The sequence below is a fragment of the Streptomyces sp. NPDC051576 genome, assembly GCF_040681835.1.
Classification (GTDB): domain Bacteria; phylum Actinomycetota; class Actinomycetes; order Streptomycetales; family Streptomycetaceae; genus Streptomyces.
The window spans coordinates 775173-830364 of record NZ_JBFAZO010000003.1; the positions used below are offsets into that span (position 1 = coordinate 775173).

Genomic DNA, 55192 nt, shown 5'->3' on the forward strand with positions numbered 1-55192 from the left:
TGTCCCGGTTTGCCGGGAAGGTCACGCATGTCGCCACCTCACTCCCCCGGGTGATCTGCCGCTTACCCATAGTCCGTTCGGGCCATTCAAGATTGGGCCCGAAGGGGGTGTTGCGCTGTGCCCACCTTCCGTAACGTCCTCAACTGGCGGCGGTGAATATGCCGCTGCCGCCGTGGGGGAGCCTCGATTCGGGAGAGGACGGCGCCGGTATGGGCTGGGTAACCGACTGGAGTGCGCAGGCGGCCTGCCGCACTACCGATCCGGATGAACTGTTCGTTCAAGGAGCAGCGCAGAACAGGGCGAAGGCAGTGTGCACCGGATGTCCGGTACGCACGGAGTGCCTCGCGGATGCGCTCGACAACCGCGTCGAATTCGGCGTGTGGGGAGGAATGACGGAGCGGGAGCGCCGCGCACTGCTGCGCAGGCGGCCCACTGTCACTTCATGGCGCCGGCTACTGGAGACCGCGCGTATCGAGTACGAGCGAGGGGTCGGCATCATCCCCCTCGACCACGACGAGATCTACGAGAACTACGCGGCGGTGAGCTGACGCCGGTCCCCTTCTGGGGGCCGACCGACCCCGGGCGATCCCCGGGGGATGCGCGTCAGACCTTCGTCTCGGGCAGCTCCGGCCGACCGGCCGCGAGCCGGTTCCCGATGTCCCGCAGCCCCGCGAGGTCGTGTACATCGCCGGGCAGCGCGGCCACTTCGGCCACGGCCACCTCCGGGTGGCGTGCGGTGAAGCGGTCACGCGTGCGCTGCTCGCGGGAGAGCAGCCGCATCCGCTCGGCGTGCAGCTTGAGCAGGCCTGCGGTGAGTTGGTCCACGGATCGCTCGTCAGCGGCGTGCTCGTCGTCCGTGGCGGCGGGGGAGCCTTCGTCACGAGCTGCTGCCTGGGAACCGGGACCGGGAGACGGAGAACCGGGAGATTCTGAACTGCCGTACGTGTCGGGAGAGTTACGAAGTCCAACCTTCCCGCCCACCTGATCGACAATGCGGGGCTCCTCAAGATTTTCCGCGGCGGCGAGTGCCCGCTCGGCCGACAGCCGGGCGGCACCACTGCCGTGGACCCGGTTGAGCACCAGACCGGCCAGCGGCATCTCCTCGGCCGCCAGCCGCTCCACGAAGTACGCGGCCTCGCGCAACGCGTCCCGCTCCGGGGCCGCGACCACCAGGAACGCCGTACCGGGCGCCTGAAGCAGCTTGTACGTCGCGTCCGCGCGGGTGCGGAACCCGCCGAAGGTGGTGTCCATCGCGGCCACGAACGTCTGGACGTCCTTGAGGAGTTGACCCCCGAGCAACTTGCCGAGGGTGCCGGTCATCATCGACATGCCGACATTGAGGAACTTCATGCCGGCCCGTCCGCCCAGCTTCGCCGGGGCGGTCAGCAGCCGGATCAGCTTGCCGTCCAGGAACGAGCCGAGACGTTTCGGCGCGTCCAGGAAGTCGAGGGCCGAGCGGGACGGCGGGGTGTCCACCACGATCAGGTCCCAGTCGTGCTGGGCCCGCAACTGGCCCAGCTTCTCCATCGCCATGTACTCCTGCGTGCCCGCGAAGCCCGCCGAGAGCGACTGGTAGAAGGGGTTGTTCAGGATCGCGGCCGCCCGCTCGCGGTCCGCGTGCGCCTCGACGATCTCGTCGAAGGTGCGCTTCATGTCGAGCATCATGGCGTGCAGTTCGCCGTTACCGTCGACGCCCTTCACCCGGCGCGGGGTGTTGTCCAGCGAGTCGATCCCCATGGACTGGGCGAGCCGCCGGGCCGGGTCGATGGTCAGGACGACGACCCTGCGGCCCCGCTCGGCGGCGCGCAGCCCGAGGGCCGCCGCGGTGGTCGTCTTGCCGACCCCGCCCGAGCCGCAGCACACCACGATCCGGGTCTCCGGGTCGTCCAGCAGCGGGTCGACGTCGAGCACGCGCGCGGGGGACAGCCGACGCGCGCTGTCGTGCCCCTGAGCCGGGTCCGGACTCATGACATCCCCTGCTTCCGCAGCTCGGTGGCGAGTTCGTACAGGCCCGCGAGGTCCATGCCCTCGGCGAGCAACGGCAGTTCGTGCAGCGGCAGGCCCTGGTCGGCGAGCACGGCCCGCTGTTCGTGCTCCAGCGCGTACCGCTCGGCGTACTCCTCGGCCTGTGCGAGCAGCGGATCCACCAGCTTCTCGGCATTGCCGCCGCGCCGGGCCCCGCCGAGGCCCGCGGCGGACAGCGACTGCGCCACCGCCGTGCGCGGCACGTCCCGTACGAGATCCAGGTCGGTCGCGTCCAGCACCTCGGGGCGCACCATGTTCACGATGATCCGGCCCACCGGCAGCCGGGCCGCCCGCAGTTCGGCGATGCCGTCCGCGGTCTCCTGGACGGGCATCTCCTCAAGGAGCGTCACCAGGTGCACGGCTGTCTCCGGCGACTTCAGGACCCGCATCACGGCCTGCGCCTGATTGTGTATCGGGCCGATCTTCGCGAGGCCGGCGACCTCGTCGTTGACGTTCAGGAAGCGGGTGATGCGCCCGGTGGGCGGGGCGTCCATCACGACGTAGTCGTAGACGAACCGCCCGCTCTTCTCCTTGCGGCGGACGGCCTCGCACGCCTTGCCGGTCAGGAGGACGTCCCTGAGGCCGGGTGCGACCGTGGTGGCGAAGTCGATCGCGCCGAGTTTCTTCAGGGCGCGGCCCGCGCCGCCCAGTTTGTAGAACATCTGGAGGTAGTCCAGCAAGGCCAGTTCGGGGTCGATGGCCAGGGCGTACACCTCCCCGCCCCCGGGAGCGACGGCGATCTTCCGCTCCTCATAGGGCAGCGTCTCCGTCTCGAAGAGCTGCGCGATGCCCTGGCGACCCTCGACCTCGACGAGAAGCGTCCGCTTCCCCTCAGTGGCCAGGGCCAGCGCGAGGGCCGCGGCCACCGTGGTCTTGCCGGTACCGCCCTTGCCACTGACGACCTGGAGCCTGCTCACGTCTTCGAGCCTAACCAAACCGCGCCCGAACCAAGCCAGAGGCTGTGGACAACGCGAGGGCGGACGGTCGGTGGGCAGCGGCTAAAGTCGGCCGCATGACCAAGTGGGAATACTCGACTGTGCCGCTGCTCGTCCACGCCACGAAGCAGATTCTGGACACCTGGGGCGAGGACGGCTGGGAGCTCGTCCAGGTCGTGCCCGGGCCGAACAACCCCGAGCAGTTGGTGGCTTACCTCAAGCGGGAGAAGGCATGAGTGCCGTCGAGGCCAGGCTCGCCGAACTCGGCCTGACCCTGCCGGCGGTCGTCCCGCCGCTCGCCGCGTACCAGCCCGCCGTACAGAGCGGTGTCTACGTCTACACCTCGGGCCAACTGCCCATGGTGGACGGCAAGCTCCCGGTCACCGGCAAGGTGGGCGGTGAGGTCACCGCGGAGGAGGCCAAGGAACTGGCCCGCACCTGCGCGCTGAACGCCCTCGCCGCCGTGAAGTCGGTCACCGGTGACCTGGACCGCATCGCGCGCGTGGTGAAGGTGGTCGGTTTCGTCGCCTCGGCCGCCGACTTCACCGGCCAGCCCGGTGTCGTCAACGGCGCCAGCGAACTGCTCGGCGAGGTCCTCGGCGACAAGGGCGTGCACGCGCGGAGCGCGGTCGGCGTGGCGGTGCTGCCGCTGGACGCGCCGGTCGAGGTCGAGATCCAGGTGGAGCTGACGCAGGCGTAGTCGCTGTCCCGGAGTGTGCGACCGGGCTCAATCGCCCTCCTGGGGTGCACGTTGTTGCCTCTCGAACATCCGCGCGCTACGGGATAGCCTCCGCCCATGGCGAATGGGCAGTGGTACCCGGCCGAGTGGCCCGAGCGCATCCGCGCGCTCGCGGAGGGCGCGCTCACGCCGGTCGCCCCCCGGCGGGCGGCCACGGTGATGCTCCTCAGGGACACCGACACCGGCCCCGCCGTCCACATGCTGCGCAGACGCGCCTCCATGGCCTTCGCCGGGGGCGCGTACGCGTATCCGGGCGGCGGTGTCGACCCGCGCGACGACGACCACCAGGTCCGCTGGGCGGGCCCCACGCGCGCGTGGTGGGCGAACCGGCTCGGCGTCGACGAGACGGCCGCCCAGGCGATCGTGTGCGCGGCGGTCCGCGAGACCTACGAGGAGGCGGGCGTCCTGCTCGCCGGCCCCACCCCCGACTCCGTGGTCGGCGACACCACCGGCGCGGACTGGGAGACGGACCGCGCCGCCCTGGTCGCCCGTGACCTGTCCTTCGCCGAGTTCCTCGACCGCCGGGGCCTGGTCCTGCGCTCCGACCTGCTGGGCGCGTGGGCCCGCTGGATCACCCCGGAGTTCGAGACCCGCCGCTACGACACCTGGTTCTTCGTGGCCGTCCTCCCCGAGGGCCAGCGCACCCGCAACGCCTCCACGGAGGCCGACCGCACGGTGTGGATCACCCCCGGCGAGGCGGCGACCGGGTACGACAGCGGCGACCTGACGATGATGCCGCCCACCATCGCGACCCTGCGTGGGCTGATTCCGTACGACAGCGCGGCCGAGGCCCTGTCGTCGGCCCCGGCCCGCGATCTGACGCCCGTCCTCGCCCGGGCCCGCCTGGAGGACGGCGAGATCGTGCTGGCCTGGCCGGGGCACGAGGAGTTCACGAAGCACATTCCTCTGGGCGGGGCGCCCGCATGAGGGGTGCGGTGAGGGACATCTGCGGTGCGACCGGTGCGGCGACGCATGCTTGTTGGAGGAACGGTTCGTCGAACGGTGTCCCCTGGCCGGCCTCCCGCCGGACCGCCCCGCCGAAGAACACCCCGTCCATGCCCGCCCACGACCACCCCCACCGAACGCCACTTCCACAGCCCACCCCGAAGGAAGGCGCCCCCGCATGACCGACGCAGCCGCCCTCCCCGGCCAGCCGCGGGGCGGGGTTCTCACCGGCCCCGCCACCGCGCGTGCCGTCAACGTGCTCGCGCCCAACGCGTCCGCGATGACCCTGGACGGGACGAACACGTGGATCGTCGCGGAGCCGGACTCCGAGCTGGCCGTGGTGATCGACCCGGGGCCGTTGGACGAGGGGCATCTGCGCAATGTCGTCGACACGGCCGAGAAGGCGGGCAAGCGGATCGCGCTGACCCTGCTGACGCACGGGCACCCCGACCACGCGGAAGGCGCCGCCCGTTTCGCCGAGCTGACGGACACCAAGGTGCGCGCCCTGGATCCGGCGCTGCGGCTCGGGGACGAGGGGCTGGGCGCCGGGGAGGTGATCAGGGTCGGCGGGGTCGAGCTGGTCGTCGTGTCGACGCCCGGACACACCGGGGACTCCCTGTGCTTCCATCTCCCGGCCGATCAGGCCGTCCTGACCGGGGACACCGTCCTGGGACGCGGTACGACCGTGGTGGCCCATCCTGACGGCCGCCTGGGCGACTATCTGGACTCGCTGCGGCGGCTGCGCTCCCTCACCGTGGACGACGGCGTCCACACCGTCCTGCCGGGCCACGGGCCGGTCCTGGAGGACGCCCAGGGTGCCGTCGAGTTCTATCTCGCCCATCGCGCCCACCGGCTCGCCCAGATCGAGACGGCGGTCGAGGACGGTTTCCGGAGCCCGGCCGAGGTCGTGGCCCACGTGTACGCGGACGTCGACCGATCCCTGTGGCCGGCGGCGGAGCTGTCGGTACGGGCCCAACTGGACTACCTGAAGGAACACGGCCTGATCTAGCCCATGTCGGGGCGCGGCGCCTTGATGCCGTGCACGCGCGCGTACTCCTCGGCCAGCCACGGGCCGAGATCGTCGACGTACGACAGCAGGACGCCCGCGTCGCCCGTCGGCTCATACCCGAGGACGGCCGCCGTGCGCAGTTGCTCCGCCCGCTCGGGGTAGTAGGCGCCGAATGCCTCGGCCATCTCCCCGAGATCGCTGGTCCAGCCGTTCCAGCGGGGCATGACCAGGGTGAACCCGGTGCGCACCAAGTGCCGGGACATGAAGCGCACCAGGGAGCGCCGGGCCTCGTCCGTGTCCTCGGCCGACGCGATCCGCTCGCGCCAGCGGGGGAGCAGCAGCGCCAGGTCGCCGTTGGTCTCCCGGGCCAGGAGCGAGTCGGGGCGGTAGCGGGGCAGGTACTCGGCGAGGTCCTCCCCGAGCAGCGGTGTGCACAGGCACGCGACGAACCACCCCAGGTCGTACGTCTCCAACTCGCTGAGCAGCCGCGTACGGCCGTACAGCAGTGTGCCGACCCCGTCGATCTCCGGGAACTCCTTGTCGAGCGCCTCACCCAGGCCAGACGCCTCGGAGCGGTCCTCCGCGGTCGGCTCCTGCCGGGTCACCACGAGGAGGTCCAGGTCGCTGTGCCCCACGCGCGCGGTGCCGCGCGGGATCGACCCGTAGAGGTACGCGCTGTTGAGGCGTCCCCCGTAGACATCGATCAGCCGGTCCCGCGCGGTGGCGACGACCGGCCGGAAGGCGTGCGGAACGCGCCCCAGGGAGCCCTCTCGCTCGATGTACCCCTGGGCGTCGAGTCCTCTTCGGTGCACCGTTTCGGCCATGGGATCACTGTGCCGGGAGACGGTCCCCCGGGGAGCGTTTTTGCCCACCGCCGAACGGGGTCATCGCCAGCGGAACGTCCGTAACCGATGGGTGTCCCCGAAGGACGTACAGCTCACCGTGATCAGATCGCCGGACACGGCGAGGAACGGATCGAAGGCGTAGCCGGGGATCCTGCGCGTGGCCACGACCCGGCCGTCCGCGGGGTCGAGCACGCTCAGCCGCTCGCCGTGCAGGTGGACGACCAGCAGCCAGCCGCGGTGGACGACGGGCGCGGCGTAGGCGGACCCCTTGGCGTGCCAGGTCCACATGAGTTCGCCCGAGGAGATCGAGTAGGCCCCGAGCCGGACGCCCTTGTCCTGGTCGCTCTCCTCGTCGGGAAACAGTTCCACGGCGAGGACCTCCCCGGCGACAGCGATCTTCTCGCCGAACTTCCCGTATCCGTCCGGCAGTCGGAGCGTCACCGCCTCCGTGCCGTCCTTGCCCAGGACGAGCAGCCGGGGTCTGGCGCCTCCTCCGCGCGGCTTCAGGGAGGCGACCAAGGGCTGTGCCCCGATGACGTCCGCGCTCTCGACCTTCGGGTCCGTGAGCCGGTGTTCCCATCGAATCCCGCCGGTCTCCGGGTCGAGGGCGCGCAGCACCGGCCGCTCCGACCAGAACTCGGCGGCCGTCGCGAGGAGGCCGCCGCCGAGGGCGACCTGGGTCCCGAGGTACCCCAGGGGGTCCTTGTCCTGGTCCCGGTGGCGTACGACCTCGCCGGTACTCAGAGCCAGCGAGGTGAGGCCCACCTGCTTCATGTCACGGCCGCCGTCCTCGTGGTGCAGCACCACCCCCACACCGTCCCTGGCGTCGGCGGACACCAGCCGGACGATCTGGCCGCCGGGCGGCCGCCAGGTCCACAGCAGCACGCCTGTGGCCGCCGTGAACGCCTGTACGCGGTCGAAGCGGGCGATGACCACGGAGTCGTCCGTCAGCCACAGGCCGAGCGGTCTCCGGGCCTCCTCGCCCTGCTCGTACGGGCTCGTCCACAGCCGGCGCGCCGATCTGCGCCACCAGGAGTGCCTCCAGACCGACTCCGGAGCCTTGCCGTCGTACATCCCCACCCCTTGGGTCCCCGCCCGGCGGTATGCGAAGGGCCCCGCCGTAGAAGCAGGGCCCTTCGAAGTCGTACGAAAGAAGTCGTACGGCACGCGGTCGTACGAAAGAAGTCGTACGGAAACGCGGTGTCTAGCGCGAGCGCTTCGCCAGCCGCTCCACGTCAAGCAGGATCACCGCGCGTGCCTCCAGGCGCAGCCAGCCGCGGCCCGCGAAGTCCGCCAGTGCCTTGTTGACCGTCTCGCGGGACGCGCCGACCAGTTGGGCCAGCTCCTCCTGCGTCAGGTCGTGCACCACGTGGATGCCCTCCTCGGACTGCACGCCGAAGCGGCGGGAGAGGTCCAGCAGGGCGCGGGCCACGCGGCCGGGGACGTCCGAGAAGACCAGGTCGGACATCGCGTCGTTGGTCTTGCGCAGGCGGCGGGCGACCGCGCGCAGCAGCGCGGAGGCCACCTCGGGGCGGGCGCTCAGCCAGGGCTGGAGGTCGCCGTGGCCGAGGCCGAGCAGCTTGACCTCGGTCAGCGCGCTGGCGGTGGCCGTGCGCGGGCCCGGGTCGAACAGCGACAACTCGCCGATCAGCTCGCCGGGGCCGAGGACGGCCAGCATGTTCTCGCGGCCGTCCGGGGAGGTGCGGTGCAGCTTCACCTTGCCCTCGGTGACGACGTAGAGCCGGTCGCCCGGGTCGCCCTCGTGAAAGAGCGAGTCCCCGCGCGCGAGGGTCACCTCACTCATGGAGGCGCGCAGCTCAGCGGCCTGATCGTCATCGAGCGCCGCGAAGAGCGGGGCGCGCCGCAGAACGTCGTCCACGAGTTCTCTCCTTGTCGACCTGCTCAGGGGATGGTGCTCCCCCTTGGTACCAGGGGACCGTGCTCCCCATTTTGCCGGACCGTCCAAACAGTGTGATCTGTCACAAGGATGCCGCACAGGTGTCCCGAGGTAAGCGGCAGGGGTCCAATTGGGGGCTGATCTTCGGGGTCCGGGACGGATGTCAGTGGCGGGCTCTAGGCTGGCCGGGTGTCCAAATCGCCGGTGAGAGCACAGGCCAAGGGGGCTGGGCGGATGGTTGTACCTCGTGATTCCGCTGTGGGCGAACAGGGCCCCGGTGGTGACGGGAAAGTGGCAAAGGGGGCAAAACGGGTGGCTGCTGTGAAGGCCGAGTCGCACACGGCCCTCGTCCGCCGTGCCCGCCGTATCAACCGCGAGCTGGCCGAGATCTATCCGTACGCCCACCCTGAGCTCGACTTCGAGAACCCCTTCCAGCTCGTGGTCGCCACGGTCCTCTCCGCCCAGACCACCGACCTGAGGGTCAATCAGACGACGCCGGCCCTGTTCGCCAAGTACCCGACCCCCGAGGACCTGGCCGCCGCCGACCCGGAGCAGGTCGAGGAGATCCTCCGTCCGACCGGGTTCTTCCGGGCCAAGACCAGGTCGGTGATAGGGCTCTCCAAGGCCCTCGTGGAGGACTTCGGCGGCGAGGTCCCGGGGCGGCTCGAAGACCTCGTCAAACTGCCCGGTGTCGGCCGCAAGACCGCCTTCGTGGTGCTCGGCAACGCCTTCGGGCGTCCCGGCCTCACCGTGGACACGCATTTCCAGCGGCTCGTACGGCGCTGGAAGTGGACCGAGGCCACCGAGCCCGACAAGATCGAGGCCGCCGTGGGAGCGCTCTTCCCTAAGAGCGACTGGACGATGCTCTCGCACCACGTGATCTTCCACGGCCGCCGGATCTGCCACGCCCGCAAGCCCGCCTGCGGCGCCTGCCCCATCGCCCCGATCTGCCCCGCGTACGGCGAGGGCGAGACCGACCCGGAGAAGGCCAAGAAGCTGCTCAAGTACGAGAAGGGCGGCTTCCCGGGCCAGCGCCTCAACCCCCCGCAGGCCTATCTGGACGCGGGCGGCAAACCGGCGCCGCCGCTGGGGGCCGGATGACGGAACGATCTCGTGGGCACCAGGCGTTGAGCAGTGGGGAACGGGGGCGGGGATGACACACGTGAGCGATACCCAGGGTGTGGGGCTCAGCAAGGAGGGGCTGCCGGGCTGGCTCGATCCGGTGGTGCACGCCGCCGAGACGGTCGAGCCGCTCCAGCTCAGCCGCTTCCTGCCGCCCAAGGACGGGGCGGGCCGCCAGTCCGCGGTGCTGATCCTCTTCGGGGAGGGCGATCAGGGCCCCGAGCTGCTGCTCATGGAGCGGTCGACCTCGCTGCGCTCCCATGCCGGGCAGCCGTCCTTCCCCGGTGGTGCCCTCGACCCGGAGGACGGCGACCCGGATGGTGACGGGCCGTTGCGGGCCGCGCTGCGCGAGGCCGAGGAGGAGACCGGGCTCGACCCCGCCGGAGTGCAGCTCTTCGGGGTGCTGCCCAAGCTGTACATCCCGGTGAGCGGCTTCGTGGTGACCCCGGTGCTGGGCTGGTGGCGGGAGCCGACACCGGTGGGCGTGGTCGATCCGAACGAGACGGCGCGCGTGTTCACGGTCCCCGTGGCGGATCTCACGGACCCGGCCAACAGGGTCACGGTCACGCACCCCAGCGGCTTCCTGGGTCCGGCATTTCTGGTCGAATCGGCCCTCGTCTGGGGCTTCACGGCCGGAGTCATCGACCGCCTCCTGCACTACTCCGGCTGGGAGCGCCCCTGGGACCGCGAGAAGCAGGTCCCGCTCGACTGGCGGTCATGACAGGGTGTCGCTCGTGAATGTGCTGGACATCCTGTTGCTGGTCGCCGCCGTGTGGTTCGCGATCGTGGGTTATCGCCAGGGGTTCGTCGTCGGCATCCTGTCGGTGATCGGGTTCCTGGGCGGTGGCCTCGTCGCCGTCTACACACTGCCCGTCATCTGGGACGCGCTGACCGACAACGCGGAGGTCAGCACCACCGCGGCCGTCGTCGCGGTCGTCGTCGTCATCGTCTGCGCCTCGGTCGGCCAGGCCCTGACCACCCACCTCGGCAACAAGCTGCGCCGGTACATCACCTGGTCCCCGGCCCGCGCCCTGGACGCGACCGGCGGCGCCCTCGTCAACGTCCTCGCGATGCTCCTGGTGGCCTGGTTGATCGGCTCCGCGCTGGCCGGCACCACCCTGCCGACGCTCGGCAAGGAGGTCCGCAACTCCAAGGTGCTGCTCGGGGTCTCCCGGGCGCTGCCCGCCCAGGCCGACACCTGGTTCGCGGACTTCTCCTCCGTCCTCGCGCAGAACGGCTTCCCGCAGGTCTTCAGCCCGTTCGCGAACGAGCCGATCAACGACGTCCAGCCGCCCGACCCGGCCCTCGCCTCCAGCGAGGTCGCGGTCCGCGCCCAGCAGTCCATCGTCAAGGTCATGGGCACCGCCCAGAGCTGCGGCAAGGTCCTGGAGGGCAGCGGCTTCGTCTTCGGCGACCGCCGCGTCATGACCAACGCGCACGTGGTGGGCGGCGTCGACGAACCCACCGTCCAGATAGGCGGCCAGGGCCGGAAGTACGACGCCAAGGTCGTCCTCTACGACTGGCACCGTGACATCGCCGTACTCGACGTACCGGATCTGCGGGCGCGCTCCCTGCAGTTCGCGACCAAGGACGCCACGAGCGGCAACAGCGCGATCGTCGCCGGCTTCCCGGAGAACGGGTCGTACGACGTCAGGGCCGCACGCGTGCGTGGCCGCATCACGGCCAACGGCCCGGACATCTACCACCGCGGCACGGTCCGCCGCGACGTGTACTCGCTCTACGCGACCGTCCGCCAGGGCAACTCCGGCGGCCCGCTGCTCACGCCCGAGGGCAAGGTGTACGGCGTGGTCTTCGCGAAGTCCCTCGACGACCCCGACACCGGGTACGCGCTCACCGCGGACGAGATCCAGCCGGACATCGTCAAGGGGCGCAGTGCCAACGAGCAGGTGGACAGCGACAGCTGCGCACTCTGACGGGTGGGGGAGCTGTCAGCCCCGGGGGTGGCGCAGGCGTACCGAGACCCAGCGGGCCCGGCGGCGCAGAATGCGCGGGATCCCCACCCTGAGGTCCGTCCCCTGCAGTTGCGGGGCGCCTCCCCGGTGGGAGCCCGAACCGTGGTCCGAGCGGCGATTGCGTGCTGCGTCACTGTAGTCGTGCGTCCAGCCCATACCCCGACGTCTGCCCCTGCCCCAAGGTCGATAACCACCCCTTGGCGCCCCAATTGGCGTATGCGCCGGGCAAGTGGCCGTTCGTAGGACAGGTGTTCAGATCCGGATACCGGGCGCACCCGGACGGTCACCGATCGGGTTCGGGATCCTTCAGCCAGTTGACCAGTTCGGTGGAGAAGACCACCGGGTCCTCCTCGTGCGGGAAGTGCCCGAGGCCGTCGAACAGCCGCCAGCGGTACGGCGCTTCGACGTACTCCCCGGAACCCGCCGCGCTGCGGGTGCGCAGCACCGGGTCGAGCGAGCCGTGCAGATGCAGGGTCGGCACCCGCACCGGGCGCTTCATGCGCCGGTTGAACTGGATGCCGTCCGGGCGCGCCATCGACCGCACCATCCAGCGGTACGGCTCGATCGAGCAGTGCGCGGTGGAGGGGATCAGCATCGCCCGCCGGTACGCGTCGATCGCCCCGTCGTCGGGCAGGCTCGGCCCGGACCAGTCCCGGATCAGCCGGCCCACCAGCTCGGCGTCGTCGGCGAGGAGCTGCCGCTCGGGGATCCAGGGGCGCTGGAACCCCCAGATGTAGGAACTCGCCGTCGACTGCTTGACGTCGGACAGCATCGCGTTGCGCCAGCGCCGGGGATGCGGCATCGAGGACACCGCGAGCCGGCGCACCAGCTTGGGGCGCATCGCGGCGGCCGTCCAGGCCAGATATCCGCCCAGGTCATGGCCGACCAGCGCGGCGTCCGGCTCGCCGAGCGAGCGGATCACGCCGGTGATGTCGAGGGCGAGGTTGGCGGGGTCGTAGCCGCGCGGGGTGCGGTCGCTGCCGCCGACGCCCCGCAGGTCCATGGCGACCGCCCGGAACCCCGCGTCGGCCAGCGCGCCCAACTGGTGCCGCCAGGTCCACCAGAACTGGGGGAAGCCGTGCAGCAGCAGCACCAGCGGCCCGTCGCCCACCTCCGCGATGTGGAAGCGCGCGCCGTTGGCCGCGACGTCCCGGTGGGTCACCTCGCGCCCGCCGGGGATGTCGAGCCGTACGACCGAAGCAGGTTGCGCCCAAGGATTGGCGGGGTCCGTCATGAGGTCGAGCGTGCCACAGCCTCGATGGCTTCGGGGGCACGGTCCTCGATCGCCGGGCGCGGATGCGGCTTCGCGTTGCCCAGGACGCCGGCCGTCTCCTTGACCGACGCGGCCACCTTCTGCGGGCCCTTGCTCTTCGCGGCCTTCTTCGCGAAGCGCACGCCGATCAGCCCGAGGACGACCGCGACGAGCACGTTCGCGGCGAAGGAGAGCAGGAAGCAGAGCGCCATGTTCCAGCCGCTCCAGGTGCGGATGCCGTACGCCAGCGCGAAGTTGAGCATCGGCAGCGAGAACAGCAGGATCACCGCGGCGACCGTGAGCGCGCCACCGCTGACCGCCCCGCGCTTGACGTCCTGCTTGAGCTGCGCCTTGGCCAGCGCGATCTCGTCGTGCACCAGCGCGGACATCTCGGTCGTCGCCGAGGCGAACAGCTGGCCGATGCTGCGTTCGGCGCCGACCGGGCTGCCGTCGGGTGCGCTCATCGCGTACTCCCTCTTCCGCATGCTTTTGAACCGTTGTGTTTGTACCGTCTGGTCAGATCATGCCGGACCGTCGTTGTCCTCGCCTGCCCCGCCCGCCACTTCGGCAAGCCCGCGTCGCTCGGCGGCCTTCACCTCGGCGAGTCTGCGGTGCTCGGCGGCCTTGCGGTCGTGGAGTTCGGCCATGCGCAGGTGGTATGCCGGGTCGTCCTGCTCGTAGATGTCGGGGACACCGTCGAGATCCTCGTCGCGCTCCTCGTCCTCGTACATCCTGCGGTACCTGGCGTTGCGCAGCTTGAGCAACACGGTCGCGCCCAGGGCCGCGATCAACGAGCCCGTCAGCACGGCCGCCTTGACCTCGTCGGTGAGCACCGGGTCGCCGTCGAACGCGAGTTCCCCGATGAGCAGCGACACGGTGAAGCCGATGCCGGCCAGCGAGGCGACCGCGAACACGTCCGGCCAGGCGAGGTCGTCGCTGAGCGAGGCCCGGGTGAAACGGGCCGTCAGCCAGGTCCCGCCGAAGATGCCGAGCGCCTTGCCGACCACGAGTCCGAGGACCACGCCGAGCGTCTCCGGCCTGGTGAACACGTCGCCCAGCGCGCCCCCGGAGATCGCCACCCCGGCGCTGAACAGGGCGAACAGCGGTACCGCGAGGCCCGCCGACAGGGGCCGTACGAGATGTTCGACGTGCTCGCCGGGGGAGTGTTCCTCGTCCTCGCGGGTGGTGCAGCGCAGCATCAGGCCCATCGCCACGCCGGCGATCGTGGCGTGGACGCCGCTGTTGTACATCAGCGCCCAGTTGACGAGCGCGAGCGGGACGTACACGTACCAGCCGCGCACGCCCCGGCGCAGCAGCAGCCAGAAGACGGCCAGTCCTACGACCGCCCCGGCGAGCGCGGCGAAGTCGATCCGGTCGGTGAAGAAGATCGCGATGATCAGGATCGCGAACAGGTCGTCGACGACGGCGAGGGTGAGCAGGAAGGCGCGCAGGGCGCTCGGCAGGGAGGTGCCGATCACCGCGAGGACGGCGAGCGCGAAGGCGATGTCGGTGGCGGTCGGCACCGCCCAGCCCTGGAGGGAGCCGCCGCCGGTGAGGTTCGTCAGGGTGTAGACGAGTGCCGGTACGGCCATTCCGCACAGCGCCGCCACGACGGGCAGCGCGGCGGCCCTGGGGTCGCGCAGGTCGCCGGCGACGAGTTCGCGCTTGAGCTCGATCCCGGCGACGAAGAAGAAGACGGCGAGGAGACCGTCGGCGGCCCAGTGGGCGATCGACAGGTGCAGGCCGAGGGCGGCGGGGCCGAGGTGGAAGTGGCTGACGCTCTCGTAACTGTCGTGCAGGGCGGGGACGTTGGCCCAGATCAGGGCGGTGACCGCGGCGATCAGGAGGAGGACACCGCCGACGGTCTCGGTGCGCAGCGCGTCCGCGACGAAGTTCCGCTCGGGCAGGGACAGGCGTCCGAGCACCTTGCGGGGGCTGGGGGTACGGGGCGCGGCCACGGTGGGGACCTCCGGTCGGTGGGCAGGACGGAACTGTTCGCCGACCAGACTTCCCGGCACACCTTGAGGGTCACGTTTTTGCTTAGTTTACCTAAAAGGGGTGCCCGGCGCGCGCTGCGCCGGGCACCCCTCAGGTTCGTACCGCTCAGTGCGGGATCAGTCCTCGCTGGGCGCCGCCGGGAGCTTCGTCTGGATGAGGTCCATGACGGTGGAGTCCGTCAGGGTGGTGACATCGCCCAACTCACGGTTCTCCGCCACGTCACGCAGCAGACGGCGCATGATCTTGCCCGAGCGGGTCTTCGGCAGCTCGGCCACCGGCAGCACCCGCTTGGGCTTGGCGATCGGGCCGAGGGTGGTGCCGACGTGGTTGCGGAGTTCGGCGACCAGGCCCTCGTCCTCCGCGTTCGCGGTGCCGCGCAGGATGACGAACGCGACGATCGCCTGACCGGTCGTCTCGTCGGTCGCGCCCACCACGGCCGCCTCGGCGACGGCGGGGTGCGAGACGAGCGCGGACTCGACCTCGGTGGTGGAGATGTTGTGCCCGGACACGAGCATGACGTCGTCCACCCGGCCGAGCAGCCAGATGTCGCCGTCGTCGTCCTTCTTCGCGCCGTCACCGGCGAAGTACTTGCCCTTGAAGCGCGACCAGTACGTGTCCAGGAACCGCTGGTCGTCGCCCCAGATCGTGCGCAGCATCGACGGCCACGGCTCGGTCAGGACCAGATAACCGCCGCCGCCGTTCGGCACCTCGTTCGCCTCGTCGTCGACGACCGTCGCGGAGATGCCGGGCAGCGGGGTCTGCGCGGAACCGGGCTTGGTCTGCGTCACCCCCGGCAGCGGCGAGATCATCATCGCGCCGGTCTCGGTCTGCCACCAGGTGTCCACGATGGGCGTCCTGTCGGCGCCGATGTGCTTGCGGTACCAGATCCACGCCTCGGGGTTGATCGGCTCACCGACCGAGCCCAGGACCCGCAGGCTGCTGAGGTCGAACTTCGCGGGGATGTCGTCGCCCCACTTCATGAACGTACGGATCGCGGTCGGCGCCGTGTACAGGATCGTCACCCCGTACTTCTGCACGATCTCCCAGAAACGGCCCTGGTGCGGGGTGTCCGGGGTGCCCTCGTACATGACCTGCGTCGCGCCGTTCGCCAGCGGGCCGTAGACGATGTACGAGTGGCCGGTGACCCAGCCGACGTCGGCCGTGCACCAGTAGACGTCGGTCTCCGGCTTGAGGTCGAAGACGGCGTGGTGGGTGTACGCGGCCTGGGTGAGATAGCCGCCGGAGGTGTGCAGGATCCCCTTGGGCTTACCCGTCGTACCGGACGTGTAGAGGATGAACAGGGGCTGCTCCGCCTCGAACGCCTCGGGGGTGTGCTCCGCCGGCTGCCGGTCGACGATCTCGTGCCACCAGACGTCCCGCTCGTCGTTCCACGCGACGTCCTGGCCCGTACGGCGGACCACGAGCACATGCTCGACGCCGCTGTCCGCGCGGCCGACCGCGTCGTCCACGGCCGGCTTCAGCGCGGACGGCTTGCCGCGCCGCCAGCCGCCGTCCGTCGTGATGACGACCTTGGCGTCGGCGTCCTGGATACGGGTCGCGAGCGCGTCCGCCGAGAAACCGCCGAACACCACCGAGTGCGCGGCACCGATGCGCGCGCAGGCCAGCATCGCGACCGCCGTCTCGGGGATCATCGGCATGTAGACGGCGACCCGGTCGCCCTTCCGAACTCCCAGCTCCAGCAGGGCGTTCGCGGCCTTGGAGACCTCGTCCTTCAACTCGGCGTAGGTGATCGCGCGGCTGTCGCCGGGCTCGCCCTCGAAGTGGATGGCGACCCGGTCGCCGTTGCCCGCCTCGACGTGCCGGTCCACGCAGTTGTACGCCACGTTGAGCGTGCCGTCCTTGAACCACTTGGCGAACGGCGGGTTCGACCAGTCCAGCGTCTCGGTCGGTTCCTCGGCCCAGCTCAGCCGGCGGGCCTGCGCGGCCCAGAAGCCGAGCCGGTCAGCCTTGGCCTGTTCATACGCCTCCGCGGTGACATTGGCGTGCGCCGCCAGGTCCGCGGGAGGTGCGAACCTGCGCTCCTCGCGCAACAGGTTGGCCAGGCTTTCGTTGCTCACGGCATCTGCCTTTCCCAGGGTGTCCGTTGTGTCCCGGGCCAGCTCATCAGACCCGGGGGTCCGATGACAAGGGTCGTCGAAATATTGGTTTAGACCTGTCATCGGACCCGCGACCGACGAGGTTCCGCCGAGGCTCAGACGGACAGATCCGCCACCCCCACCCCGTCGAACAACTCCTCCCCGCCCTCCCCGCTCAACAGATACGCCTGCGCCTCGCCCACATGGAAGTACATCCCGTGCAGCTCCAACGCCCCCTCCCGCAAAGCCCGCGCCACCGACCCGTGCCCCCGCAGATGCTCCAACTGCTGCACCACATTGGTCAGACACAACTGTTCTACGGCGTCGGCGGGCGTCCGTCCGGCCAACCGCGCCCACGGCCGGTCGTCGTCGGCCATCCGCTCAAGGCTCGGCCACCCGTGCCGCAGCCAGCGCTGGAGCGGCGTCCGGGCCTCCCCGGACTCGGAGTTGAGCAGCGCCTGCATGGCCCCGCACCCGGAGTGCCCGCACACCGTGATCGATCTCACCCGCAGCACGTCCACGGCGTACTCGATCGCGGCGGCCACCGAGTCGTCCCCGCTCTCCTCGCCCGGCGGCGGTACGAGGTTGCCCACGTTCCGCACGACGAACAGATCGCCGGGACCACTGGAGGTGATCATCGAGGTGACCAGCCGCGAGTCGGCGCAGGTCAAAAAGAGCTGCGAAGGCCGCTGCCCTTCCCTGGCCAGCCGGGCCAGCTCGCCCCGCACCAGCGGCGCGGTGTTGCGCTGGAACGCGCTGATGCCACGGGCGAGTTGATGCCCACCGGCGTCGGCGTCGCCCGGCAGGGAGGCACCCGGCCCGGGACGGTGGACCGGCTCGCCGGGGTGTCCGCTCGGCGGCGCGGACGGTGGGCCTTCGCACTGGTGGTTGCGCCAAGGCGTCCACGGGTGGCAGCGGCAGGCGGTCGACGCGGGCGGCGTGCCGGCCGGATCCGCTTCGCTCCCGGCGTGGTCGGGCTCGGCGACCCGAACTCCCGTACGGCGGCCGGTCAGTTCGGCGGAGCCGCCCCGCGCGGTGTGTGCGTTCTGCCAGTCCTGCAGTGACTCGTACGCCGCGTGGTCCATGAACGAACCGTCCAACTCCACGACGACGTGGGCGCCTTGGGGTACGAGATGCAGGATGCGGCTGAGCCGCGGGACCGCGAGGAACGTCAACTGCCCCCGGACGTGTACGTGATGGACTCCTTCCTGCTCGTCGTGCGTGATGCGGGTGTGGGCAAGGCGGTTGAGGGCGACGGCGACGGCCACGGTGACCCCGAGCAGCACGCCCTCCAGGACACCGAGGAGCACCACGCCGAGTGTGGTGACGGCGTACACCAGCACTTCCCGGTGGCGGGTCACCGTGCGGATGTGGTGCAGGGACACCATCTGGATACCGACGGCCATCACGAGTGCGGCGAGCGAAGCGAGGGGAATCAGCTCCAGCACCGGGACCATCAGCAGCGCGGCGATCACTACGAGAACGCCGTGCAGCATCGTGGAGTTCCGGCTCACGGCACCTGCTCGGACATTCGCCGAACTCCGTACGGCCACGCCCGCGACCGGCAGTCCGCCGAGCGCGCCGGAGACGATGTTGGCGGCGCCCTGGCCCAGCAGTTCGCGGTTCAGGTCGGAGCGGCCGACGCGGGCGGAGAGTCCGGGCTGCCCGGCGACCAGCTTGTCCACGGCGACCGCGCCGAGCAGTGACTGCACGCTGCACACCAGCGTGGTGGTCAGGACGGCGGCGGCGATGCCGAGCACCGGGCCCTCGGGCAGTCCGGCCAGCGCGTGGCTGCTCCAGGACGGCAGGTCGACCTTGGCCAGGCCAAGTCCGGCGAGGGAGGCGGTGAGCGTGGCCCCGGCGACGGCGACCAGCGCGGCCGGGATCTTCCGCATCAGGTGCCCCACTCGGCCGGGGACGCGCGGCCACAGCAGCAGAAGGGCCAGCGTGAGCACGCTCATCGCCACGTCGGCGGGGTGCATGTCCGCCAACTGGGCGGGCAGCGCACGGAGGTTGGCGAGGACCGAGCTCTGCGGGGTGCCGCCGAGGACGATGTGCAGTTGGGCGACGGCGATGGTGACACCGATGCCGGCGAGCATGCCGTGCACGATCGCGGGGCTGACGGCGAGCGCGGTGCGGGCCACGCGCACGCAGCCCAGGGCGAGTTGGGCCAGTCCGGCGAGGACGGTGATCGCACAGGTCGTCCGCCAGCCGTAACGGTGGATCAGGTCGGCGGTGACCACGGTGAGTCCGGCGGCCGGACCGCTGACCTGGAGGGGGCAGCCGCCGAGCAGTCCGGCGACGAGTCCTCCCGCGGCCGCGGCGACCAGCCCGGCCTGGAGGGGCGCGCCGGTGGCGAGGGCGATGCCGAGGGACAGGGGCAGGGCGATCAGGAAGACCGCGACGGAGGCCGACACATCGGCGCCCGCGACGCGGAAGCGGCGGTGCGGGGGCGGCGGGCTGTGCGGCTGGGGGGTGCGCTTCGTCCGACTCGGGTCGGTGGCGCGGGTGGGTACGCAGGCTGACATGTCTTCCCGTCTCCTCCGGGGCAGCGCGGTCGCGGAACAGGTGGTCCCCGTCGATGGCGGGGGTCGGTCGCGGCCGTGGGTCACGGCGTGCAGCGGCGGGATTTCTCAACGCTCGGTAAACGGATCGTAATGCAGAGTAAAGGTCACGCATAGGTTTTGCGGGCAAATGGGCTAATAAGTCATCACTGAGAGTGAAGTGAGAATTTCATCGGCTTGTCGTACTAATCCCACCTCTGGCCCCGTGCGACCTTGGCGGCGCTGTCGGGATTCCCGGCACATCGCCAGAAAACGCCCTGATCGGCGTCGGTCCGAACGAAGGAAGAAGGTGGGCGGACATGGCCGCCACCCAGAGGATCACCGCGGGCGCCGTGATCGCCGCGGCCTGTGCCGCGTCGCTCGCCGGTTGCGCCCTCGGCGACAACGGTTCCCCGAACGGAGCGCACGGTCCGCGGAAGGCTGCGCCCGCCCCGGCACCCAAGAGCGGAGTCCGCCTGATCGGGGACGGCTCCACGTCGTACACCGGGGCGCAGCCGCACCTGCCCAGACCCGAGCGGCTCAAGCCCGGCCAGAAGCCCCCGCAGTTCGTGGTCTTCTCCTTCGACGGCGCGGGCGAGGACAGCCAGAAGCTGTTCTCCCACTTCCGCAAGCTCTCCAAGGCCAACCACGCCAACATGACGTACTTCCTCAGCGGCGTGTACATGCTGCCGGAGGACAAGCGCGACCTCTACAAGCCCCCGGAGCACTCGCCGGGCAGCTCCGACATCGGCTTCAACGACGAGCAGGGCATCTCCGACACCGTGAAGCAGCTGCGCCTGGCGTGGCTGGACGGCAACGAGATCGGCACCCACTTCAACGGTCACTTCTGCGGCAAGAACGGCGGGGTCGGCGAGTGGTCGGTCGCCGAGTGGAAGAGCGAGATCGCCCAGGCGAAGCAGTTCGTGAAGAGCTGGAAGACCAACTCCGGGATGAAGAAGGCGTCTCCGCTGCCCTTCGACTACGACAAGGAACTCGTCGGCGCCCGCACCCCCTGCCTGGAGGGCCAGGCCAACTTCATGAAGGCGGCGAGCCAGTTGGGCTTCCGCTACGACACCAGTGGTGTCAACGACCAGGTCTGGCCCAAGAAGAAGGAGGGGCTGTGGGACCTGTCGATGCAGCTCGTCCCCTTCCCGGGGCACTCCTACGAGCAACTGACCATGGACTACAACTTCATGGTCAACCAGTCCGGCACGCAGACCCAGGGCGACCCCGACAAGTTCGACCAGTGGGGCGACGAGATGCGTGACGGCCTGCTCAAGGGCTTCGACCGGGCCTACGACGGCAACCGCGCGCCCCTGGTCATCGGCAACCACTTCGAGTCCTGGAACGGCGGCACCTACATGCGTGCCCTCGACGAGGTCATCGAGAAGGTGTGCAACAAGTCCGAGGTGCGCTGCGTCTCCTTCCGGCAGTTGGCCGACTGGCTGGACGCCCAGGACCCGCAGACGGTGGCGAAGCTGCGCTCGCTGAACGTCGGTGAGGCGCCGAAGCAGGGCTGGACGTCCTTCCTGACCGGCCGCCCCGCCCCGGCCCCGAAGGGTGTGCCCGGGGCGCCGGCGGCCAAGGCCAAGCAGTAGCGCCGAGCGGTCCGGAGCGGGCACGCCTCACACGGCGGCGCTGACGCTCTCGTCGAGCACGAACCCGGGGTCGACCTGCGCCGCCAGGTCGGCCCCGGTGCGCTCGTTGCCCCAACTCCGCGCGTTCTTCAGGTGGAAGTGCACCATCTGCTGCGTGTAGCGCTCCCAGTCGCGCAGCTCGTACGTCGCGTCGGCGGCGATCTCCAACTGGCGCAGCGCGCGCCGGTTGGCGTCCTCCAGGAGGTCGAACCGGGGCGGCCGGCCCTTCTCCATGGCGCGCACCCAGTCCGAGTGCCCCACCGTCACGAGCAGGTCGTCCCCGACCTCGGCGCGGAGGAAGTCGAGGTCGTCCTGACCCTGCACCTTGTTGCCGACGACCTTCAGGACGACTCCGAAGTCGCGGGCGTACTCCTTGTACTGGCGATAGACGGAGACCCCCTTCCGGGTCGGCTCGGCCACCAGGAACGTGATGTCGAAGCGGGTGAACATGCCGGAGGCGAAGGAGTCCGAGCCAGCCGTCATGTCCACCACGACGAACTCGTCGCGCCCGTCCACCAGGTGGTTCAGGCACAGCTCCACCGCTCCCGTCTTGGAGTGGTAGCAGGAGACCCCCAGGTCGGCGTCCGTGAAGGGGCCCGTGACCATCAAACGGACGGCGCCGCCGTCGAGTTCCACCGATCGCGCGCAGGTGTCGTAGACCGGATTGTTCTCACGCACCCGCAGCAGCCGGGAGCCCTCGCCGGGTGGGGTGGTCTTGATCATCGTGTCGGTGGAGGCGATGCGCGGGTTGGTGCCGCGCAGGTAGTCCTTGATCAGGGGGAGGTGCTCGCCGAGCGCGGGCAGGGCGGCGGCCTCATCCTCGTCCAGGCCGAGAGCGGGGCCCAGGTGCTGGTTGATGTCCGCGTCGACGGCGACGACCGGTTGGGCGATGGCCGCGAGGTGGCGGACGAACAGGGAGGACAGGGTGGTCTTGCCGCTGCCGCCCTTCCCGACGAAAGCAATTTTCATGTTCACGAAGCGTAGTCGGGTAGTAGCTGTATGTGGCAGGTGTGCGTGAAGAAGACCACTCAATCGTGGGGTCCGCGGCCGGGATGGCTACTGTCGTACTCATGAGTACGACAGGTGCGACCGCCGATCCGCTCGCGACCCTGGGCACGCTGCCCGGAGTGGCCGAGTCCGTCGAGTCCATGCGCAAGTCCGTGGACCGGGTCTACGGGCACCGGGTCATGCGGCGCCGCAGCAACGAGATCACCGCCGAGGCGGCACTGCGCGGCGCGCGCGGTTCCGCCGCGCTGTCCGGGGCCGACTGGGCACTGGAAGAGGTGCGTCGGCGCACCGACTTCAGTGGTGACGCTGAGGCCCGCACGATGGGCGCGGCCCTCCGGCTGACCGCCGAGGCGGGCCAACTCCTGTCCATCTGGCGGCAGTCGCCCCTGCGGGTGCTCGCCCGGCTGCACCTGGTGGCGGCCGCGAGCGACGAGGACGTGGTCGGGCGGCCGCGCCAGCAGGGGGAGCCGGTCGACGAGCCGCTCGTCGAACTGCCGCTGCCGAGCCCGGCCGAGGTGTCGGGACGCCTGGACGGGCTCTCGGACCTGATCATCGCGGGCGGCTCGGCACCGGCGCTGGTGACGGCCGCCGTCGTGCACGGCGAACTGCTCGCACTGCGCCCCTTCACCTCCCACAACGGCCTGATCGCGCGCACGGCCGAGCGCATCGTCCTCATCGGCGGTGGCCTCGACCCGAAGTCCGTCTGCCCGGCCGAGGTCGGCCACGCCGATCTGGGGCGCGCGGCCTTTCTGGCGGCACTGGACGGCTATGTGTCCGGCACCCCTGAGGGCATGGCCGCCTGGATCGCGCACTGCGGGAGGGCGGTCGAGCTGGGCGCGCGCGAGTCGACGGCGGTGTGCGAGGCGCTCCAGCGCGGGGCCGCCTGACACGAAAACGGCCCCCTACGGAGGGGGCCTTCACAGGGTTGCGGCGGTACGAGGATTCGTACCGCCGCTGGCATGTCCACCGGGTTACCAAGCGTCCTCGAAATATTGCCCATCAGGCCGGGAACCTTGCCCGTCACCTGGTGCGGCTGGCCCGTAATCGACGGGTCGACGTCGCGTGGGTGCTCGGTGTTCATGCGCGGTCCGTGGGGCCAAATGCGTTATTAAGGTGATCCTCTCGGATGTCCTTGGTCTCGCGGGCCGTTGACTCCTTTGTACTCCAGCCCTGGAGGAAGCGGAACCCCTCACCACGCTTCTTTACTTTTGCGACCAAAGGGTCATCAACCGACGTAAACGGCCGCCGCCTTGCGTCGGCTCGCGTACCAGACGAGCCCCGCCGTGGCCGCCGCGGCGCCCACCGCCGCGGCCACCACGAGTGCCGGGCGGGGCGGTACGGAGAGTCCGGGCAGCCGCTGCTTGAGCCGGACCGGGCGGTTGAAGTCCAGAATCGGCCACCCGCGCGCGACCGCCTCGCGGCGCAGCGCGCGGTCCGGGTTCACCGCGTAGGGGTGGCCCACCGACTGGAGCATCGGCACATCGGTCGCGGAGTCGCTGTAGGCGTAGCAGCGGTCGAGGTCGTAGCCCTCGGACCGGGCCAGCTCCTTGATCGCCTCGGCCTTCGTCGGGCCGTACGCGTAGTACTCCACCTCGCCCGTGAAGCAGCCGTCGTCACCCACGACCATGCGGGTCGCCACCACCCGGTCCGCGCCCAGGAGTTCGCCGATCGGCTCGACCACCTCGGCGCCCGACGTGGACACGATCACCACATCGCGGCCGGCCGAGTGGTGCTCCTCGATGAGGGAGGCCGCCTCGTCGTAGATGATCGGGTCGATCAGGTCGTGCAGTGTCTCGGCGACGATCTCCTTGACCTGCTGGACGTTCCAGCCGCGGCAGAGCGCGGACAGGTACTTGCGCATCCGCTCCATCTGGTCGTGGTCGGCGCCGCCGGTGAGGAAGACGAACTGCGCATAGGCGGTTCGCAGGGCGGCCCGGCGGTTGATCAGTCCGCCTTGGTAGAAGGACTTGCCGAAGGTGAGCGTGCTCGACTTCGCAATGACCGTCTTGTCCAGGTCAAAGAAGGCTGCTGTGCGGGGCAAGGAGTGGTTTTCCACAACCCCGAGCATAGGCGCAGCCCATTCGGCGTAAGGTGAGGCGCGTGGGTTTGCCTGAGAGGGCTCTCGGGTACACCATGGAAGTCACGGATCGTTCGCGACCGTGCTAACGCGGCCCGGCTCCTCCCCCCCCGAGTCGGCCGTGAAGACGACCCCCACTCTCCCCCCCGGTGGGGGTCGTCGCATGTCCGGACGCGTTTTCCCTTTCTGATCGTGGTCGTGAGGCCATCGAGAGGCGGCTGGTGCCGCCTTTTTTCATGCCTCGGGACTGTCACTGTGCGTAGCTGTCGGACTGCGCTGCGGAGCTCGCACAAGGGGCAGTACAGGGGTCACCGGTATGGGTGATGGCGATATTCACAAGCGCTGAGTTGTCCACAGTTTTCGACCAAGATCCACACGATTTCCGTGATGCCCGCACCGTGATTCCAACGCGTCCGGCTCGCGGCGAGTTCTTGGCCGGTTCCGTTTGTCGGACGCGCTCGGCCGGTTCCTATCGGCCGTGCATATGGAGGCCGGTGACCGGTTCTCCACACGTTTGGGAATCGCGGGGCCCCAGGGTCACGCGGAGGACACCGCTACGGGGGATGGAAAACATGGCCGGAACTGTCACACACGAACCACCGCCCGCCGCCGGAGGGCGACAGGGCGGACCGCTGATCGTCACCGAGGACGTCGAACTCCTCGACGATCTGCTGCGCCTGTGCGCGGCGGCCGGAGCGACACCCGAGGTCCATCACGGCGTGCCGGAGCGCCGGGGCGGCTGGGAGACGGCACCGCTCGTCCTGGTCGGCGACGACGCGGCCCGACGGGTGCGAGGGGCCGCCCGTCGACGCGGGGTGGTGCTGGTCGGACGGGACCAGGACGACTCGGGGGTCTGGCGGCGGGCCGTCGAGATCGGCGCCGACCACGTCCTCGTGCTGCCCGACGGCGAACAGTGGCTGGTCGACCGCATCGCCGACGTGGCCGAGGGCGTCGGCCGCCCGGCGCTCACCGTGGGCGTCATCGGCGGTCGCGGCGGAGCCGGAGCGTCCACCCTGGCCTGCGCGCTCGCCGTCACCTCCGCGCGTGAGGGACTGCGCACGCTCCTGGTGGACGCGGATCCCCTGGGTGGCGGACTGGACGTGCTCCTCGGCGGCGAGAGCGCCGAAGGCCTGCGCTGGCCCGCGTTCGCCGCCTCTCGCGGCCGGGTCGGCGGCGGCGCCCTGGAGGAGTCCCTTCCCGAACTCCACTCGCTCCGGGTGCTCAGCTGGGACCGCGGCGACTGCGTCGCCATCCCGCCCCAGGCCGTCCGCGCGGTGCTCGCCGCGGCCAGAAGGCGCGGTGGCACGGTCGTCGTCGACCTGCCCCGCCGCATCGACGACGGGGTCGCCGAAGCCCTCGCCCAGCTCGACGTGGGTCTCCTCGTGGTCCCCGCCGAACTGCGCGCCGTGGCGGCGGCCGGACGGGTGGCCTCCGCCGTCGGCATGATCCTGCGCGATCTGCGCGTGGCCGTACGCGGGCCGTACGCCCCCGGCCTCGACGACCGCGAGGTGTCCCGCCTGCTCGGCCTGCCCCTGGCGGGTGAGGTGCCGGTCGAATCGGGGCTGTCGCGGCCGCACGAGGGCAAGGCGCCGCCGGGGGCGGCCGGGAGGGGGCCGTTGGCGCGGTTCTGCCGGGAGTTCCTGGAGCGGGCGCTGGTCGAGGCGGGTGGCGTATGAGGCGGCTGGTGAGGGGTGCGGGGAATTCCGGGAGGAGCGGTTCGGCCGGGGCCCTGGGGAGCGGGGTGTCTGGGCTCAAGGGGATGGGCGGTTCGGTGGGCGCGCCCTTCGGGGACGGCGGTTCCGCAGGTGGCCCGGTGAGTGCGGCGGTCGGGTTCGAGCAGGTGGGAGCTTCGGGCCGCTGGGCCCCGGATACGCCTGCGGCGAGTGGTGAGCCGGGGCTGCTCGACGGTGTGCGGCGGTGGCTGGCCGAGAGCGGGGGTGAGCCGACGCCCGCGCGGGTGGCACAGGCGCTGCGGGAGCAGGGGCGGGTGCTGGGGGACGCCGAAGTACTGGGCGCGGCCGAGCAGTTGCGGTCCGAACTGGTGGGCAGCGGGCCACTGGAGTCCCTGCTCGCCGACCCCTCTGTCACCGATGTCCTCGTCTCGGCCCCGGACCGAGTGTGGGTCGACCGTGGCGGCGGCCTGGAACTGACCGCAGTCTCCTTCCCGGACGCGGCAGCCGTACGACGCCTCGCGCAGCGCCTGGCCGCGGTGGCCGGACGCCGCCTGGACGACGCCCGGCCCTGGGCCGACGCCCGCCTGCCCGACGGGACACGTCTGCACGCGGTACTGCCTCCGGTCGCCGTCGGCTGCACCTGTCTCTCGCTCCGGGTCGTACGACCGCGCGCGTTCACGCTCGACGAGCTGGTCAGGGCGGGCACGGTGCCCCCGGGCGGGGACCGCGTCCTGCGGGCCCTGATCGAGGCGCGGTTGTCCTTCCTCATCAGCGGGGGCACCGGCAGCGGCAAGACGACCCTGCTGAGCGCGCTGCTCGGACTGGTCGGACCGGGCGAGCGGATCGTCCTCGCCGAGGACTCCGCGGAGCTGAAACCGGACCACCCGCACGTCGTACGGCTGGAGAGCAGACCCGCCAACCAGGAGGGCGCCGGACTGGTCACGCTCCAGGACCTGGTCCGCCAGGCCCTGAGGATGCGGCCGGACCGGCTCGTCGTCGGCGAGGTGCGCGGCCCCGAGGTCGTCCACCTGCTCGCCGCACTCAACACGGGCCACGAGGGCGGCTGCGGGACCGTGCACGCGAACGCGGCGGCCGATGTCCCCGCCCGCCTGGAGGCCCTGGGTACGGCCGCCGGCCTCGACCGGGCCGCGCTGCACAGCCAGTTGGCGGCGGCCCTCTCGGTGGTCCTGCATCTCGTACGGGACCGGGCAGGCCGGCGCCGGATCGCCGAGGTGCACGTCCTGGAGCGGGACCCGTCGGGGCTGGTGCGGACCGTACCGGCGCTGCGGTGGGGAGCGGAGGCGTTCGCCTACGAGCGGGGGTGGGAGCGGTTGCGGGAGTTGATCCGGGGTGGCGGTGAAGAGGGCTAGGGGCGAGTGGGAGAGGTGATGGTCGTGGGAACGGGTGAGATGTCGGTCGGGGCGGCCGCGATGTGTGTCGGAGCCCTGGTCCTGTTGATGGGCGGGCGGCGATCCGGGGCGCGGCGGGCGCAGTTGCTGTTCGCGGGCGCCGGGGTGGTGGGCGTCGGCCCGCCCTCGTGGGAGCGGGCCGTGGGTGAACTGCGGCGGATCCGGGGCCGGTTGCGGGCCGAGTGGTGGTCGCTGGGTGTCGGAGCGGTCCTCGCGCTGCTGGGCGCCTCGGTGGTTCCGCTCGTCGCGGGGGCGGTCGGAGTGCCGTTGCTGCGGCGGGTGCGGCTGGCCGGGGAGGCCCGGCGGGCGCGGGAGGCGTGTGGGGACGCGGTGATCGCGCTGTGCTCGACGCTCGCCGGGGAGGTGCGCGCCGGGCGGCAGCCGGGGGAGGCGTTGCTGCGGGCGGCGCTCGACTCGGGCGGGCTCGGTGAGGCGCAGGCCGCGGTGTTGGCGGCGGCGCGGTTCGGCGGGGACGTGCCCGGGGCGCTGACCTCGGCGGCGCGACAGCCGGGCGCGGACGGCCTGTTGGGGCTGGCGGCGTGCTGGCGGGTCGCCGTGGACCAGGGAGCCGGGCTCGCTGCGGGACTCGACCGGCTCGAAGGGGCGTTGCGTGCCGACCGGGACCAACGTGCCGATCTGCGCGCCCAGTTGGCGGGGGCACGGGCCACCGCGGTGATGCTCGCCGGATTGCCGGTGCTCGGGCTGATGCTCGGCACGGCCATGGGCGCCGATCCGCTGCACGTGCTGCTGCACAGCGGGGCGGGGTTGGGGTGCCTGGTGCTCGGGGGGTCGTTGGAGGGCCTCGGTCTGTGGTGGGCGTGGCGGATCGTGCGAGGGGTGGAGGCGGCGTGAGCGGAGGAGTAGTGGTCGCCGGGTGCCGGAGTGGAGCTGGAGTCCTCGGCGGCCGTTCAGGGACGGGGCGGCGCGAGGGTGTGACGGGCCGGCCGCCGCCGGGATTCGGGGGCGGCGGGCTGGAGGGGATCGGGCGCCCGGCGAGGGCGGGGAGCGGTGCCGGTGCCGACGCAGAAGTCGGCCGGAGTCGGCGAAGGGGGACCGCGTGAACGCGGAAGTTGTCCACAGGCTGGGGGTGACCCTGGGGGCGGTGCTGGCCGTGGGGTGTCTGGTGCGGTGGCTGGACGCGCTGAGGAGGGAGCGGAGGGCTCGGCGACGGCTGGCCGCCCTGCTCCTTCGGGAAGCGTGGGATGTGCGGGAAGTGCGGGAAGTGCCGTCCGCCGGGCGGTGGTTCGAGGCTCGGGGCGCCGCGCTGCGGTGGTTGCCCGTGGTGGGTGTCGTGGGTGCCGGGTGGGTGTTGGTCGGCGGGGTCGCCGGAGTCGTGGTGGGCGGGGTTGCCGGACTCGGACTCTGGCGGTGGCGCCGTGGGCAGGCCGCCGAGGACACCGTCGCCGCGCGCGACGCGGTCACCGCCGCGCGCCAACTCCCGCTGGCGGCCGATCTGCTGGCCGCCTGCATCGCCGCCGGAGCCTCCCCGGTGATCGCCTCCCAGGCCGTGGGAGAGGCCCTCGCGGGGCCCGTGGGGGAGCGGCTGGCGCGGGCGGCGGCGGAGGTCCGGCTCGGCGGCGAACCCGCCGACGCCTGGCGGAGGTTGGCCGTGCTGCCCGGCGCCGGCCCACTGGCCCGGCTGCTCGAACGGGCCGACGAGTCGGGACTCCCCGCCGCCGGGCCCGTCGCACGGCTCGCGGCGGAGGCCCGCGCCGACTGGACCCGCACCGCGACGGCCCGGGCTCGACGGGCCGCCGTCCTGATCACCGCACCGGTGGGGCTGTGCTTCCTGCCCGCGTTCATCGCGATCGGCGTACTGCCCGTGGTGATCGGACTCGCGGGCGGAGCGGCGGGAGGGGGCGGCGGCTGACGGGAGGAGCGAGCGGTGACCGACGTATGACGAACGACGACTGATCGAGCGACTGAACCGACAGGAACCTCACGGGGGTTGAGATGTACAAGGCAGTGCAGGGAGTGCGGGCGGCGGCGGTACGAGTGGTGCGAGCGGTCCGGGCACGGGCCCGACTGGGCGCGGCGGGACGCGCTGACGCGGGGATGGCCACGGCCGAGTACGCGATGGGGCTGATCGCGGCGGTGGCGTTCGCGGTGGTGCTCTACAAGGTGGTGACCAGTGGAGCGGTCAGCGCGGAGCTCCAGAGCATCGTGAAGCGGGCCCTCGATGCGCAGATGTGAACGCCGGGGCGGGGACGCGGGGTTCGTGACTGCGGAGGCCGCCGTGGTCCTGCCGGTGCTGGTGATGTTCGCGATGGCGCTGGTGTGGGGGCTGCTGGTGGTGGCCGCGCAGATCCAGTGCGTGGACGCGGCACGCGCGGGTGCCCGAGCGGCGGCTCGGCAGGACCCGGCCGGCGCGGTCGTCGAGGTGACCCGGGAGACGGCACCACGAGGAGCGAAGGTCACGGTGGGCAGAGAGGGCGACCAGGTCCATGTGGTCGTGATCGCGAAGCCGCCGGTGCTGGGCGGGTTGCCCTTCGAGGTGCGGGAGGAGGCCGTGGCGGTGGCGGAGGAGACGGTCGGAGAGGGGAGGGCGGGGCCGTGAAGTGTCGTACCCCTGCCGGGTGTTGGAGAGTCCGCCACTCCGACCGGGGGTCCGCCACCGTGTGGACCCTCGCCGCGATGGCCGTGCTGGGTGTCGTGTTCGGGGTGGTGCTCGCCCTGGGGCAGGCCGTCGTGGCCCGGCATCGCGCGGCCGGCGGTGCCGATCTCGCGGCGCTCGCGGCGGCCGACCATTGGGCGGAGGGCGGTGCGGGGGCCTGTGCCCGGGCCGAGCGGGTGGCGCGGGCGCAGGGGGCGCGGCTGGTGCGGTGCGCGGTCGTGGGGGAGACGTCGGACGTGACGGCGGCCGCGGGCCTGGGACCGTTCGCGGCGGAGGTCAGGGCACGGGCGGGGCCTGCGGGACCGGTGCCTCCGCAGTTGCCGTCCGGTGGCCCTCGCCCGTCTTCTCCTCCGGCGCCTCCCGCAACAGCTCCGTGAGCAGCCGCACCGCGCCCCGCTTGTGCAACGGCTCGTTGCCGTTGCCGCACTTGGGGGACTGGATGCAGGACGGGCAGCCGGCCTCGCACTCGCAGGAGGCGATGGCCTGGAGGGTGGCGGTGAGCCAGGCGCGGGCGGTGTGGAAGGCGCGCTCGGCGAAGCCCGCGCCGCCGGGATGGCCGTCGTAGACGAAGACCGTGGGGAGCAGGGTGTCCGGGTGCAGGGGGACGGAGACCCCGCCGATGTCCCAGCGGTCGCAGGTGGCGAAGAGGGGGAGCATCCCGATCGAGGCGTGTTCGGCGGCGTGCAGGGCGCCGCCGAGGATCTCGGGGTTGACGCGGGCGGCGTCGAGTTGGTCCTCGGTGACCGTCCACCACACTGCACGGGTGCGGAGCGTACGAGGAGGGAGGTCGAGCTTCGACTCGCCGAGGACCTCACCGGTGATGACACGTCGGCGGAGGAAGGAGACGACCTGGTTGGTGACTTCGACCGAGCCGTAGCACAACCGGCCCTGGCCCCAGGGGAGTTCGACGTCCGTGTCCAGGACGGAGATCGCCGTGGTGTCGCGGGCGACCGTCGAGTACGGCGGGCTCGCCTCCTCGACCAGGGCGACCGAGTCCTCCAGATCCAGGGAGCGCACCAGGTAGGTGCGGCCCTGGTGGAGGTGGACCGCGCCCTCGTGGACGGTCGTGTGGGAGGCGGACTCGTCGACCGTGCCCAGCAGGCGGCCGGTGCCGTTCTCGACGATCTGGACCGGCTTTCCGCCCCCGCCGCGGATGTCGGTGAGGTCGGCGGCGCGTTCCCGGCGCGTCCAGTGCCAGGCCTTCGCCCGGCGGCGGAGCAGCTTCGCGGTCTCCAACTGCGGCAGCAGGTCCGCCGTTGCCGGACCGAACAGCTCCAGGTCGTCGTCGGTCAGCGGCAGTTCGGCCGCCGCCGCGCACAGGTGGGGAGCCAGGACGTACGGGTTGTCCGGGTCCAGGACCGTGGACTCCACCGGCTGGTCGAACAGGGCCTCCGGGTGGTGGACGAGGAAGGTGTCCAGGGGGTCGTCGCGGGCGACCAGGACGGCCAGGGCGCCCTGGCCGGTACGTCCGGCGCGGCCGGCCTGCTGCCACAGGGAGGCGCGGGTGCCGGGGTAGCCGGCGATGAGGACGGCGTCCAACCCGGAGACGTCGATGCCGAGTTCGAGGGCGGTGGTGGCGGCGAGGCCGAGCAACTCGCCGGAGTGGAGGGCGCGTTCGAGGGCGCGGCGCTCCTCGGGGAGGTAGCCGCCGCGGTAGGCGGCGACCCGCCGGGCCAGCGAGCGGTCGACCTCGGCGAGGCGTTCCTGGGCGATCAGCGCGATCAGCTCGGCGCCGCGCCGGGACCGTACGAAGGCCACCGAGCGCACGCCCTGGACGGCGAGGTCGGTCAGCAGGTCGGCCGTCTCGGCGGTGGCCGTACGGCGGACCGGGGCGCCCTTCTCGCCGTGCAGTTCGGTGAGCGGGGGCTCCCAGAGGGCGAAGACCAGTTCACCGCGCGGTGAGGCGTCGTCGGCGACCTCGACCACGGGGAGGCCGGTGAGGCGGCGGGCGGCGACCGAGGGCTCGGCGGCGGTCGCGGAGGCCAGCAGGAAGACGGGGGAGGAGCCGTAGCGGGCGCAGAGGCGGCGCAGTCGGCGCAGTACCTGGGCGACGTGGGAGCCGAAGACGCCCCGGTAGGTGTGGCACTCGTCGATGACGACGTACTTCAGCGACTTCAGGAAGGAGGACCAGCGGGGGTGCGAGGGCAATATGCCCCGGTGGAGCATGTCGGGGTTGGTCAGGACGTAGTTGGCGTACTGGCGTACCCATTCGCGCTCTTCGAACGGGGTGTCGCCGTCGTACACGGCCGGGCGGACGGCATTGCCCAGAGGTTGTGAAAGTTCCTTCACGGAGCGGAGCTGGTCGGCTGCCAGGGCCTTCGTGGGGGCCAGGTAGAGGGCGGTGGTGCCGCGGCCGTTGGGGGCCTCGGAGCCGTCCAGGAGCGCCGAGAGGACGGGGACGAGATAGGCCAGCGACTTGCCCGAGGCGGTCCCTGTGGCGACGATCACTGACTCGCCGTCCAGGGCGTGCTCGGCGGCCTGTGCCTGGTGGGCCCAGGGGTGTTCGATACCGGCCTCCTGGACGGTGGCGATCACCTCCGCGCGAATCCGGTCAGGCCAGACGGCATGGCGGCCCTCACGTGGGGGCAAGTGCTCCGTATGAGTGATGCGCGAAGCCCGGCTCGGTCCGGACGCGAGCCGGTCCAGAACCGTGCCCGGCGAGAGCCCGGACACGGGGTTCGCCGAGGGTCGATCGGATCGCTGATTCTTGGCCATCGGCACCGAGTGTGTCACTGGCGTGACGGACAATGGGGCCAAGGCGTCGTGCACGCCCTGCGGTAAGTGATTGAATGCCATCGCGGCTGGCGAACCGTCCTGGGGGCTCTGCCGAGGTGTCCCATGGGATGACCGCTCGATAGCAAGGTGCTGGAGGATCCGTGGACCTGTCCCTGTCGACCCGTACCGTCGGCGATCGTACGGTCGTCGAGGTCGGTGGCGAAATCGACGTATATACCGCGCCCAAGTTGCGCGAACAGCTTGTCGAGCTGGTGAACGACGGGAGTTTCCACCTCGTCGTCGACATGGAGGGCGTCGACTTTCTCGACTCCGCCGGGCTCGGTGTGCTGGTCGGCGGCCTGAAGCGGGTGCGTGCCCACGAGGGCTCGCTGCGCCTGGTCTGCAACCAGGAGCGCATTCTGAAGATCTTCCGTATCACCGGCCTCACCAAGGTGTTCCCGATTCACACCTCGGTCGAGGAAGCGGTGGCGGCCACCGACTGATGCGACCGTTCCGGGAGCGGCCCGTGGGCCGCTCCCGGCCGGCAGTAGTAGACGACCGGTGGGCCGGGCTTTCGGCGGCCCGGCCCATCGACAGCACGCCCGTAGTCCCGAGGGGGATGCATGGCCACCGTTGAACTCCGCTTCAGCGCGCTGCCCGAGCACGTCAGGACCGCCCGACTGGTGGCGGCAGCGGTGGCGCGCAGGGCCGGAGTGGACGAGGCCGTACTCGACGAGGTGAGACTCGCCGTCGGCGAGGCCTGCACCCGTGCCGTCGGGCTGCACCAGAGCAGCGGGATCACCGCCCCGGTGAAGGTGCTGCTGATCGAGGAGGAGAAGCAGTTCTCCATCGAGGTCGGCGACGAGGCGCCGCGCTCGGCCCCCGGCGACAAGGCGCCCGGGGCGCTGGGCGAGGATCCGGACGCGGAGACCGAGGAGGACGAGATGGGTCTCGCTGTCATCAGCGGGCTCGTCGACGACGTCGAGGTCACCGCCGGCGAGCACGGCGGGCTGATCCGTATGACCTGGCCGACGACACCGCCGGCCACGATGCTTTCCTGAAAACCGCCGCACACCACACCCGAAGGGGCCCTGCTGAGCAGGGCCCCTTCGGCATTTCCTGGAGAGCGCGGGAGAGCGAGGAAGCAGTGCGGCGGAATTCGTGAAACAATTCACGATCAATGTGCGCGATCATGCGTTTGCCTTGCCCCGATGATTCGATCAAGCGACAATGCTTTCAAGGCATTACTATGCGAAGGCCAATTCCGTTTGCCGCGCACTGTTTTGATCAGGTTCCGGTACCTACAATCCGTCCACATCTTGAGCTCAGCACAGGCGTCAAGGAGGACGAATGGCGGGGCTTTCTACCCCTCAGCAGTTTGACCACCCCACAACCTTCGCAGCCGCAGTCCTGACCGACGACAACCGCATCCTCGTGATGGTGATCGGCGTCGTCGCTCTGGCAGCGCTCGTGGTCGCGGGCATCCTGGTGCGCCAGGTGCTCGCGGCCGGCGAGGGCACGGACAGCATGAGGAAGATCGCGGCAGCGGTCCAGGAAGGCGCCAACGCCTATCTGGGACGGCAGTTGCGCACGGTCGGCGTATTCGCCGTGATCGTTTTCTTCCTGCTTCTGCTGCTGCCCGCGGACGACTGGAATCAGCGCGCCGGACGATCGATCTTCTTCCTGATCGGCGCGGTGTTCTCGGCGACCACCGGCTATATCGGCATGTGGCTCGCCGTACGCAGTAATGTCCGTGTCGCCGCGGCGGCCCGGGAAGCGACCCCGGCGGAGGGTGAGCCGGAAAAGGATCTCACCGCCGTCTCGCACAAAGCCATGAAGATCGCTTTCCGCACGGGCGGCGTCGTCGGCATGTTCACGGTGGGGCTCGGTCTGCTGGGCGCCTCCTGCGTGGTGCTGGTGTACGCGGCCGACGCGCCGAAGGTGCTGGAGGGATTCGGCCTCGGTGCCGCCCTCATCGCCATGTTCATGCGTGTCGGCGGCGGCATCTTCACCAAGGCCGCCGATGTCGGCGCCGACCTGGTCGGCAAGGTCGAGCAGGGCATCCCGGAGGACGACCCGCGCAATGCCGCCACCATCGCCGACAACGTGGGCGACAACGTCGGCGACTGCGCGGGCATGGCGGCCGACCTCTTCGAGTCGTACGCCGTGACGCTGGTCGCCGCGCTGATCCTCGGCAAGGCCGCCTTCGGCGACTCCGGGCTCGCCTTCCCGCTGCTCGTGCCGGCGATCGGTGTGATCACCGCCATGATCGGCATCTTCGCGGTGGCGCCACGCCGGTCCGACCGCAGCGGCATGTCCGCGATCAACCGGGGCTTCTTCATCTCCGCGGTGATCTCGCTCGTGCTGGTGGCGGTCGCGGTCTTCGTCTATCTGCCGTCGTCCTACGGCGACCTCGACGGCGTCACCGACGCGGCGATCAAGGCCAAGGACGGCGATCCGCGGATCCTCGCGCTCGTCGCCGTGGCCATCGGCATCGTGCTCGCCGCCCTGATCCAGCAACTGACCGGCTACTTCACGGAGACCAACCGCCGGCCCGTGATGGACATCGGCAAGACCTCGCTCACCGGCCCGGCCACCGTCATCCTCGCCGGTATCTCCCTCGGCCTCGAATCGGCCGTCTACACCGCCCTGTTGATCGGCCTCGCGGTCTACGGGGCGTTCCTGCTCGGTGGTGCCTCGATCATGCTGGCGCTGTTCGCGGTGGCGCTGGCCGGCACCGGTCTGCTCACCACGGTCGGTGTGATCGTCGCCATGGACACCTTCGGGCCGGTCTCCGACAACGCGCAGGGCATCGCGGAGATGTCCGGCGACGTCGAGGGCGCGGGCGCGCAGGTGCTCACCAACCTGGACGCGGTGGGCAACACCACCAAGGCCATCACCAAGGGCATCGCCATCGCCACCGCCGTCCTGGCGGCGTCGGCGCTCTTCGGGTCGTACCGGGACGCGATCGTCACGGCCGCGAACGACGTCGGCGAGAAGGTCTCCGGCGCGGGCGCGCCGCTGAACCTGATGATGGACATCTCCCAGCCCAACAACCTGGTGGGGCTCGTCGTGGGCGCCGCGGTCGTCTTCCTCTTCTCGGGGCTTGCGATCAACGCGGTGTCGCGGTCCGCCGGGGCCGTGGTCTACGAGGTGCGGCGGCAGTTCCGCGAGCACCCAGGGATCATGGACTACAGCGAGACGCCGGAGTACGGGCGCGTCGTCGACATCTGCACCAAGGACGCGCTGCGCGAACTGGCCACGCCCGGTCTGCTCGCCGTGCTCACGCCGATCGCGGTCGGGTTCACGCTCGGGGTCGGCGCGCTCGGCTCGTTCCTCGCGGGCGCGATCGGCACCGGCACGCTGATGGCGGTCTTCCTCGCGAACTCCGGCGGTGCCTGGGACAACGCGAAGAAACTCGTCGAGGACGGCAACCACGGCGGCAAGGGCAGCGAGGCCCATGAGGCCACGGTGATCGGCGACACGGTCGGCGACCCCTTCAAGGACACCGCGGGCCCGGCGATCAACCCGCTGCTGAAGGTGATGAACCTCGTCGCGCTGCTCATCGCGCCCGCGGTCATCAAATTCAGCTACGGCGACGACAAGAACATCGGGGTGCGCATCACGATCGCGGTGCTCGCGTTCCTGGTGATCGCCGTCGCGGTGTACATCTCCAAGCGGCGCGGCATCGCCGTGGGGGACGAGGACGACGCCGAGCGGTCGGCCAAGTCGCCGGATCCCGCGGTGGTTTCGTAGGCGGTCTTACGGGTTCCTGCTCAACAGGCGGGCGGGTGGCGCGAGTTGTGGGCGCCGCCCGCCCGTTTCGTATGTGTTCAGGCCCTCGCCGTGAGCCTTCTCTCGCTTGGTGCAAATAGAGCCAAAAGGTCTCCTATCGGACCTTGGGCCCGGGGGTGTCGCCCGTTCGGCGTGTATGTTCCGGGGCCGAGAGTCATGGAAGGGACCAATCCGGTGAACAAGAAGCTCGCGGCCGCACTGTCCGGCGGTGCGGTACTGGTACTGGGGCTGTCGGGATGCGGCGGCAGCGGCGACGACAGCGACGCCAAGCTGGACGCCTGGGCCAAGCAGGTCTGCGTCGCGGTGCAGCCGCAGGCGAAGAAGATCGCGGCCGCCAACACGGCGATCCAGAAGGAGACCTCGGACAACAGCACCCCGGAAGAGGTCCAGAAGACCGACTCGCAGGCATTCCAGGACATGTCCGACGCCTACAAGGCGATCGGGGCCGCCGTGAACACCGCCGGGGCCCCGGACGTCGACAACGGCGCCAAGAAGCAGCAGGACGCCGTCACGGAGCTCAACGGCATCTCCACGTCGTACGCCACCCTGAAGAAGCAGGTCGACGCGCTCGACACCAAGGACCAGGCGAAGTTCGCCGACGGCCTCAAGGGCATCGCGACCTCGCTGGACAAGCTCAGCACGAGCGGGAACGACGCCCTGAAGACCCTCGAAGAGGGCGATGTCGGCACGGCGATGGCCAAGCAGGAAGCCTGCAAGTCGGCGTCCGCGTCACCCTCGGCGTCGGCGGCCTGAGGCCGCCGGGGAAACCGGCTCCCCGTAGTGGGCGATCTTTCAGTCACTGAAAGATGCCCCGGTACGCGTGCGTGCCGGGGCCTTCGCACGCGCGGGCATGTTGTCCGTCCGAACGGCCACAATGGGTGTGTGAGTAACTCCACCCTGCCCACGCTGCCCGTATCCGACGGCCCGGAGGTCGCCGCCCGGCTCCGGGACGCCCTGCTCGGCGCCTCCTTCACCGCCGACGGACTCCTCGACCTGCTCGGCGCCCCCGCGTACGCGGCGCTGGCCCGCAGCGAGACCGTGCCGGCCCTCCGGGCGACCCGGGGCGACACCCCGCTGGAGACCCTGGTCCGGCTGTTCCTGCTCCAGCAGCCCGTGCCGCACGCACGCGTGGCGGACGTGCTGCCCGTCGCCGCGTGTCTGGAGAGCGGCTGGCTGACGTCCGTGGGCGGCGACGAGGTGGCCGCCACCGTGGACGTACGGCCCTACGGCGGGCCCGGGGGCGAGGACTGGTTCATCGTGTCCGACCTCGGGTGCGCGGTCGGCGGCGCCGGCGGGATCGGCAGCCGTGACGAAGGCGTCGTCCTCGGGGTGGGCGGCGCGTCCACGACCCTCGCGGGCATCACCGTACGGACGCCGGTCGCCGCCGCGCTCGACCTCGGCACCGGTTCCGGCATCCAGGCGCTGCACGCGGCCCGGCACGCCACGCGCGTGACGGCCACCGACCTCAACCCGCGCGCCCTGCACATCACCGCGCTCACCCTGGCGCTCTCCGGGGCACCGGCGGCCGACCTGCGCGAGGGTTCGCTCTTCGAGCCGGTCCGGGACGACGAGACGTACGACCTGATCGTCTCGAACCCGCCCTTCGTGATCTCGCCGGGCGCCCGGCTCACCTACCGCGACGGCGGGATGGGCGGGGACGATCTGTGCCGGTCGCTCGTTCAGGAGGCGGGGGACCGGCTGCGCGAGGGCGGATTCGCGCAGTTCCTCGCCAACTGGCAGCACGTGGAGGGGGAGGACTGGCAGGACAGGCTCAGGTCCTGGGTGCCGCGCGGGTGCGACGCGTGGATCGTGCAGCGCGAGGTCCAGGACGTCACGCAGTACGCCGAGTTGTGGCTCAGGGACGCCGGCGACCACCGGGGTGACACGACCGCGTACGAGGCGCTCTACGACGCGTGGCTCGACGAGTTCGAGGCGCGCAAGGTCAAGGCCGTGGGCTTCGGCTGGATCACGCTGCGCAGGACGGGGTCCGAGGTGCCCTCGATCACCGTCGAGGAGTGGCCGCACCCGGTCGAGCAGCCGCTCGGCGACACCGTGCGGGTGCACTTCGACCGCGTGGACTATCTGCGCGCCCACGACGACGCGGCGCTGCTCGCCGCCCACTTCAGGCTCGCCGCCGAGGTCATCCAGGAACAGGTCGGGCTGCCCGGCGCCGAGGACCCCGAGCACGTCGTGCTGCGGCAGCACCGCGGCATGCGCCGGGCCACCAAGGTCGACACGGTCGGCGCGGGCTTCGCCGGCGTCTGCGACGGCACGCTGAGCGCGGGCCGCATCCTCGATGCCATCGCCCAACTCGTCGGCGAGGACCCGGTCCTGCTCCGCGACCGGACACCGGCGCAGATCCGGCTGCTGGTGGAGCAGGGGTTCCTGGAGCCGGTGGGGTGAACTGCTCCGACGGCTGACCCACCACGGGGGCAACGGTGGGTGCGATGCGAGGCCGAGGCGCGATCCCGCCTCCGGGGGCGACCGTTTCCGGTTCTGGGCGGGCGGCCCTCCCCGCCGGGTCGTCGTCCCTGGGAGGCGCATCACACTCGGCCGGGAACGGTGGACGGAGAGGCGGGCCGATTGTTCGTGGCGGGCGATGCCGATCCGGAGTTGCGCCCGCGTGCCTCCGACCGTTCCCGCGACGGCCTCGCCCGCAGGCCTTCCCGACCGCCACCAAGGCTGCCCCGTCCGCCAGGCGGATCGGACCCCGCCTCCCCGCCCCGTCACGCCTGAGGCCGGTCCGCACCGCTGGGGCGCATGTGTCCCCGTCCGGCGGGATCGATCGGATTGGTGCGGAAAAGCCCTGATGTCAGTGGCGGGTGCGAGGCTACCTTCGGAGACAGGTTCCACGCGTCCTCGGGGGAGGCGCGCCGTCTCGGGGGAGGCGTGATGGCTGGGGATACGCCGGATCAGGGCGAGGGCAGGGTCATCAACGGGCGGTACCGGCTGCTGCGCACACTCGGCGCGGGTGGCATGGGCCGCGTATGGCTCGCGTACGACGAGGAGTTGGCCTGCGAGGTCGCCGTCAAGGAGATCTCGCTGCCGGACGTCCCGAGGGACGCGAGCGAGCCCGCGCACCGCATCGCGCGGGCCCGCAGCGAGGCCCGGCACGCCGCCCGGCTGCGCGGCCACCCGCATGTGGCGACCGTGCACGACGTGGTGATCCACGAGGGCCTGCCCTGGATCGTCATGGAGTACGTCCCGGACGGCGTCGACCTCCAGGCGGTCGTACGGCGTTCCGGGCCACTGCCGCCCGCCCAGGTGGCCCGCATCGGGCTCGCCGTCCTCGACGCGCTCACCGCCGGGCACCGCATCGGCATCCTGCACCGGGATGTGAAACCGGCCAACATCCTTCTGGCACCGAACGCTTCGGGCGATCCGTACGCGCGCGTGCTGCTCACCGACTACGGCATCGCCCTTCAGCCCGAGTCCCGCGAACCCCGGCTCACCGCCACTGCCGGCATCCTCGGCACACCCGGCTATCTCGCCCCCGAGCGGGCCCGCGGCGAGCCGCCCACCCCGGCCGCCGACCTGTTCTCCCTGGGTGCCACGCTGTACGCCGCCGTCGAGGGCCGCGGCCCCTTCGACCGCCACGGCGACTACGCGACCCTCACGGCCCTGCTCGGCGAGGAGCCCGCGCCCGCCGTCCGCGCGGGCGAACTGGCGCCCGTACTCCAGAGGTTGCTGGTCAAGGACCCGGTACTGAGGTCGACACCGGAGACGGCGGCACACGGCCTGGAGCGGGTCGCGCTGTCGGCCGGTCCGGTTCCGGGGCACACACCGATGCCGGGCGGTTTCGGCCGGACACCGGACGGGTTCGCCGCCGCGTCGGACGGGTTCGCCCCTGCGGCGGGTGGCTTCGATCCGGCACGGGACGGCGGTTTCGGCGCGCCGCCGGGCGGCTTCGGCGCCGCGGCCGGCGGCCGGTCCACGCCCGATCAGTCGCTCGGGCCTGTCGGTGACGGTCCGCCCGGCCAGGTCGCGAGCGGGCCTCCGGGCCACCTCCCGGGTGGACCGCCCGGATACGCCGTGGGCGGCCCCTACGCGGGCGGCCCCTACGCCCCGCAGACGCCGGGAGGACCGGGCGCCACCCACCACGACCCCGCGCCGTACGGCGACCCGCCCGAGGCCGGTCTCGGGGGCTCCACGCCCGCGGGCCGACCGACGCCAGGTACGCCGTACAGCCCGCAGGCCTCAGGGGCCCCGTACGTCCCACACACCCCGCAGACTCCCGTCAGCCCACCGACCCCCAACACACCGAACACGCCGGAGGGCGCCGCATCGCCGTACGCCCCGCAGGGGCAGGCCGGTTCGGGTGGGGCGTACGGCCAGTGGAATCCGTACGCGAACAGCCCCACGATGTCCTACCAGGGCGCCTACCAGGGGTCCCGGCAGGAGTCCCACCAGGGCAGCGTGCTCCCGCCGCCGTACGCGGGCGGTCAGGGGCCGACGTATCCGGGCGGCCCGGGGTCCGCCGGTCCGCCGGGTGGGGGCCCGGGACGGCGGAAGCCGGTCGCGGCGATCGTCGCTCTCGTGGTGGCCGTCGCGCTGGTGATCGCCGGTGGGGTGTGGGCGGCGACCACGCTGACCGGCGACAAGGACACGGCGGCGACGAAGAAGGCGTCCCCGTCCGTGTCGTCGTCGCCGACGGGCTCCGAGTATCCGTACGGCGCGGACGTCGGTCTCAAGAAGGCGCTGCAGACCGGCGATTGCGTGCACGCGGTGTGGACCGGCACGGCGTTCAGGTCGCGGCCCAACCTCGGGGTCGTGAGCTGTGCGCACGACGATCCGGACGGCCAGGTGATGGCGGTCGACACGGCGACCGACTTCGCCGACGCCCGCGACCACGGAGCCGAGCGGTGCGCCGGCCGGGCGAAGGCGACGGCCGACTCCCTGGCCGACGCGGACGTGTACGCGCTCACCCCGACGGAGGCGGGCTTCGGCGCGGCCGGGGGCGGTACGGCGTGTCTGGTACTCGGCCGCCATGTGCCGATCGGCGGCGAGATAGGACGCTTCCGGAGCACCGAGTCGAACGTGTGGACCACCGAGATGAGCATCGGGGACTGCTGGCTGTACGTCGACCACAAGACCTACTTCACCGCGACCCTGACCGACTGTGCCGATGAGCACACCGACCAGGTGATCGGTTTCGTGTCGGCCCCGAGGACCATGGCGTTCGACGAGGCGCTGCAGCAGGGGAACAAGCTGTGCGGCAACAAGTTCGAGTCGACCTGGGCGCCCGGAGCGGACCGTTCCGTCTTCGGGTATCTGTCCGACGAGACCAACTGGAAGGCCGGATTCAACTCGGTCGTGTGCACGGTGGGGGAAGCCGATCGCTCCCGGACGACCGGGGCGATATCGTCCTCCGGCACGGCCGCCTGAGGGCCGTCCGCCGCGAATTCACCGGGGGTTGGCCTGCCCGTCGCCCACGGGTGCCAGCCTCCCGGACCGGGGTATCCGGGTCGGGAGGGGACACGCATGGAGAGCGGGCCGGCGATCTTCGCGGGGTTGGTGTTCGCCCTGTTCGGAGGCGCGCTGCTGCTGTGGACCGTGGTCAGGGTGCGGCACCGCGAACCCGTCGCCCAGGGTGTGAACCCGGTCGCATCGGCGACCCTCGCGAGCCTCGTCGCCGTAGTCGCCCTGCTCCTGGGAACCTGGTGCTTCCTGCACGTCTGAGCACCACCCCCGAGCTGGGGCGCGGGTAAACGGCGGATCACCCTCCGGATGGCCCGGAAAAGGCCGGTGGGGACTCCGGGCGGCAGGAATGGCGGTAGTCGGGTTACCGTTCGAGTGGCCGTTGCGGGCTTTTCCCGTTTGACACGGGGGCGGGATGTACCGTCACACTCCGCAGCGTCACCATGACCCGACCCAGGGGCGAGAGCCCCCAGGGGAGGCCCCAGCGTCGACCGGAGAGAAGAGCGAAGTTGTCCCCGACCAGCGAGACCGCACACGGCGGCCGCCGACTCGTCATCGTCGAGTCCCCTGCCAAGGCGAAGACGATCAAGGGCTACCTCGGCCCCGGATATGTCGTCGAGGCGAGCGTCGGGCACATCCGTGACCTTCCCAACGGCGCCGCGGAGGTGCCCGAGAAGTACACCGGCGAGGTCCGCCGCCTCGGTGTGGACGTCGAGCACGACTTCGAGCCGATCTATGTGGTCAACGCCGACAAGCGGGCCCAGGTCAAGAAGCTCAAGGACCTGCTCAAGGACTCCGACGAACTCTTCCTCGCCACCGATGAGGACCGCGAGGGCGAGGCCATCGCGTGGCACCTTCTCGAAGTCCTGAAGCCCAAGGTCCCAGTCAAGCGCATGGTGTTCCACGAGATCACCAAGGACGCGATCCGCGCCGCCGTCGCCAACCCGCGCGACCTCAACCAGCTCATGGTCGACGCCCAGGAGACCCGCCGTATCCTCGACCGCCTCTACGGCTACGAGGTCTCGCCGGTCCTGTGGAAGAAGGTCATGCCGCGCCTGTCGGCCGGCCGTGTCCAGTCCGTCGCCACCCGGCTCGTGGTGGAGCGCGAGCGCGAGCGCATCGCCTTCCGTTCCGCCGAGTACTGGGACCTGACCGGCACCTTCGGGACCGGCAGGACCGGTGACGCGAGCGACCCGTCGACCCTCGTCGCCCGCCTCCAGGCCGTCGACGGCAAGCGCGTCGCCCAGGGCCGCGACTTCGACTCCCTGGGGCAGATCAAGAGCGCGAACACCCTCCACCTCGACGAGGCCAATGCCCGCGCGCTGGCCGCCGCCCTGGAGGACACGCGGTTCGCCGTACGGTCCGTCGAGTCGAAGCCGTACCGACGCTCGCCGTACGCCCCGTTCCGTACGACGACGCTCCAGCAGGAGGCCAGCCGCAAGCTCGGCTTCGGCGCGAAGGCCACGATGCAGGTCGCGCAGAAGCTGTACGAGAACGGCTACATCACCTACATGCGTACGGACTCCACGACCCTGAGCGAGACGGCGGTCACCGCCGCCCGCGCCCAGGTGACGCAGTTGTACGGCGCCGACTACCTGCCGGCCCAGCCGCGCGTGTACGCCGGGAAGGTCAAGAACGCCCAGGAGGCGCACGAGGCGATCCGCCCCTCGGGTGATCGTTTCCGCACTCCCGCCGAAACCGGCCTGACCGGTGACCAGTTCAGGCTCTACGAACTGATCTGGAAGCGGACCGTCGCCTCCCAGATGAAGGACGCGGTCGGCAACTCCGTCACCGTGAAGATCGCGGGCACCTCGTCCGACGGCCGGGACGTCGAGTTCAGCGCCTCCGGCAAGACGATCACCTTCCACGGCTTCCTGAAGGCCTACGTCGAGGGCGCGGACGACCCGAACGCCGAGCTGGACGACCGCGAGCGCCGGCTGCCCCAGGTCGCCGAGGGCGACGCGCTGACCGCCGAGGAACTCACGGTCGACGGGCACGCCACCAAGCCCCCGGCCCGCTACACCGAGGCCAGCCTCGTCAAGGAGCTCGAAGAGCGCGAGATCGGCCGCCCGTCGACGTACGCGTCGATCATCGGCACGATCCTCGACCGCGGCTACGTCTTCAAGAAGGGCACGGCCCTGGTGCCGTCCTTCCTGTCCTTCGCCGTGGTCAACCTCCTGGAGAAGCACTTCGGGCGGCTCGTCGACTACGACTTCACCGCCAAGATGGAGGACGACCTCGACCGCATCGCCAGCGGCGAGGCACAGGCCGTGCCGTGGCTGCGGCGCTTCTACTTCGGCGAGGGCGAGGCCACCGGCGCCGCCGAGGCGGGCAACGGAGACGGCGACCACCTGGGCGGCCTCAAGGAACTCGTCACCGACCTGGGCGCGATCGACGCCCGCGAGGTGTCGTCCTTCCCGGTCGGCAACGACATCATGCTCCGCGTCGGCCGCTACGGCCCCTACGTCGAGCGCGGCGAGAAGGACTCCGAGAACCACCAGCGCGCCGACGTGCCCGAGGACCTGGCGCCGGACGAGCTGAGCGTCGAGCACGCCGAGGAACTGCTCGCCAAGCCGAGCGGCGACTTCGAGCTGGGCGCCGACCCCGAGACGGGCCACCAGATCATCGCCCGCGACGGCCGCTACGGCCCGTACGTCACCGAGGTGCTCCCCGAGGGCACCCCGAAGACCGGCAAGAACGCCGTCAAGCCGCGTACGGCCTCGCTGTTCAAGTCGATGAGCCTCGACACGGTGACGCTCGCCGACGCCCTCAAGCTGATGTCGCTGCCGCGCGTCGTCGGCAAGGACGCCGAGGGCGTGGAGATCACCGCCCAGAACGGGCGCTACGGGCCGTACCTCAAGAAGGGCACGGACTCCCGCTCGCTGCAGACCGAGGACCAGCTCTTCACGATCACCCTCGAAGAGGCGCTGGAGATCTACTCCCAGCCCAAGCAGCGCGGCCGGGCCGCCGCCAAGCCGCCGCTGAAGGAACTGGGCGTGGACCCGGTCAGCGAGAAGCCCGTCGTCGTCAAGGACGGCCGTTTCGGACCGTACGTCACCGACGGCGAGACCAACGCGACCCTGCGCTCCGGCGACAGCGTCGAGGAGATCAGCCCGGAGCGCGGCTACGAACTGCTCGCCGAGAAGCGGGCCAAGGCGCCCGCCAAGAAGACGGCGAAGAAGGCCCCGGCGAAGAAGACCGCGGCCAAGAAGGCGCCCGCGAAGAAGGCGACGACGGCCAAGAAGGCCGTCGCGAAGAAGACGACCACGGCCGCCGCGAAGAAGACGACGGCCAAGAAGACGGCCGCCTCCAAGGTGACGTCCGAGGACTGACACCTCGTCGTGTCGTCGTGAGAGGGCACGCTTCCTGCACCGCAAGGTCGTGAAACGAACGCCCCGGCATCACTTTGGTGTCGGGGCGTGTGCAGGTCCGGGCGTGCGCGGCTGGTTGTCGGTGGCTGCCGATAGGCTGAAAGCATGACGCCAGCCGAGCAGCCAACGGCCCACCAGCCGGCCCCAGACGACGCCCTTGTCGCGGACTCCCGCGAGCGTGCCGTCCGCGCCCTGCTGCGCCAACCGCAGCTCAAGCGGTTGTGGAGCGCACAGTTCGTGGCGGGGGTCGGCGACACCCTCGCCCTGCTGGTCCTGGTCGTGCTCGCGTTCCAGGCGGCCATCCTCCAGGGCTCCTTCGGCGGCGGCTATCGGGGTGTGGCGTTCGCGGTGGCGATCGTCTTCGGCGCGCGCATCCTGGCGACGCTGCTCTTCGGAGCGGTGCTGCTCGGCCCGCTCAGCTCGCTCACCTCCCAGGAGGGGCCCCTCGACCGGCGCTGGACCATGGTCGGCGCGGACGGTCTGCGGGCCGCGCTGCTGATCGTCGCCCCGCTGTGGATCGACTGGACTCCGGACAACGCACTGGCCGTGCTCCTGGTGACCGCCTTCGTGACCGGAGTCGCCGAGCGCTTCTGGACGGTGTGCCGCGAGAGCGCGGCGCCCGCCTTGCTGCCCGCCCCGCCGCTGGAGGGCGCCACGGTCCGGCCGCTGCCCGACCACATGGACGCCCTACGACGGCTGTCTCTGCGCACGGGCTTCGTGGCGATCCCCCTCGCCGCCGCGGCCCTCGTCGTGGCGGCCCTGCTCAACAACCTGCTGGGCACGGGCGTCGCCTGGTTCGCCCAGCACCAGGCGGCACTCGCCTCGTACGTCGCGGCCGGACTGTTCGCCGCGTCCCTCTCCGTGCTGACCGCCCTGGAACTCCCCGCCACCCGCACCCCGCGCGCGCGGTCGCCGCTCGAAGGCTTGCGCCGCCCCAGGACGGGCACCGGCGTCGACAAGGGCCGTACGGGCGCGATCGCGCTCCTCGTGGTCGCCTGCGCGGCCGTCGCCGGGGCGATCTCCGCCGCCGTCGCCGTATCCGTCCTCCAGGCCAAGGATCTGCACGGCGGCCCGGTGACCTTCGGGCTGCTGGTGCTCGGACTGACCGGCGGGGTCGTGGTCGGCATCCGTACGGCGCCCGCGATGCTGCCGACGCTGTCACGGCGCCGGATGCTCACCCTGGCCATCGCCTTCACCGGCATCGCGCTGCTCGCCGCCGGCCTGGTCCCGGACGTCACCACCGTGCTGCTGATCGTCGCGCTGGCCGGCATCGGCGCGGGCGTGGCCGCCAACACCGGGCACACCCTCCTCGACCAGGAGGCCGAGGACTACCGCAGGGCCCGCACCACCGAGCACCTGCACGCGGTCGTACGGGTCTGTGTGGCACTCGGCGCGCTGATCGCCCCCCTGGTGGCGGCGCTCATCGGCCCGCACCGCCTGGAGAACGGCAAGTTCGTGTTCGCGCACGGCGGTGCCGCGTTCACGCTGATGCTGGTCGGCGCGCTGCTGCTGCCGGTCGCCGCGCTGGTGCTGGCCAAGGTCGACGACCGCTCCGGAGTGCCGCTGCGGCACGATCTGCGGGACGCGCTGCTCGGCGGCGACGACCCCGACACGGTGCCCGCGACCACCGGCTTCTTCATCGCCCTGGAAGGCGGTGACGGCGCCGGGAAGTCCACCCAGGCCGAGGCCCTCGCCGAGTGGATAAGGGGCAAGGGACACGAGGTCGTGCTGACCCGCGAGCCCGGGGCGACACCGGTCGGCAAGCGGCTGCGGTCGATCCTGCTCGACGTGTCGTCGGCGGGACTGTCCCACCGCGCGGAGGCCCTGCTGTACGCGGCCGACCGCGCGGAGCACGTCGACACCGTCGTACGACCCGCCCTGGAGCGGGGCGCGATCGTCATCTCCGACCGCTACATCGACTCGTCCGTGGCCTACCAGGGTGCGGGCCGCGACCTCTCCCCGACCGAGATCGCCCGCATCAACCGGTGGGCGACCGACGGACTCGTCCCGCACATGACCGTCCTGCTGGACGTAGACCCCGAGACCGCCCGCGAGCGGTTCACGGAGGCGCCGGACCGACTGGAGTCGGAGCCCGCCGAGTTCCACGCGCGCGTACGGTCCGGTTTCCTCACGCTGGCCGCCGCCGACCCCGGCCGCTACCTGGTGGTCGACGCCGGCCAGGAGCCCGAGGCCGTCACCACCGTGATCAGGCACCGCCTCGACACGGTCCTGCCGCTCTCCGAGGCCGAGATCAAGGCCCAGGAGGAGGCGCGCAAGGCCGCCGAGGAGGAGGCCCGCCGCAAGGCCGAGGAAGAGGCCGCCCGCAAGGCCGAGGAGGAGCGCCTGGAGCGCGAGCGTCAGGAGCGGCTCGCCCAACTGCGCGCCGAGGAGGAGGAGCGCAAGCGGCGCGAGCTGGAGGAGGCCCAGCGCCGCGAGGCCGAGCGCCAGGCCGAGGAGGCCCGGCAGCGTGCCGAGGACGCCCGCAGGCGTGCCGAGGAGGAGAAGGCCCGCCTCCTCGCCGAGGAGGAGGCCCGCGCCGCCGAGGAATCTCGCCGCAGGGCCGAGGCCGACCGGCTGCGCAAGCAGGCCGAGGAGGAGGCCCGGCTGCGCGCCGAGGCCGAGGAGCGGCGCCGCGAGAAGCAGCGCAAGGCCGAGGCGGCACTGCTCGCGGCCGAGGAGGCCCGCCGGTTGGCGGCCGAGGCCGCTGCCGCCGCGGAGGTCGCCGCCCGGCAGCCGACCGCTCCCGCCGCTCCGGAGGTCAGGCCCGAGGAGTCGACCGTGCAGACGCCGATGGTGAAGCCGTCGGATGCGGGCGGGCGATCGGCGGACGACACGGCTGTGCTGCGACCGGTGGGATCGAGCGACCGTGACGAGACCGCTGTGCTGCGGTCGGTGTCCGGGGACTCCGAGGCACCCGAGCGCGACTCCGAGGTGACGGCCGAGCTGCCGCAGCCGCCCGCTCCCGCGGGGGCCGCCGACGAGACGGCGGTCCTGCCGCCGGTGTCCTCCGCCGAGGAGACGGCCGTACTGCCGCCGGTCGGGGCCTCGGACGAGACCGCGGTGCTGCCGCCGGTGCGCGAGGAGGGCCCGTCGGACCGGATGCCCGAAGGCTTCTTCCGGGACGAGCGCCCGGCCGACCGGGGCGAGGACCGCACCCGCGAGCTGCCCCAGGTCGACGAGCAGGGCACCCCCCGGCGCCGGCCGCGACCCGACTGGGCCGAGGAGACTCCGCTGGACGACCTGCCCTCCCTGGCCGACGAACTGCTCGGCCCGCGTGACGCCGGCGACTTCGACCACGACGACGACACGGGTCGTGGGCGGGGCCGAGGCCGGGGGCGCAGGGGCTGACGCCGACGGGGGCCGGGGTGTTTCGCACCGGCGCCGGACCTCGTTGTCAGTGCCGGCCCGCACAATGGATCGCGTAACCCGAAGCGTGACGAAAGGGCCGGTGACCCATGACCGTGTGGGATGACCTGGTGGGGCAGGAGAAGGTCAGCGAGCAGCTGGACGCCGCCGCTCGGGACGCCGATGCCTTCGTCACCGCGGCGACCACCGGCACGGCCCCGCCGGAGGCGTCGAAGATGACGCACGCCTGGCTGTTCACAGGACCGCCCGGCGCGGGACGCAACCAGGCGGCGCGGGCCTTCGCCGCCGCCCTCCAGTGCGTGAGCCCCGACCGCGCACTGGGCGGCAGCCCCGGCTGCGGCTTCTGCGACGGCTGTCATACGGCGCTGATCGGCACCCACGCCGACGTCACCACGGTCGCCGCCGTGGGCAGCCAGATCCTCGCCGACGACATGCGGGACACGGTCCGCAAGTCCTTCACCTCGCCGGCCACCGGCCGCTGGCAGATCATCCTCGTCGAGGACGCCGAGCGGCTGAACGAGAAGTCGGCCAACGCCGTCCTCAAGGCCGTCGAGGAGCCCGCCCCCCGCACGGTCTGGCTCCTGTGCGCCCCCTCGATCGAGGACGTCCTGCCCACGATCCGCTCCCGCTGCCGCCACCTGAACCTGAGCACGCCCTCCGTGGACGCCGTCGCCGACATGCTCGTACGCCGGGAGGGCATCGAACCGGACGTGGCCGCGGCCGCCGCGCGTGCCACGCAGGGCCATGTCGACCGGGCCCGCCGACTGGCCACCGACCCGGCCGCGCGTGCACGCCGGGCATCCGTACTGAAGTTGCCGTTGCGCGTCGAGGACGTCGGCGGTTGCCTCAAGGCCGCTCAGGAGCTGGTCGACGCCGCCACCGAGGACGCGAAGCAGTTGGCCGAGGAGGTGGACGGCAAGGAGACCGAGGAGATGAAGGCGGCGATGGGCGGGGGCCAGGGCAGCCGGATGCCGAGGGGCACGGCGGGGGTGATGAAGGACCTGGAGGACAAGCAGAAGCGCCGGAGAACGCGCACGCAGCGCGACAGCCTCGACCTCGCGCTGACCGACCTCACCGCCTTCTACCGCGATGTCCTCGCGCTCCAGCTCGGTTCCCGGGTCGCGATCGCCAACGCGGACGCGGAGGACGCCTTGGAGCGGCTCGCCCGCGCCGGTTCCCCGGAGTCCACGTTGCGCCGTATCGAGGCGATCGGCGCGTGCAGAGACGCCCTCGACCGTAATGTGGCGCCGCTGCTGGCGGTGGAGGCGATGACGTTGGCGCTCAGAGCGGGCTGAGGAGTGGGGCCGCGGGCCAGGCTGATGTTTTGGGCGTGAGATTGACGGCGTAACTCGTCCGGGGTGGATCACGAACGCAGGGCATTCACGTGATCGCGCAGGGTTACGCTCGGTCGATGCAGATCAGGCGCCCCCTCCGCCGGCCGACCCAGCCTCAGCCCAGCCAGGACCGTCGAAGTCACCGAAGCCGGCGAAGTCGTCGGACCGGTGGCACGCTGCTCGCCGCCGCGGCGCTGCTCGTCTCGGCGTGCTCCTCCGGGGCTTCGACCACGACGGCGAGCCCGGCCGCGGACGTCGCGCTGGCCGCGCTGCCGCGGTCGACGCCGTCCACCCTCGCGCCGTACTACGGGCAGAAGCTGAGGTGGCACACCTGCGGTGTCCCCGGCTTCGAGTGCGCCACGATGAAGGCGCCGCTGGACTACGCCAAGCCGACCGCGGGGGACATCAGGCTCGCGGTCGCCCGCAAGAAGGCCACCGCCAAGGGCAAGCCCCTCGGTTCGCTGATGGTGAACCCGGGCGGGCCGGGCGGTTCGGCGGTCGGCTATCTGCAGCAGTACGCCGGGATCGGCTACCCGGCCGTGGTCCGCGCCCGCTACGACATGGTCGCGATGGACCCCCGGGGCGTCGCCCGCAGCGAGCCCGTCGAGTGCCTCGGCGGCCGGTCCATGGACACGTTCACCCAGACCGACACCACCCCCGACAACAGGCACGAGACCACCGAACTCGTCGCCGAGTACAAGAAGTTCGCGGAGGGCTGTGGCGCCCACTCGCCCGACGTGCTGCGTCATGTCTCCACGGTCGAGGCGGCCCGGGACATGGACATCCTGCGGGCCGCGCTGGGCGACCGGAAGCTGACGTATGTGGGGGCGTCGTACGGGACGTTCCTCGGGGCGACGTACGCGGGGCTGTTCCCCGACCGGGTCGGTCGCGTGGTCCTGGACGGCGCGATGGATCCCTCGCTCCCCGCGCGACGGATGAATCTCGACCAGACGGCGGGCTTCGAGACGGCGTTCCAGTCCTTCGCGAAGGACTGCGTACGGCAGACCGACTGCCCGCTCGGAGCCAAGGGCACGACGCCCGCCAAGGTGGGGACGAACCTCAAGGCCTTCTTCAAGAAGCTCGACGCACACCCCGTCCCCACCGGCGACGCGGACGGCCGCAAGCTCGGCGAGGCGCTCGCCACCACCGGCGTGATCGCGGCGATGTACGACGAGGCGGCCTGGCCGCAGTTGCGCGAGGCACTCACCTCCGCGATGAAGGAGAACGACGGCGCGGGACTGCTCGTCCTCTCCGACAGCTACTACGAGCGTGACGCCGACGGCCGCTACTCGAACCTGATGTTCGCCAACGCCGCCGTGAACTGCCTCGACCTCCCGGCCGCGTTCTCCACCACCGACCAGGTCGAACAGGCGCTCCCCGCCTTCGAGAAGGCGTCCCCGGTCTTCGGCAAGGGCCTCGCCTGGGCCTCCCTGAACTGCGCGTACTGGCCGGTCAGGGCGACCGGCGAACCCCACCGCATCGAGGCGAAGGGCGCCGCCCCGATCGTGGTCGTCGGCACCACCCGCGACCCGGCGACCCCCTACCCCTGGGCCCAGTCCCTCGCCCACCAACTCTCCTCGGCCCGCCTCCTCACCTACGTCGGCGACGGCCACACCGCCTATGGCCGCGGCAGCACCTGCATCGACTCCGCGATCAACACGTATCTGCTCCGCGGGACGCCGCCGGCTCGGGGGAAGCGCTGCTTGTAGCTTTGGGCGGCTGCGGCTGCGGCTGCGGCTGCGGCTGCGGTGGGGGTGGGGGTGCGTCTGGGGTGCGCCCGGGATGCTGCCAGGGGGTGTGCGGAGCACCCCCAGAAACTGTGTAGACTTTCCGACGTTGCTGATCGCACCATGGTGCGGACAGCGCGCCGCCTTAGCTCAGATGGCCAGAGCAACGCACTCGTAATGCGTAGGTCTCGGGTTCGAATCCCGAAGGCGGCTCTGCCGAAGCCTCAGGACTCACTCGCCGTGACCTGGGGCTTTTGCTTTTACCGGATGCGGCGGCGGGCGCGGGAGCGGGCCGCGCGACGGTCCCTAGTCTCAGTTCCAGTCTCAGTTGGGGGTTCCGGGGCAGTCGCCGAGCCCGGCATGAAGGTGTCTCCCATGCGGCGCATGGCGTCTTGGGAGAGGTGTGAGCGGCCCTTGACGTAGCGGCGGGTCTGGCTGATCTGAGTGCGGCGCAGGATCTCCATGATCGTGGGCATGTCGACCTTGAGTTCGTTGAGGATCGTGCCGGTGGTGTGGCGGCTTCCGTCGTAGAGGCGGCGGTCGGTGATGCCAGCTTCTTCCAGTAGTTCCTTGAACTCCTCCCAGTCGTCGTGGGGGTCGATGGGGCTGCCGTCCGGACGGCAGAAGACGAGGTTGTAGTCCTGCCAGGCGTCGCCCGCCGCCTCCTTCAAGGCGTCCTTCCCCGTGGTGCACCAGCAACAGCCGCTCAAGCGGCTCGGCATCGCGCGGTACGACAAGGCGAAGTGGCGGGATGGCGATGAGGTCGCGTTCATCGCGGACCGCGTGGCATCCGGACGCTCGTACCGCCGGAACGAACAGACCCAGACGGTCAGTCGAGTCAAAGCGTCGGCAGCCGTGGCCGCAGCTCACGGATTGCCCGAGGGGGCCGACGTCTACGCGCGGGCACGGGTCGTGAAAGAGGGAACGCAGCCGACTCACACCCTGACCAGCTGCTACCGGCCCGAACACGTCGAAGGAACCCGCATCGTCGACCCGACCCCGGGCCCTGCCGGGCGGGGTGGTGGGTTCCGTGTCCTGTACGACGCCGGATACGAGATCGACCACATGACCGAGGAACTCTTCGCGCGGGTGCCCACGGCGGAAGAGGCTCAGCTACTCCAACTCTCGCCCGGTGAGTGGGTGGTGGAACTGCACCGCACCACGTACACGGCCAATGGGGCCGTAGTTGAGTTCGCCATTGGGGCGCATGCGGCGACGCGGTTCGCATGGTCGTACGACTTCACAGTGCCCGACTCAGCGAAGACGGAGGGTGAGAGCAAGTGATCCCTGCACAGGCATGGGCGGATGCCCGACTTCTGTGGGACTACCACCGCATGCACCACAACCCACGGCCCTGCTCCGTGGCTGTCGGGTTGGGCAGTCACGACCTCGGTGTGGCTGACATGACTGCGGACCTGTACGCCCAGGGCATGGCGCCAGTGCTCGTGTTCACAGGGGCGACCAGCCCAACGACCCGAGCACGCATGCCGCGCGGCGAGGCTGTCCACTACCACGAGAGGGCGTTGAAACTCGGGGTGCCGGAGTCCGCCGTACTCCTGGAACCGTGCGCCACGAACACCGGCGAGAACATCGAGTTCAGCAAAGTGGTGCTGGCGGAAGCCGGCGTCACCGTCTCGTCTGTGCTGCTCGTGAGCAAGCCGTATGAGGAACGGCGCTCGTACGCCATGATGCGGAAGCTCTGGCCTGAGGTTGAGGTGGTGTGCGCGTCCACGCCGATGGGCTTGGAGGAGTACGCCGACTCCATCGGGGACGTCCGCATGGTGGTCGACATGATCGTGGGGGCGCTGCAACGAGTGCTCGTCTTCCCGAGCTGGGGTCTAGCCATCGAGCAGGCCGTGCCGGGTACCGTCGTGGGCGCGTACGAGCGTCTACGCGACCAGGGATTCACGAGTCGACTCATCCCGGACGCGGCGCAACGTACCTAGTGGGCCGACCCATCAGCCGACTCCCGCATACGTCGACAGCCCGCACCGAATGGTGCGGGCTGTTGTGACTGAGCGCTTCAGGTGGCGGCTTTCGCCAATCTGACGCTCAGCGCCTGCTGCCAGAGCGCCTTCGGCGAGGAGGCTGGACATGCTCCGCCAAACGCCGCCTGACCGCCACAACCTGAATTCAATCATTCGCCTCTCTCGCGCCGTGAAGCTGGCCTAGCGTAACGGGACTTGAGTACTCTGAGTGGGGGTCCCGAATGTCGGTAGGTCCTGAGGCGACAGTCGTCGCCAAAGCAGCCAGCAGCATGCTGCAGAAAGTTTCGGACAGTGCCAATGGCACACCGGCATGGCCGAACATGCATGAGGCCCTGATGGAGCTGCATGAAATCCTGCACGGTTGGTGCCAGGCCGCGAACAACACCAGCGAAGCTCTTCAGCGCCTCGAAACCCACCACCTCACAAGCCGAGCCACACGTCTCATTTCTGGCCCGAACAACGCCGGCACACCAGTCCGTGTACCGCTACTCAAGATCCCCTTGAAGCCCGGATACGTCGAAGCGGCGCGGCGCGATATCGAGGGGATCATGCGTTCGTCGGCACCTCTGGCACAGCGCTGGAACTCCGCGAAGCGCCGTCAAGCGGCCCGCCGATCGCTGCTTGGTCTCATGCGCCTCTACTGCGCCGATCTGCTTGACGAGTTCGAGAACGCGGTGGACGCCAGGACCTCCTGGATGCTGAGTCATCGAGACGAAATCAACAAAGCCCTTCAGGAAGGTATTCTCCTTCCCAGCCTGGTTTACCTGATTCGGGAATCATCTGATACAGCCGCCCAACTCGAAAGTGCCCGGGAACACCTGAACTGTTTGATTCGGGAACACTATCCAATGGGTTCAACAAACGGGCAGCAAACCTGACGGGGCCACCGGTTCGGAGGTCGTGCTAAGCCGCCCAACCGTCAACGTGGCTGAGCACTTGATTCGGCAAGTTGAGCAAGGTATCGGTACGGCCCGGTTGTTGATGTTGTTTGGGCGTTTTCCCCCGCGTACGGCGTCTGCTCTGCGGTGTGCTCTCGCTATGGGTGACGTACAGGTCGTCGATGTTCCGGCCGGGCCGGTGTGGTTTCACGCCTGCCGTCTTGACGATCTTGCGCTGCCGTACGCGCTGCCCGAGCGGGCCACCGGGTGCCTCGATCTGGGGCCGGGATGGGCGCGTACGTGGAAGGTCGGGAAGTCCGATGTCATAGTCCCGGTGAAGGACCTGTCGGCCGGGCCGGCGATGGCGTCGGTGCCGGTCCGGCGGTTCTCCTGGCGGCCCGGTCAGCGTCACCGGCCCGGTCTGGCGTGCCTGGTGACGAGCACGGCTTCGAGAGTCTGATTGAACGCTGGCTGCTGCTCGTCCTGAACTTCGTCGGCGGGTTCAATTCGCCCCACAACCGGCCGAAGCCCGAAACGATCCCGAGCTCGACGCGGCATGGAGCCAAGACCGGTTCACCATCGGACACTGGATCCGGCAGAACAAAGTGCCCTTCTACCAGCAGATGAAGCCGCTTCTTCTCGACGCCTACGCCGCCCAACTCACCCGAGCCGTCGACGCAGCCCGCTCTACTCGCCAACTCGCGCACTCACTGATTCCTAATGCGGTTTGTCAAGCCGCGAGGGGACTGGGTGGGGTGAGCTCGTAGCGTCGTCCATCGCGTAGGAGTGCCCAGAGGACGTTC

Annotated in this window: 46 protein-coding genes, 1 tRNA gene and 1 pseudogene; 33 read left to right on the forward strand and 15 right to left on the reverse strand. The window is 70.9% G+C overall.

Annotated elements, in window-relative coordinates:
• Positions 1-209 precede the first annotated feature (209 nt).
• Entirely contained in the window at positions 210-548 is a 339-nt protein-coding gene (gene wblA, locus AB0M63_RS13395) for a transcriptional regulator WblA (protein WP_366019492.1), read from the forward strand.
• 55 nt (positions 549-603) lie between these two features.
• On the opposite strand, the gene AB0M63_RS13400 is transcribed toward wblA, so the two are convergent.
• Together AB0M63_RS13400 and AB0M63_RS13405 are read right to left on the reverse strand one after the other, a co-directional pair.
• Complete coding sequence (locus AB0M63_RS13400) at positions 604-1968, reverse strand: ArsA family ATPase (RefSeq protein ID WP_355907548.1); 1365 nt, start codon at positions 1966-1968, stop codon at positions 604-606.
• Positions 1965-2942 (reverse strand): ArsA-related P-loop ATPase, encoded by a 978-nt coding sequence (locus tag AB0M63_RS13405; protein WP_355907551.1) that lies wholly within the window; start codon positions 2940-2942, stop codon positions 1965-1967. Before AB0M63_RS13405 ends, AB0M63_RS13400 begins: the two co-directional genes overlap by 4 nt.
• A gap of 95 nt (positions 2943-3037) precedes the next feature.
• On the opposite strand from AB0M63_RS13405, the gene AB0M63_RS13410 reads away from it, so the two are divergent.
• The 4 genes from AB0M63_RS13410 to AB0M63_RS13425 all read left to right on the forward strand — a co-directional run bounded on the left by AB0M63_RS13410 (position 3038) and on the right by AB0M63_RS13425 (position 5653).
• Positions 3038-3196, forward strand: coding sequence for a DUF4177 domain-containing protein (locus tag AB0M63_RS13410; RefSeq protein ID WP_019063748.1), 159 nt, complete (start codon positions 3038-3040; stop codon positions 3194-3196).
• Entirely contained in the window at positions 3193-3660 is a 468-nt protein-coding gene (locus tag AB0M63_RS13415) for a RidA family protein (RefSeq protein ID WP_355907555.1), read from the forward strand. Before AB0M63_RS13410 ends, AB0M63_RS13415 begins: the two co-directional genes overlap by 4 nt.
• A 96-nt stretch (positions 3661-3756) precedes the next feature.
• A complete protein-coding gene (locus AB0M63_RS13420) occupies positions 3757-4626 on the forward strand; it encodes an NUDIX hydrolase (RefSeq protein ID WP_366019437.1) in 870 nt (289 codons plus the stop codon).
• 196 nt (positions 4627-4822) lie between these two features.
• Positions 4823-5653, forward strand: a complete 831-nt coding sequence (locus AB0M63_RS13425) for an MBL fold metallo-hydrolase (protein WP_366019438.1) — start codon at positions 4823-4825, stop codon at positions 5651-5653.
• Here the strand turns inward: AB0M63_RS13425 and AB0M63_RS13430 are convergent.
• From AB0M63_RS13430 to AB0M63_RS13440, 3 genes are all read right to left on the reverse strand, one after another.
• Complete coding sequence (locus AB0M63_RS13430; RefSeq protein WP_366019439.1) at positions 5650-6477, reverse strand: nucleotidyltransferase domain-containing protein; 828 nt, start codon at positions 6475-6477, stop codon at positions 5650-5652. The two genes, AB0M63_RS13425 and AB0M63_RS13430, sit on opposite strands and share 4 nt — an antisense overlap.
• A gap of 60 nt (positions 6478-6537) precedes the next feature.
• On the reverse strand, positions 6538-7572 hold the full coding sequence (locus tag AB0M63_RS13435) for a PQQ-binding-like beta-propeller repeat protein (RefSeq protein ID WP_366019440.1): 1035 nt from the start codon (positions 7570-7572) through the stop codon (positions 6538-6540).
• A 130-nt stretch (positions 7573-7702) separates the two neighbouring features.
• Positions 7703-8377 carry a Crp/Fnr family transcriptional regulator gene (locus tag AB0M63_RS13440; protein ID WP_019063754.1) on the reverse strand — a complete coding sequence of 225 codons (675 nt, stop codon included), beginning with the start codon at positions 8375-8377 and terminating at the stop codon, positions 7703-7705.
• Positions 8378-8716: 339 nt separating this feature from the next.
• Here AB0M63_RS13440 and nth point away from each other — a divergent pair, with 339 nt between their 5' ends.
• From nth to AB0M63_RS13455, 3 genes are read left to right on the forward strand one after another with little or no spacing between them, the layout of a single operon-like run.
• A complete protein-coding gene (gene nth, locus AB0M63_RS13445) occupies positions 8717-9496 on the forward strand; it encodes an endonuclease III (RefSeq protein ID WP_355908046.1) in 780 nt (259 codons plus the stop codon).
• 52 nt (positions 9497-9548) lie between these two features.
• A complete protein-coding gene (locus AB0M63_RS13450) occupies positions 9549-10238 on the forward strand; it encodes a CoA pyrophosphatase (protein ID WP_366019441.1) in 690 nt (229 codons plus the stop codon).
• 13 nt (positions 10239-10251) lie between these two features.
• On the forward strand, positions 10252-11451 hold the full coding sequence (locus tag AB0M63_RS13455) for a MarP family serine protease (protein ID WP_355907573.1): 1200 nt from the start codon (positions 10252-10254) through the stop codon (positions 11449-11451).
• A 15-nt stretch (positions 11452-11466) separates the two neighbouring features.
• Here AB0M63_RS13455 and AB0M63_RS13460 read toward each other — a convergent pair whose 3' ends face one another.
• The 6 genes from AB0M63_RS13460 to AB0M63_RS13485 form a co-directional block, all read right to left on the reverse strand.
• Entirely contained in the window at positions 11467-11646 is a 180-nt protein-coding gene (locus AB0M63_RS13460; protein WP_355907576.1) for a hypothetical protein, read from the reverse strand.
• Positions 11647-11773: 127 nt separating this feature from the next.
• Positions 11774-12724, reverse strand: a complete 951-nt coding sequence (locus AB0M63_RS13465) for an alpha/beta hydrolase (protein ID WP_355907579.1) — start codon at positions 12722-12724, stop codon at positions 11774-11776.
• On the reverse strand, positions 12721-13206 hold the full coding sequence (locus AB0M63_RS13470; RefSeq protein ID WP_355907582.1) for a phage holin family protein: 486 nt from the start codon (positions 13204-13206) through the stop codon (positions 12721-12723). Before AB0M63_RS13470 ends, AB0M63_RS13465 begins: the two co-directional genes overlap by 4 nt.
• A gap of 57 nt (positions 13207-13263) precedes the next feature.
• Positions 13264-14700 carry a Na+/H+ antiporter NhaA gene (gene nhaA / locus AB0M63_RS13475; protein WP_366019442.1) on the reverse strand — a complete coding sequence of 479 codons (1437 nt, stop codon included), beginning with the start codon at positions 14698-14700 and terminating at the stop codon, positions 13264-13266.
• 156 nt (positions 14701-14856) lie between these two features.
• Positions 14857-16818: an acetate--CoA ligase gene (gene acs, locus AB0M63_RS13480; protein WP_366019443.1), complete on the reverse strand. Its 1962-nt coding sequence runs from the start codon at positions 16816-16818 to the stop codon at positions 14857-14859.
• A 134-nt stretch (positions 16819-16952) separates the two neighbouring features.
• On the reverse strand, positions 16953-19364 hold the full coding sequence (locus tag AB0M63_RS13485; protein WP_366019444.1) for a SulP family inorganic anion transporter: 2412 nt from the start codon (positions 19362-19364) through the stop codon (positions 16953-16955).
• A gap of 335 nt (positions 19365-19699) precedes the next feature.
• On the opposite strand from AB0M63_RS13485, the gene AB0M63_RS13490 reads away from it, so the two are divergent.
• Positions 19700-20977 (forward strand): hypothetical protein, encoded by a 1278-nt coding sequence (locus AB0M63_RS13490; RefSeq protein ID WP_366019445.1) that lies wholly within the window; start codon positions 19700-19702, stop codon positions 20975-20977.
• Between the two features lie 27 nt (positions 20978-21004).
• Here AB0M63_RS13490 and AB0M63_RS13495 read toward each other — a convergent pair whose 3' ends face one another.
• Positions 21005-21985 carry an ATP-binding protein gene (locus AB0M63_RS13495; protein WP_355907597.1) on the reverse strand — a complete coding sequence of 327 codons (981 nt, stop codon included), beginning with the start codon at positions 21983-21985 and terminating at the stop codon, positions 21005-21007.
• A 101-nt stretch (positions 21986-22086) separates the two neighbouring features.
• On the opposite strand from AB0M63_RS13495, the gene AB0M63_RS13500 reads away from it, so the two are divergent.
• Positions 22087-22911 (forward strand): oxidoreductase, encoded by an 825-nt coding sequence (locus AB0M63_RS13500; protein ID WP_366019446.1) that lies wholly within the window; start codon positions 22087-22089, stop codon positions 22909-22911.
• Between the two features lie 338 nt (positions 22912-23249).
• Here the strand turns inward: AB0M63_RS13500 and AB0M63_RS13505 are convergent, their stop codons facing one another.
• Positions 23250-24092, reverse strand: a complete 843-nt coding sequence (locus AB0M63_RS13505; protein WP_355907603.1) for an HAD-IB family hydrolase — start codon at positions 24090-24092, stop codon at positions 23250-23252.
• Positions 24093-24673: 581 nt separating this feature from the next.
• Between AB0M63_RS13505 and ssd the strand changes: the two genes are divergently transcribed.
• The 7 genes from ssd to AB0M63_RS13540 all read left to right on the forward strand — a co-directional run bounded on the left by ssd (position 24674) and on the right by AB0M63_RS13540 (position 30174).
• A complete protein-coding gene (ssd, locus tag AB0M63_RS13510) occupies positions 24674-25777 on the forward strand; it encodes a septum site-determining protein Ssd (protein ID WP_366019447.1) in 1104 nt (367 codons plus the stop codon).
• 137 nt (positions 25778-25914) lie between these two features.
• Complete coding sequence (locus tag AB0M63_RS13515; protein ID WP_366019493.1) at positions 25915-27144, forward strand: TadA family conjugal transfer-associated ATPase; 1230 nt, start codon at positions 25915-25917, stop codon at positions 27142-27144.
• Between the two features lie 18 nt (positions 27145-27162).
• Entirely contained in the window at positions 27163-28035 is an 873-nt protein-coding gene (locus tag AB0M63_RS13520) for a type II secretion system F family protein (protein WP_366019448.1), read from the forward strand.
• Between the two features lie 205 nt (positions 28036-28240).
• Positions 28241-29053 carry a type II secretion system F family protein gene (locus tag AB0M63_RS13525; RefSeq protein ID WP_366019449.1) on the forward strand — a complete coding sequence of 271 codons (813 nt, stop codon included), beginning with the start codon at positions 28241-28243 and terminating at the stop codon, positions 29051-29053.
• Positions 29054-29136: 83 nt separating this feature from the next.
• Complete coding sequence (locus tag AB0M63_RS13530) at positions 29137-29376, forward strand: DUF4244 domain-containing protein (protein WP_355907615.1); 240 nt, start codon at positions 29137-29139, stop codon at positions 29374-29376.
• Positions 29363-29740, forward strand: a complete 378-nt coding sequence (locus tag AB0M63_RS13535) for a TadE family type IV pilus minor pilin (RefSeq protein WP_355907617.1) — start codon at positions 29363-29365, stop codon at positions 29738-29740. Before AB0M63_RS13530 ends, AB0M63_RS13535 begins: the two co-directional genes overlap by 14 nt.
• Positions 29737-30174 (forward strand): Rv3654c family TadE-like protein, encoded by a 438-nt coding sequence (locus AB0M63_RS13540; protein WP_366019450.1) that lies wholly within the window; start codon positions 29737-29739, stop codon positions 30172-30174. The genes AB0M63_RS13535 and AB0M63_RS13540 overlap by 4 nt, the downstream gene beginning before the upstream one ends.
• Here AB0M63_RS13540 and AB0M63_RS13545 read toward each other — a convergent pair.
• A complete protein-coding gene (locus AB0M63_RS13545; protein ID WP_366019451.1) occupies positions 30074-32593 on the reverse strand; it encodes a DEAD/DEAH box helicase in 2520 nt (839 codons plus the stop codon). The genes AB0M63_RS13540 and AB0M63_RS13545 overlap by 101 nt on opposite strands.
• Positions 32594-32673: 80 nt before the next feature.
• Here AB0M63_RS13545 and bldG point away from each other — a divergent pair, with 80 nt between their 5' ends.
• The 12 genes from bldG to AB0M63_RS13605 all read left to right on the forward strand — a co-directional run bounded on the left by bldG (position 32674) and on the right by AB0M63_RS13605 (position 51736).
• Entirely contained in the window at positions 32674-33015 is a 342-nt protein-coding gene (gene bldG, locus AB0M63_RS13550; protein WP_016326551.1) for an anti-sigma factor antagonist BldG, read from the forward strand.
• A gap of 120 nt (positions 33016-33135) precedes the next feature.
• Positions 33136-33573, forward strand: a complete 438-nt coding sequence (locus AB0M63_RS13555) for an ATP-binding protein (RefSeq protein WP_366019452.1) — start codon at positions 33136-33138, stop codon at positions 33571-33573.
• Positions 33574-33862: 289 nt separating this feature from the next.
• Positions 33863-36268, forward strand: coding sequence for a sodium-translocating pyrophosphatase (locus AB0M63_RS13560; RefSeq protein ID WP_366019453.1), 2406 nt, complete (start codon positions 33863-33865; stop codon positions 36266-36268).
• 195 nt (positions 36269-36463) lie between these two features.
• Positions 36464-37060 carry a small secreted protein gene (locus AB0M63_RS13565; protein WP_366019454.1) on the forward strand — a complete coding sequence of 199 codons (597 nt, stop codon included), beginning with the start codon at positions 36464-36466 and terminating at the stop codon, positions 37058-37060.
• A gap of 129 nt (positions 37061-37189) precedes the next feature.
• Positions 37190-38710 (forward strand): class I SAM-dependent methyltransferase, encoded by a 1521-nt coding sequence (locus AB0M63_RS13570; RefSeq protein WP_366019455.1) that lies wholly within the window; start codon positions 37190-37192, stop codon positions 38708-38710.
• Positions 38711-39199: 489 nt separating this feature from the next.
• A complete protein-coding gene (locus AB0M63_RS13575; protein ID WP_366019456.1) occupies positions 39200-41692 on the forward strand; it encodes a protein kinase in 2493 nt (830 codons plus the stop codon).
• 96 nt (positions 41693-41788) lie between these two features.
• The gene (locus tag AB0M63_RS13580) at positions 41789-41986 is read left to right on the forward strand and encodes a hypothetical protein (protein ID WP_355907639.1); all 198 of its coding nucleotides are present in this window, start codon (positions 41789-41791) and stop codon (positions 41984-41986) included.
• A 248-nt stretch (positions 41987-42234) separates the two neighbouring features.
• Positions 42235-45057 carry a type I DNA topoisomerase gene (gene topA / locus AB0M63_RS13585; RefSeq protein WP_366019457.1) on the forward strand — a complete coding sequence of 941 codons (2823 nt, stop codon included), beginning with the start codon at positions 42235-42237 and terminating at the stop codon, positions 45055-45057.
• Between the two features lie 144 nt (positions 45058-45201).
• Entirely contained in the window at positions 45202-48444 is a 3243-nt protein-coding gene (gene tmk / locus AB0M63_RS13590; protein WP_366019458.1) for a dTMP kinase, read from the forward strand.
• Positions 48445-48551: 107 nt separating this feature from the next.
• A complete protein-coding gene (locus tag AB0M63_RS13595) occupies positions 48552-49757 on the forward strand; it encodes a DNA polymerase III subunit delta' (RefSeq protein WP_355907645.1) in 1206 nt (401 codons plus the stop codon).
• Between the two features lie 116 nt (positions 49758-49873).
• Positions 49874-51505, forward strand: a complete 1632-nt coding sequence (locus AB0M63_RS13600; RefSeq protein WP_366019459.1) for an alpha/beta hydrolase — start codon at positions 49874-49876, stop codon at positions 51503-51505.
• Between the two features lie 157 nt (positions 51506-51662).
• Positions 51663-51736 (forward strand) — tRNA-Thr (locus AB0M63_RS13605).
• A gap of 47 nt (positions 51737-51783) precedes the next feature.
• On the opposite strand, the gene AB0M63_RS13610 is transcribed toward AB0M63_RS13605, so the two are convergent.
• Positions 51784-52194 carry a tyrosine-type recombinase/integrase gene (locus AB0M63_RS13610; RefSeq protein ID WP_366019460.1) on the reverse strand — a complete coding sequence of 137 codons (411 nt, stop codon included), beginning with the start codon at positions 52192-52194 and terminating at the stop codon, positions 51784-51786.
• 13 nt (positions 52195-52207) lie between these two features.
• On the opposite strand from AB0M63_RS13610, the pseudogene AB0M63_RS13615 reads away from it, so the two are divergent.
• From AB0M63_RS13615 to AB0M63_RS13630, 4 genes and pseudogenes are all read left to right on the forward strand, one after another.
• A pseudogene (locus tag AB0M63_RS13615) lies at positions 52208-52807 on the forward strand (UTRA domain-containing protein); the annotation flags it as partial.
• A complete protein-coding gene (locus AB0M63_RS13620; RefSeq protein WP_366019461.1) occupies positions 52804-53469 on the forward strand; it encodes a YdcF family protein in 666 nt (221 codons plus the stop codon). The pseudogene AB0M63_RS13615 and the gene AB0M63_RS13620, both read left to right, overlap by 4 nt.
• A 311-nt stretch (positions 53470-53780) precedes the next feature.
• Positions 53781-54389, forward strand: coding sequence for a hypothetical protein (locus tag AB0M63_RS13625; protein ID WP_366019462.1), 609 nt, complete (start codon positions 53781-53783; stop codon positions 54387-54389).
• A 160-nt stretch (positions 54390-54549) separates the two neighbouring features.
• A complete protein-coding gene (locus AB0M63_RS13630) occupies positions 54550-54849 on the forward strand; it encodes a hypothetical protein (RefSeq protein ID WP_366019463.1) in 300 nt (99 codons plus the stop codon).
• Positions 54850-55192: the final 343 nt, after the last annotated feature.

Coding starts and splice junctions, on each gene's coding strand:
- wblA (WP_366019492.1), top strand. CDS start 210: ATGGGCTGGGTAACCGACTGGAGTGCGCAGGCGGCCTGCCGCACTACC.
- AB0M63_RS13400 (WP_355907548.1), bottom strand. CDS start 1,968: ATGAGTCCGGACCCGGCTCAGGGGCACGACAGCGCGCGTCGGCTGTCC.
- AB0M63_RS13410 (WP_019063748.1), top strand. CDS start 3,038: ATGACCAAGTGGGAATACTCGACTGTGCCGCTGCTCGTCCACGCCACG.
- AB0M63_RS13415 (WP_355907555.1), top strand. CDS start 3,193: ATGAGTGCCGTCGAGGCCAGGCTCGCCGAACTCGGCCTGACCCTGCCG.
- AB0M63_RS13420 (WP_366019437.1), top strand. CDS start 3,757: ATGGCGAATGGGCAGTGGTACCCGGCCGAGTGGCCCGAGCGCATCCGC.
- AB0M63_RS13425 (WP_366019438.1), top strand. CDS start 4,823: ATGACCGACGCAGCCGCCCTCCCCGGCCAGCCGCGGGGCGGGGTTCTC.
- AB0M63_RS13430 (WP_366019439.1), bottom strand. CDS start 6,477: ATGGCCGAAACGGTGCACCGAAGAGGACTCGACGCCCAGGGGTACATC.
- AB0M63_RS13435 (WP_366019440.1), bottom strand. CDS start 7,572: ATGTACGACGGCAAGGCTCCGGAGTCGGTCTGGAGGCACTCCTGGTGG.
- AB0M63_RS13450 (WP_366019441.1), top strand. CDS start 9,549: ATGACACACGTGAGCGATACCCAGGGTGTGGGGCTCAGCAAGGAGGGG.
- AB0M63_RS13460 (WP_355907576.1), bottom strand. CDS start 11,646: ATGGGCTGGACGCACGACTACAGTGACGCAGCACGCAATCGCCGCTCG.
- AB0M63_RS13465 (WP_355907579.1), bottom strand. CDS start 12,724: ATGACGGACCCCGCCAATCCTTGGGCGCAACCTGCTTCGGTCGTACGG.
- AB0M63_RS13470 (WP_355907582.1), bottom strand. CDS start 13,206: ATGAGCGCACCCGACGGCAGCCCGGTCGGCGCCGAACGCAGCATCGGC.
- AB0M63_RS13485 (WP_366019444.1), bottom strand. CDS start 19,364: ATGTCAGCCTGCGTACCCACCCGCGCCACCGACCCGAGTCGGACGAAG.
- AB0M63_RS13490 (WP_366019445.1), top strand. CDS start 19,700: ATGGCCGCCACCCAGAGGATCACCGCGGGCGCCGTGATCGCCGCGGCC.
- AB0M63_RS13495 (WP_355907597.1), bottom strand. CDS start 21,985: ATGAAAATTGCTTTCGTCGGGAAGGGCGGCAGCGGCAAGACCACCCTG.
- AB0M63_RS13500 (WP_366019446.1), top strand. CDS start 22,087: ATGAGTACGACAGGTGCGACCGCCGATCCGCTCGCGACCCTGGGCACG.
- AB0M63_RS13505 (WP_355907603.1), bottom strand. CDS start 24,092: ATGCTCGGGGTTGTGGAAAACCACTCCTTGCCCCGCACAGCAGCCTTC.
- ssd (WP_366019447.1), top strand. CDS start 24,674: ATGGCCGGAACTGTCACACACGAACCACCGCCCGCCGCCGGAGGGCGA.
- AB0M63_RS13520 (WP_366019448.1), top strand. CDS start 27,163: ATGGTCGTGGGAACGGGTGAGATGTCGGTCGGGGCGGCCGCGATGTGT.
- AB0M63_RS13530 (WP_355907615.1), top strand. CDS start 29,137: ATGTACAAGGCAGTGCAGGGAGTGCGGGCGGCGGCGGTACGAGTGGTG.
- AB0M63_RS13535 (WP_355907617.1), top strand. CDS start 29,363: ATGCGCAGATGTGAACGCCGGGGCGGGGACGCGGGGTTCGTGACTGCG.
- AB0M63_RS13545 (WP_366019451.1), bottom strand. CDS start 32,593: ATGGCATTCAATCACTTACCGCAGGGCGTGCACGACGCCTTGGCCCCA.
- AB0M63_RS13555 (WP_366019452.1), top strand. CDS start 33,136: ATGGCCACCGTTGAACTCCGCTTCAGCGCGCTGCCCGAGCACGTCAGG.
- AB0M63_RS13560 (WP_366019453.1), top strand. CDS start 33,863: ATGGCGGGGCTTTCTACCCCTCAGCAGTTTGACCACCCCACAACCTTC.
- AB0M63_RS13565 (WP_366019454.1), top strand. CDS start 36,464: ATGGAAGGGACCAATCCGGTGAACAAGAAGCTCGCGGCCGCACTGTCC.
- AB0M63_RS13575 (WP_366019456.1), top strand. CDS start 39,200: ATGGCTGGGGATACGCCGGATCAGGGCGAGGGCAGGGTCATCAACGGG.
- AB0M63_RS13580 (WP_355907639.1), top strand. CDS start 41,789: ATGGAGAGCGGGCCGGCGATCTTCGCGGGGTTGGTGTTCGCCCTGTTC.
- tmk (WP_366019458.1), top strand. CDS start 45,202: ATGACGCCAGCCGAGCAGCCAACGGCCCACCAGCCGGCCCCAGACGAC.
- AB0M63_RS13595 (WP_355907645.1), top strand. CDS start 48,552: ATGACCGTGTGGGATGACCTGGTGGGGCAGGAGAAGGTCAGCGAGCAG.
- AB0M63_RS13600 (WP_366019459.1), top strand. CDS start 49,874: ATGCAGATCAGGCGCCCCCTCCGCCGGCCGACCCAGCCTCAGCCCAGC.
- AB0M63_RS13625 (WP_366019462.1), top strand. CDS start 53,781: ATGCTGCAGAAAGTTTCGGACAGTGCCAATGGCACACCGGCATGGCCG.
- AB0M63_RS13630 (WP_366019463.1), top strand. CDS start 54,550: ATGGGTGACGTACAGGTCGTCGATGTTCCGGCCGGGCCGGTGTGGTTT.